The sequence below is a fragment of the Paragemmobacter straminiformis genome (assembly GCF_014243445.1).
GTDB lineage: Bacteria > Pseudomonadota > Alphaproteobacteria > Rhodobacterales > Rhodobacteraceae > Paragemmobacter > Paragemmobacter straminiformis.
This window is the reverse complement of the sequence record NZ_JACLQD010000009.1, coordinates 1-50,575: the sequence shown is the minus strand read 5'-3', so window position 1 is coordinate 50,575 and position 50,575 is coordinate 1. Positions and strand designations below refer to the sequence as shown.

The following is a 50,575-nucleotide window of genomic DNA, read 5'->3' as shown; positions in this document are numbered from 1 at the left end:
CGCCCAGCAGCGTGTCGTTCCCGACACCCCCCTTCAGCGTGTCAGCCCCGTCCCCACCGTCAACAACATCATTCCCGCTGCCCCCATCAACACTGTCAGAACCGATCCCGCCGTATAGCTGGTCGTTGTCCTCGTTGCCCGAAAGCGTGTCGTCCCCCTCGTCTCCGAAGAGGATGTCGTTTCCGATGCCGCCGCGCAGCGTGTCGTTGCCAAGCCCGCCGCCAAGGCTGTCTTCGCCCGTGCCGCCGACCAGCGTGTCAAGGCCATCGCCCCCCGAAAGCGTGTCGTCCTCGCTGCCGCCATCAAGGCTGTCGTTGCCCGCGCCGCCATCCAGCAGGTCGTTGTTTTCATTTCCGGAAAGCGTGTCGCTGCCGTCGCCGCCCAGCGCCGTGTCATTGCCAAGCCCGCCCTGCAACCGGTCATCGCCGACATCGCCCGTCAGGCTGTCGTTTCCGGTGCCGCCGACCAGCGTGTCGCTTCCGGCCCCGCCGTCGAGCGTATCGTCCTCGCTCCCCCCGTCGAGACTGTCATTGCCGGTGCCGCCGCTCAGACTGTCGTTGTTCTCGTTGCCTGCCAGCGTGTCATTGCCATCGCCGCCGAGGACCGAGTCGTTTCCGGTTCCGGACGAGACGATATCGTCGCCACTGCCGCCGTCGATGCTGTCATTGCCGGTGCTGGCGATCAGGCTGTCATTGCCTGCCCCCGCGATCAGCGTGTCGTTGCCCGCTCCGGCGTCGATGGTGTCGTCGCCCTCGCCCGCATCTACCGTGTCGTCGCCGGTGCCCGAAGCGATGCTGTCGTTCCCCGTGCCGGCAGCCAGGGTGTCATTGCCCGAACCGCCGAACAGCGTGTCATTGCCCGCGCCGCTGTCGACCCAGATCGCCCCCGTGGCGGAAGCACCGTTGATGCTGTCGCTGCCCGTGCCGGTCAGCAGACGCTCGATCTCGGCAAAGGTGATGTCCACGCCCGCATCGGCATCAAGCCCGTTGACCGTGCCGCCTTTGGGGTTGGTTCCATAGATGACGGTCTGCGCCGCCGAACCCGCAGATAGGTCAAGCACATCGCCCGCATTGCCGTTCGACGTATCGTCACCGGCCCCCTGCGTGCCATCGGTGCCGCCGTCGATGCTGGCCGCGATATCGGCCGCCGTATCGGTCGCATCCAGCGTAAAGACATCGTCGCCCGTGCCGCCGCTTGCCGAATCTGCCCCGCCAAGGGCGATGTCGTCGTCGCCCGCGCCACCGTTGACCGTGTCGTTGCCGGCCCCGCCCAGCAGCGTATCGGCCCCGTCCCCGCCCGAGGCGGAATCGTTGCCGCCACCGCCTGCCAGACTGTCGTTGCCTGCCCCGCCATCGAGCGTGTCGTTGCCCGCATCGCCGGAAAGACTGTCGTCGCCCTCCTCTCCGGCAAGGCTGTCATTGCCCGCCCCTCCGGACAGTGTGTCGTTCCCCGCATTGCCCGCAAGCGTGTCGTTGCCGTCGCCGCCGCTCAGGCTGTCGGCACCCGCGACCCCCGCCGTGGTTCCGGCAGGCGTGAAGGTGGTGAATTTTGCGGTCATCACCGCGACGCCGTCGTCATCATCGGTGCCCGAGACGAGAACCCCGTCCACATAGGCAAGGTCTTCCGAGTCGAAGATTTCGGCACCCGGTTCGGGGGCGTCATCGACGATATGCGTCAGCGGATCGACCAGCGTGACGACACCTGTCGTCGGGTCGACCGTGACAGCCGCATAGCGCAATTCGCTGGTCTCGCCCCCCACCACAAGCGTGCCGCCCGTGCCCGAGGGGATGAAGACCATCGTACTGATATCGACCACATAGTCGTCGATCTGGCCGACCAGCGTCAGATCGAAGGTGCCGTCGCCCTTTGCATCGGGATCGACGCGGAAGATCGTCACATCATCGTCATTGCCGCCGACAAAGACATAGGTCTTGCCGCCGATTTCGGCCCAGGTGGCGGCCGCGCTGTCGTCCAGACCGGTCTGCGACCCTGCCGGTGTATAGATATCGCGCCCGAGGCTGTTGCCCTGCGGATCGGTCTCGGACGCGCCGTTCTGGTCATCGCCGCGCGCGTTCTGGAACGTCAGCTGCCCCGTCGCGTCAAGCGTATAAAGCGAGATCCCGTTCTGGGCTCCGTCATTGCCGGCCGCCAGAACAAAGGTCTGCCCCGCGCTGTTGGTGAACCCCTCGACGAAGCTCGGGCTTTCACCGGTGCCGCCGCCAAGGAAGTTTTCACCAGTGCCGCTTCCATCCGTCTCGCGGTCGAGCAGCGTAAGCGCGCCGGTTGCCGGATTGACGGCAAAGGACATCAGGCTGTCAGAGGTGCCGCCCGCATAGGCAAGCAGGACAGGAGTGCCGCCCACCGTGACAAAGGACAGGCTTTGCACCGCGTCGAGGTTCGGCGCCGTCAGCGACGGGCCTGCCGTCAGGCTGCCATCGGCACCGATCCTCGCGATGCCGATGGTCGACCGCGCCACATCGGCGGTAAAGACGAAGCTGTTGCCATTGGCCAGCGTCGCCGCTTCCATGCTCTGGATATTGTCGAAGCCCGCGCCGGACACCCCTTCGGACAGCGAAGAGATCTTTGCCGAAAGGTCACCTGTGCCGCCGCTGGTCGGCGTGGTGCCCATAATCTGGCCGAAGGTCGGGGAATTCGGGTCGCTGTCGATCCGGTACGAGGCGATGCCATCGGTCGACCCGCCATTCTCCGACGTGATCATGATCAGCTTGCCATCGGCCAGCCGCACCAGTTCCACCGCGCGGATGCCGTTCGCCTCGACCGCCGTCGAATCCTGCAGGTTGTCACTGTTGGCAAATGTGACAAGCGCGTTCTGCACGGGCGGAAGCGGCGTCTCGCCATCGCCCGAGATGCTGTCGTCGCCCGCCCCGCCCAGCACCGTATCGTTGCCGCCGCCTGCGACGATGGTGTCGTTCAGCCCGTCGGTCCCGTCGATCTGGTCGCCCTGCGGGTCGGTGTAGGGGGCCGCCATCGAGTCGTCGCCCGCCGTGCCCTCGACCTTGCCATTGGGGGTCACGAAGATGGTGCAGGTGTTGAAATTCGGCGCGGCCGTCGTATCGACCGCCTTGTCGAACCACAAAAACTGGTAGTTCGAATTGTTGAAGGTGAAGTTCTGGTTCGCGGCGGTCGGGCTCCACGACCCGTCGCTGTTCTGCCGCCAGCCGGCTGCCGTGGCTGCGGTGGAAAAGGCCGCTTCCTGACCGACCGGCGCTTCGATGCTGGCCCCGTTGCCACCGGCCCCGTCGGCCGAGATGACCTGGCTCGTCTCGTTCGCGGCAGGAGCGCCGAGGACGAGGTTGTCGTTGCCGCCCGCCATGTTGATCTGGCCGACGACATACCAGCCGTCGCCGATCTGGATGTATTCCTGCACCCCGGTGCCGGGGTTGTTGCTGCCGGTGATGCTGCCGCCGACCGACAGGTTGGTGCCGATCTCGACCCCGTTCGACGAATTCGTGCCGCCAAAGACAAGGCTGTTGCTGACCGTCAGATTGTCGCCGATGCGCACAAGCTGCTGCGTCAGGTTGCTGCCAAGGTCGATGTTACCCTTGACGGTCACGAAACTGCCGATCGCAAGGCAGTTTTCGGCATTGTTCGAATTCATCGAAATCGAACCGACGCCGCTGCTGCCGACAATCGAATTGTTACCGATCTTCAGATCGTTGTCGCTGTAGTTCGACGTCAGGATGATCGAGGACCCGACCGTCGCGCCGCTGCCCAGAACGACCGTATTGTCGCTGTAGTTCGAATGCAGGTCGATCGTGCTGCCGATGGTGGCGTTGGTGCCGACGCGGAATTCGTTGACCGCGTAGTTCGACGCCTGTGCCACGTTTCCGGTAACCGTCAGGCTGTTGCCCGCCACGAAAGCCGTCGTGTTCATGTCGAACGAGGTGCCGTCGCCGCTGAGGTTGACCGACCCGTTGATCCGCGCGCTCTCACCCAGCGTCACGGTCTTGTCCATGTTGTTGCCCGACATGGTGATCGAGCAGTTGAACGTGGCGCGGTCGCCCGCGGTCAGGTTCATCGCCGTGTCCGAAGCGTTCAGCGTGACCTGCGTATTGAACGTGACGTCATTGCCCACGGTCACGTTGGCGGTGGTGCTGTCGCCCATGACCAGACCGTTCAGGGTCACGCCGTTGCCCGCCGTCACCGTATCGACCCCGGCCGAGCCGGTGATCTGGCCGACCGTGGCATTCGCAGCGGCATTGACCGTCAGCCCCTGCGCCGACGAGGCGACGATCTGCACAGGATCGGCATCGACCCCTGCGGCGATGTTCACCGTGGCGTTGACGCCCGGATAGAAGCTGATCGACCCCTGATTGGTCGCCGTCAGGCCGGTGATCGACTGGTTGAACTGGACCTCGACCGTGCCGGTCTGGCCATTCGCGAACTGGATCACCGTATTGGCGTTGAAGCCGTTGTCGACCACATAGACATCGCCGGGTTGGGCTGTGATCGTGCCGGCGTTGACCTGCGGATAGCCGTTGACGTTGCCGGGGTCGACCGTTCCGACCGGGGCACCTGCAGCGATGATGTAATAAGTGGCCATACTCTTGAACTCGAAACTGGTTATGCGGACGACGCGACCGACAGGATCGGCGCTTCAGGTTGAGACCCGCTTAACGCGTCAAGGAAATGCGACGCGGGCGGCAAAAGCCCCCTTCGGCGCGCGGGGAACGGGATCGGACCAGACAGGCCAGCCCTGCCCCGCGCCGGGAAAAACCCTTGGGCGCAAAGGGGTTGGAGACGGGGCATTGGCTTGGCATGGCAAGGCACTCTGCAAAGGACGACGCTTGTATAACGACACGGTGGCACGACCATTTTATAGGCCCGCCCCGACTTTCGGCTGAAACCGCGCAAGCCCGGATCGGCAAAGGTGCGGCGGTTTCACGGTCGGGAAGGACTGGACGCAGCAATCATTAACGCCCGCCCTGCGCAGCGGTCAGGCGAATGTCGTCAAATTCGTCCAGCTTCATCAAATCGAGCGCAAGACAGGGAAAATCACGCCCACGGCCCCCGAAAACGCGATTTTACGCGACGCAACGGCAGCACGAATCCAACGCCAAAAGCGCGCGACGGCCCGTTACGCGACCCGTCCTGTCGTGAACTTCTTTTCACGACAAAGGAACGCGCGGGCATAAGGCCCAATTCCCACTTTGGTTGACGAAACTTGGACGAAATCGCATTTTCCACCGCAATCCAGAATTGAATCCGACTTCGCGACAAGGGCCAAAGGGTGAACTTGCCACCATCGCGCTGACCGGACGGCTGGTTTGGCAGCCCTCGCACCCCGTGCCCGCACGTCGTGGCAAGCATCCCGATGGCGAATCTGCGCCTTACGCCGCCGCTTTGGCGCGCGGTTCCGCGGGGGTAGGCTTGCAATGGCAGGGCGCAGCGGCTTGGCGGGCGGCACGGGTTGCCCGAACACCCCGTCGCTAAAGGCGCGGATGGCGCAGCACGATACGGGTTCCGCTCGACACGTCCCGAACCGTCAGCTCGGCCTGAAGCCGCGTTGCCAGCGCCTGCATGATACTGCTGCCCAGTCCGGCGGCGGGTCTGACGGCGCGGCCGATCCCGTCATCGCACACACTCAGCCTCCATCCCTGTGGCGTCGTCTGGAATGCGATTGAAATTCTTCCCCCCCTGTCGTCGGGAAAGGCATGCTTCACCGCGTTGATCAGCAATTCCGTCAGGACAAGGCCAAGATCGGTCGCCGTTGCCGCGTCGAGCATCACCGGCGCGCAGCGGATCCCGACCGAAATCCTGCGCGTCTCGGGAAGGAAGGCTTCGACGAACCGCCGCAAAAGTCCGTTCAGGTGATCGGCGATACCGACCTGACCTTTAGGGTCGAACAAGGCGCGCTCAAGCGCAGCCACCGCCATGATGCGCAGATAGGCCCCGTTGATTTCGCGGCGCGCCTCGTCCGAGCTGCTTTCGCGCAGACTGTATCTGAGCAGGCTCGCGATGATCTGCACGCTGTTGGACATGCGGTGCAGCGGTTCGCAGGACAACGCATCCTGCATCGGCACGGGCATCGGCGGCACCGCATATAGCAGCGCCCCCGGGTCAGACAGCACCTCGCCGGCAAAAACACCGGCGATCTGCGCGGGGGCCAGTCGCGCCGCGCTGGCGTGCAAAGCGCCAAGGATCGGCAGGGCAAGGCCCGGCCCCGCAACCGGCCCGATCCGGCCCCGGCCTGCGATAATGTCGAGGTGCGGCAGGATATGCGGCATGGCGCTTCGTTCCTTTGCAGTCAAAGCCCCCGCGCCGAACCCGCGGCTTGGGGGCATGAACCGACAGCGAAGCAATTTTTACGACAATTCCGCCCGCGTTTTGCTGCCCTGGATCAGCCAGACAGCACAAAAACGCGCGCCTCGCCCCCAAAGGCTTGCGGTCAGGCAAGCAACGGTCCGTCATGGTCCAGATAGGCGCGGTCGAACATGGCGAGCGTCACGAGATCATCATAATTGTCAAAGGTCACGCGCCCCTTCTGAAAGGTCACCAACCCCTCTTCGCGCAGTTCCCGCAACACCCGATTGACGTGAACGGCACTCAGCCCAAGCGCATCGGCCAGCAGATATTGCGACAGCGGGCAAAGGAAACCGGACTTGTCTGCCATGCCCACCAGCCGCAGGCGGGCGTTCAGCTCAAGCAGGAAATGCGCCATACGTTCGATGGCTGTCCGCCGGCCCAGATTGACCAGATGTTCCACCACCATCGCCTCGTCCCTCGAGGCCGCCCAAAGCACCGCCGCCGCCAGCCGTGGTGTGCGCGAAAAGGCGTCGAGCAGCTCTCCTTGCGTGACCTCCGAGGCGCGAACCGGCGTGACCGGCTCGACATTGTGGTCCGAGGTGCGGAACAGCACCGACCGCAAACCAAGGAAATCCCCCGGAATCTGGAAATCGACGATCTGCCGGCCGCCGCTGCGCAGGATCTTGTAGGAACAGGCCCAGCCCGAGGCGAGGACATAGGCGCTCTGGTCGGTTTGCCCCTGATGGATGATGTCGATGCCGACGGCAAACTTGCGCCGCCGCCGATATAGATCGGACATCACGGACAGGTCATTCTGTGACAGCGTGACGAAAGCGGTCAACTTGCGCGCGAAGGGGCTGTCCTGAGGCGAGGCTGGGATCGGCTGGGTCATCGGCTCCTCGGACGGGGGCGGGGCGCTCGCCATACACTTGGCCAATTCACCGGGCGCGATACTGATCGAAATCAGCTTGGTGCCAAAAATCTCTGCGATGATGCGGGCGGGACCTGGCCCCCTGACCGAGCCTGACAGAACTTTCAAAGAAAGTCGAAGCATCCATGAACGGTTCAAACGAGGTCGCCGGTCTGGCAGCTCTTGCGATATGCGAGTCGCTGCTTCTGGCGCTGAACGATGCCAATATCCTGCCGGAAAAGGAAATCGTCGGCGTTCTGCAAGATGCCGCAGCCGCGCACGAGAACGCTCTGGCCGGAGAAGGCTCGGCCGAAGTCCATGCGGCAGTGGCGCGGCTGATCAACAAGATCATCGACGGAGGCAACTCGGTCCGCCGGACCTGAGGGGCCGCCAACGGCGGATTCCGGCCGACCACGGCCCGGGGCGGCCACAAGACTTCGGCAGGCACACACAGATCAGCTTGGCCCTGTCGAAAACGGTGCAGGTTCATGTCTTGGCCCGCATCTTCCGCGCGGCCAAGCTGCCCGACGATCGGGCAGACAACCGAAAGTAGACACATGTCGATGAACCTCCACACCTCGACCCAGGACAAGATGAAACTGGTCAAGACCGCTTGGGACAAGGCTCCGGCCGGACCGAAGAAGGACGCCGCCCTGACCCATTACCAGGCCGCCGAAACCGCGATGACGGCCAAGAACGACCCGGATTGCCTCAAGTCGCTTGATGCAGCGACCAAGGCTCTGGCCTAAGCCGATTGCCCCGTCGGCCTTGCGCCGGCGGGGACCACACGGGTTCATCCAAGGAAACAGCCATGTCGCGTCACGTCTCCCGTCGGCAAAGCCGGTCTTGCAGGGGCAAGGTCTGATGGAAGGCACAGTTCCTTTCGCCGGTGACTGGCAATCGGTCGACAGCCCCGCCCCGCCGCAGACTGGCTGGTACGCCGTCCTTCGGGTGCCGCAAGCAGCACTTGGAAACACCCTTCGCACGGGTGCGGCCTATTTCGGCGACGATGGCTGGGGCAGCAAACATGACATCTTTGCCAGATCGATCTCCAGCTTCGACGACCACGACGTCGCCGCGATCTTTGCACGGACCAACCACCCCTTCTGACAAAGCAAGGCGCAGCCAGGCAGCACTTCCGCGTCCCGATCACCCGAAAACAAACCGCCCGAAACGTCGCTGCGGCCGGACCGGCGCCTGATTTACCGCATTCGCACCCCAAGCATCCCCCCAAGGGCCAGCCAATCCGCTGGCAAGCGGGTCACAGATACCCGGCCCGCTCCGGTCGCAGACCGGCCTTGCCAAGGCGCAAGTCATTCTCGGCCGCCAAGGACAGCAGCGTCTCCTCGTCCATCGCATTGGCCACCACCTGCAACCCGACGGGCAAGCCCGCAGCCGTCAGACCGATGGGCATCGAGACGGCAGGTTGGCCCGTCAGGTTGAACGGATAGGTAAAGCTGGCCCATGACACGATGGTCCGCTCGGCCTGCGATGGCGGAACATCGACACCGACATCTATCGCCGCCACAGGCAGGGTCGGCGTTACAAGCACGTCATAGGGTTCCATCAGCGCGCGGACCGTTTCGCGGAAAGCATAGCGGCGAAAGACCGTTTCGTAATAGCTCCGCATGTCGAGGGCCACCGCCGCCCGCAAAACACCAAGAACCGCCGGATCCAGCAAATCGGGCGTCTTTTCCAAAGCCGGACGCAGGCGAACCGCCACTCCGGCATAGAACTCGGCAGTCCACAGCTCGGCCGGGTCATCAAAGAATGGGTCGATCCGGTCGACATGGTGCCCGGCCCCGGCGAAACCGCGCAGCGCACGGGCGGTGATGTCGGCCACTTCGGCATCCACCCGCGCATAGCCCAGCGTCGGGCAAAAGGCGATGCGCAAGGGCCTGCGCCGCACCAGCGCACCCGCGAAATCCGGGGCGGGTCCGGCAAGCGAAAACGGGTCGCGCCCGTCATAGCCCGCAATGACCGACATGACAGCCGCAACATCATCCGCCCTGCGGGCCAGCGGGCCGACATGGGCCAGCGTCGGCGTGGCCGAGGTCGGAAACACCGGAACGCGGCCGAACTGCGCCTTGAACCCGTATAGTCCTGTCAACGCCGCAGGGATACGCAACGATCCCCCGCCATCCGTCCCCAAGGCATAGGGAACAAGCCCGCAAGCCACCATCGCAGCGGCTCCGGCACTCGACCCGCCGGGGGTCTTGTCCGGATCCCACGGATTGCGGGTAATGCCGGTCAGGGGGCTGTCACCCACAGCCTTGCAGCCGAATTCGCTGGTGGTGGATTTCCCCAGAAAGACGGCCCCCCCCGCGCGCAATCGGCTGACCGAGGGGGCATCCTGCGCGGCGGGCTCGGCCCCTGTCGTTCTCGAACCGAAGCGTTGCGGCATTCCGGCCACCGCGATCAGGTCCTTGACCGACGTTGGCACGCCATCCAGCGGGCCCAGACGCGCGCCCTGCATCATGCGTGTCTCGGCCGCCCTTGCCTGCGCCTGCGCCCCCTCAAGATCGAGGTGCGCGAACATGTTCAGCCGCGGCTCGATCACCTGAAGCCTGCGGATCACATCGGCCAGCACCTCGACCGGCGAGAACGCCCGCGCCTCGAACCCCGCGTGCAACTCGGCAATCGTGGCAAAGGCAAAGCCGGTCATCGCGGCGGCCTATTCGTCGATCACCGCCACCGCCCGCACCGGAGAGCCCGACCCGCCCTTGAACTTGATCGGCAGGCCGATGAATTCGAACTCGCCCAGCCCGATCAGGCTTTCCAGATTGACCAGCCATTCAAAATGGGAAATCCCCAGATCGCGGCACAGGCGATGCTGGGCGAAAAGGTTGTCGCTGGGCTTGTCGGTCGACGGCCCCTCGACCCCGTGCATCCGCGACCCGCGTTCGTGCAGCCAATGCGTCGCCCCGACCGTCAGACCGGGGTTGCCCCAGACGATCTGCTTGCGGTCGCCCCAGTTGCGGGCGTGAAAGCCCGTGCAAAGCAGAACGATATGTCCGTCAACCTTGACCCCGGCGGCGGCTTCGGCGGCCGACATGTGGTCGGCAGTGATGTCCTCGAGATCCCCGATGTGCCGCAGGTCAAGGCAGACAGCCTTGCCCATGAACAGATCAAGCGGCATCTGGTCGACCGACAACCCCTTCGGATTGACATGCAGGAACGCGTCCACATGGGTGCCGACATGGTCGAGCATGCCGATGTAATTCGTCTGGAACGTCATCGCGTCACCGGGCACGCCAAGCCCGAAGGAAACGGTGAATTCATGCGACAGCGCCTTAAGGTAGACGGGGCTCTGAAACATCTTGTGGGCGGGCATGTTGTCTTCGACGGTCAGGCTAAGGTCGATGATGCGGCGGGCCATGGGACTACCTCTTGTGATCCTGCGCAAGGAACGGGCAGGCGGTTTCCGGGGTTGATCGGCCCCATGCTGCGCGTGGCAGGACCGGTTGACAATCCGGTAAGACTGTAACGAAGCTATAGATAGAATTGATGGCGCAGCAGCCATCACACCCCGATATAGCAGGACCGCGCTCGAAAAAATGGAACTTCGCGATCTCTTTGCCCTGATTGCCATAGCCGAAACGGGTAGCCTCTCGGCCGCGTCGCGCAGGCTTGGGCTGACACAACCGGCCATAACGACCTCGTTGCAGCGGCTTGAACGGGCGGCGGGCGCGCGTCTGGTGTCGCGCCATTCGCGCGGCGCGAACATTACCGAGGAGGGGCTTTACGTCCTGCAAAAGGCGCGGGACATCGCGCATGAGATGGGCCAGATCGCCCTCGTCAACGACAAGCTCGCGCAGGCCCCCGCGGGTGAGGTTCATCTCGGGCTGCCCACCACAGTCGCGGGCGGGCTGATCCCCGAACTCATTCCCATGCTGCACAGACGATACCCCCGCATCCGCCTGCACGTGATCGAGGCCATGAGCGGCGTCCTGAAAGAGCAGCTCCAACTCGGGCGCATAGACCTTGCCGTCCTGTTCGACAGCGCCCCGCTGGCCGGATTGCGCTGCACCCCCTTGCTGACGGAAGCGATCTTCCTGCTGCTGCCCGCAGACCACCCCTGCGCCGCACGCGCGGGCATCGACCTGTCGCAACTGGCAAGCCTCGCGCTCGTGCTGCCAAGCCGGGCAAACTCGATACGGCTGCATCTTGAACAGGCCTGCACGTCACAAGGGTTGTCGCTGTCGGTGCTGGCCGATGTCGACAGCTTGCCCGGCCTGCTCGGGCTTGTGCGAAAGGGCTATTGCACGGTCCTGCCAAAGTATCTGGCCAAGCGCGAGATCGACGCAGGCCATCTTGCAGCCGTGCCGATTGCCAATCCCGCGCTGGACTGGACGCTGCACCTTGCAACGCGGCGGGACGCGACGCGCCCAAGGGCGAACATGGCGGTCGCGGAATGCCTCTACGAAGCCTGCGACGCCCTTGTCAAAAGCGGGGATTGGGAAGCCCAGATCAGCCGTCAGACCTGATACCGCATCGCCGAACGCGGGGCCGGTGCAAACCACGGGCGGCCCTGCCCTCCTCTATGCCAAAAGACGCCGGACCTCTCGATCCGGCGCCTTCCGCTGTCTCGAACCGAAGCAGGCTCAGCTGCCCAGATCGGTCTCGACCTTCTTCTGTGTCTTGGCCAGTTCCGGATCGGGCACCAGACCATAGGCCTCGAGCGGTCCACCCGCCGCCGCCATGTCATCGGACACGAAGAACGAGGTGAACTCCTTCAGCCCCGGAATGACGCCCAGATGCTGGCTCTTGACGTAAAGGAACAGCGGCCGCGAGATCTTGTAAGCCCCCGAGGCCACAGTCTCGCGCGACGGGGTCACGCCTTTGAAATCGGCAACACGCAAACGGTCGGTGTTGTTTTCATAAAAGGCCAGACCAAAGACGCCGATCCCCTGCTTGGTGGTCTGCAACCGCGCCAGCGTCTCGGTATAGTCGCCGTCGATCTCGACCACGCGGCCATCGGTGCGCAGCGCGATGCAGGCGGCCTTGGTCTTGTCCTTGTCCCCGCCTGCGCGGCGGGCCAGAACCTTGTCGGCCTTGAAGGTCTTGCAGCCGGTTTCGATCACGTTCAGATCGAACACCTCGCGCGTGCCGTGCTTCGAGCCGGGCACATAGGCAAGAATTTCCTGATCCGGCAGCGACGGATCGACATCGGACCACTTGGTAAAGGGGTTCGGCACGATCTTGCCGTTGATCACCACTTCGGCGGCAATCGCGTTGTACCACTGTGACGGGGTGAACTTGAACGCCGGTCCATTGATATCCGAGGCAAAGACGATCCCGTCATAGCCGATGCGGACCTCTTCGACATCGGTCACGCCGTTCGACTTGCAGCGCGCCAGTTCCGACTGCTTGATCTTGCGCGAGGCGGTGGCGATATCGGGCGTGTTCTCGCCCACGCCATCACAGAACTTCTTGATCCCGGCCGAGGTGCCGCCACCTTCGACGACGGGTGTGGGGAAGTCGAAATTCTCGCCGAAGGATTCAGCGACGATGGTGGCATAGGGCAGAACGGTCGACGAGCCGGTCACCTGAACCTGATCACGCGCTTCGGCAGCGAAAGCCAGCGTCGACAGGGCGGTGACCGAAAGCGCGGTCATGCAGAAAAACGACATATGGGGTCTCCAGAGGTTTGAATCTGTGCGATGACCGGCCCGCGACCCGCAGACCGGTCGTAAGAACGTCTGTCGGTTCAGAACGCCATCGTCAGGCCAAGGCTGGCATTGGCCTTCTTGCCTTCGGCCTTGGCATAGCCCGCCGACAGGGCAAGGCCCGATCCGAAGTCATGCGTGATGCCGATGCCGCGCGTCTTGGTTGCCTTGAACTCGTCGTCGCGGAAGAACGCGGTCAGCGTGGTCGTGCCGATGATATAGGTGCCATAGATCACGTATTGCGACTTGTCGTCGTCGCGCAGACCATAGGCGCCCTTCACTTCGAACTGGCCGTTGCCATAGCTGCCGCTCACCACGGTCTGGCTGTTCAGGCCGTTGTCCTCGTAACCGGCGGCAAGTTTCCAGAACTCGGTGGTATAGGAAACGCCAAAGCCCATGTCGTCGCCATTGGCGCCCGCGCCCGCCCCTTCGCTGCCACCCGGATTGCCGAGCGACAGGTTCACGGCCAAGGCACCGTTGGCATAGGTGTAAAGAACGTCTTTCGACGTTCCGGTATCGCCCCCCGTCAGGAAGGTGAATTCCTGCAATTTCTTGGTATCGTCAAAGCCGATCGGGGCGAATTGGGTCACCGACGCCTGAACGGCGCCTTCGGCATCGCCCATCGTCAGCTTGCCGTATTCCGGATATTCAAGGAACACGGTGCCTTTCACCTTGGTTTCGGTGTCGAGCGTCGCGCCCTCGGCCTCGTTCGCGCGGAACTGCGCGCCGAATTTCAGTCCGGCATCGGTCTCGCCCGACAGGGTAAAGCGCACACGCGCGCGGCTCGAGAAGTTGAAGTCCCCGCCTTCGACAGAGGCGATCCCCATGCGCGCGTCGCCCGACAGCGTCACATCGGCAAAGGCCGCTCCGGCAGAGGCGGCCAGCATGGTGGTGATGAGCAGAGTTGTTTTCATGTTTTCAGCTTTCGCGCGTTTGGAAACCGGACTCCCTCAGTCCAGTTGAGCACGCCTATTTCAGCCGCCTGTGACACTGGCGTAACGAAGCGGGCAATTGCGGGCAGCCCCAATCGGCGCGGCAGAAAAACCACAGTTTATGACAATGAAATCAAAGGCATGTATCGGTTTCATGACACAAGCCCGCAAGCATCTGCGCCGGCCTCGCGTCAGGGTTGACGCGCCCCGCAAAGCCCGCCCCGCAGGCTGTGCAAGGCCCTCGCCGAACGCTGCGCGCAAGCGTCACGGCCCTGCAATCCGGTGCGGGCGGGCGGGCTGATTCCCTTGGCGGTGCTTTCGCGCCCTGCGGTCACGGCCTTGCCTGCCCATCCCCAAAGCCGCCCGGTCCTTGGCCCGCCTATCTTGCCGCAAAGGCGCGGTAGCCGATGCCGGGTTCGGTCAGGATCAGTTCGGGAGAGCCGGGATTGAATTCGATCTTCTGGCGCAGCTGGCCGACGAAAACCCGCAGGTAAGGCACGTCATCCGCATGGGCTGGCCCCCAGATGCGGGTCAGAAGCTGGCGATGTGTCAGCACCCTGCCCGGCGTTTCGGCAAGGGCAAGCAGCAGTTCGAATTCTTTCGGGGTCAGGTGGACAGGCTCCCGGTCCCGCAAGACACGGTGTTCGGCGGCATCGATCTCAAGCGGGCCAAGCCTGAACCGCGTCGATGGCTCGCCCTCGCGTCGCGGACGAAGGCAGACGCGGATGCGGGCCAGCAATTCCCCGATGGCAAAGGGTTTGCCCACGAAATCATCGGCGCCAAGGTCAAGAGACATGATCTTCTCCATCTCTTGGTCGCGCGCCGACAGAACGATGATCGGCACGTCAGACCACGCGCGGATCGCTTCGATGACCGTCTTGCCATCGGCATCGGGCAAGCCAAGGTCCAGAATGACAAGATCGGGCCGCCGCGTTGCCACCTGCGTCTCGGCCTGCGCGGCTGTCGCGGCGGTCAGCGTATCATGCCCCGAGGCCGACAGCGCATGCACAAGAAAGCGCAGGATCTGCGGCTCGTCATCGACGATCAGGACAAGCGGGCGCGCGGCGGTCATGGGTCGGCCTGCATCGGAAGGAACACGCGAAAGGCCCCGTCAGACCATTGCAAGCGGCCCCCGTGGACCTGTGCGATGCATTTGGCGACCGCAAGGCCAAGGCCACGTTGCTCGGCCATCGGCCACATCTGCCCGCCCTCGAGCCAGTCGCGCAGCCCCTTGGCCGGACCTGATCCCGCATCCGCGACGGCCAGGGTCAGCCCGCCCTCGACCCGGCCCGTGCGCAACGTGACCGGAGCCGTTCCATGCTTCCGCGCATTGTCGAGCAGGTTGAACAGCATCTGCTCCAGCAGCCCGCCCTCGGCGCGGATCATGGGCAGTTCGGCCAGATCGCACTGGCACGCGGCGTGCGGAAAGGCACGTTGCCACCGCGCAACGGCAGACTGCGCGATGTCATTCACGTCCACCCATTCCAGACGCGGCAGGATGCTGCGGGACAGGCGTGTCATCTGCAAAAGGTTGGTGACATGCAGGTTCAACCGCCCCGCCTCTTGGCTGATGGCGGCCAAAAGATCGGCCCGCGCCGCAGGCGAAAGGCCATCGTGCAACTCGGTCAGGGTGCTCGCCGCGCCAAGGATCGTCGCCAAGGGTGTGCGAAGATCATGGCTGAGCGAGGCAAGCAGCGCCGAACGTGTCGCCTCGGCCTCTGCATCCTGTCGCGCGGCGGCCGCCGAGAGGCTGGCGTCAAGCCTGCGCAGCGCAAGGGCAAGCTGTTCCACCAGCGCCGATATCGCGACACTGCGCTGCGCCGTATCCGCCCCAGACAGGCGGCAATGCCCAAGCGCCAGCAGGCCGGTGCCGTCGGGCACGGGCAGAAAGGTCAGCGCCGCCCCCTGCCAGCCCTCGGCCGAAGCATGCTCGACACGCCCCGACCGCAGACAGCGTTCCGCCGCCTGCGCATCGGGCACCGCAAGCTCTGCCAGCGCCGGCATGGCGGCGACAGGCTTGGGCAGGTCAGACAACACCACCGCCACCGCATCTCCGCCCGCAAGGGCCGAAAGATGCGCAACCGCCTGCGCCAGCGCCGCATCCCGCGTATCCACTTCGGCCAGACGCGCCGAAAACGCCGAAAGGATCGCCAATGTCCCGGCCCGCGTGCGCGCGGCTTCGGCCCGGTCGCGCAGACTTCCGGCAAGCGATCCGACAAGCCCCGCCGCACAAAGAAACACCCCCAGCGTCACGATGTCCTGCGGGCGCGACACCTGCAGCGTGAAGAAAGGCTCGGTGAACAGAAAGTTCATGACGAAAAAGGCAGCCGCCGCCGTCGCAACGCCCACCCAGAACCCCGACAGCACCGCCGAGACAAGCACCGCCATCAGAAAGATCAGCGGCACCGTGGTTGCTGGCAATTTCTCCTGCCACGCCAGAACGATCCCCGCCGCAAGCGCCACGGACACCGCCGCCAGCACCGCGCCGGAAACCGTTGGCCCGCGCAGGCGAAAGGGCGGCTCGGGCATCTGTCTTTGCAGCTCATCCCTCCGCTCTGACCCGGTTCTTGCCATAGCCACCGCTGCCACCCGCCCTTCTGACCGCAGCCCCATTCCTGCGGCGACGGATCGGGCCTGTCCACCGTCTTTATGGTTTCCTTATGCGCGGCACGGCATTCCCTGTCGCTTCCTTATCCGCGATGCGGGCATCACTCGCAGGCCATCGCAACAGATGGTTCTGCCAACGGACACATCATGCCAGACGCGCCCACCGACCCCGCCGCCACCACCGACAACGCCCATGCCAAGGGCTTGCTGCCTTTGTCTCTCGCTGCGATCGGGGTGGTTTACGGCGATATCGGCACCTCGCCCCTCTATGCCTTTCGCGAGGCGATGCACGCCGCAGGCGCAAGCCATGGCGGGGTGCAACGGGCCGATGTTCTGGGGGTCTTGTCGCTGATCACATGGTCGCTGATGTTGATCGTGACGGTGAAATATGTGCTGATCCTAACGCGGGCCGACAATCAGGGCGAAGGCGGGACACTCTCGCTTCTGGCGCTGGCGGAACGCAGTCTGGGGCGGCGGCGGCGCGTGGTGCTGGCCATGGGGTTGATCGGCGCGGCGCTGTTCTTTGGCGATGCGGCGATCACGCCCGCAATTTCGGTGCTCTCTGCGGTCGAAGGCCTCAGCCTCGTGACCACGGCCTTCGATCCCTTCATCCTGCCGATCTCGGTCGGCATCATCACGGCGCTCTTTCTTGTGCAGTTCCGCGGCACCGCCGCAATGGCGCGGTTCTTCGGGCCGGTCACGCTCGTCTGGTTTCTGGTGATGGCGGCAGGCGGCGTGGCCCATATACTCGACGCCCCCGGCATTCTAGAGGCGGTCAACCCCGCACATGCCGCAGCTTTCGTCACGGGCAACGGGAAACTTGGCCTGATCGTGCTGGGGGCGGTCTTTCTTGCCGTGACCGGGGCCGAGGCGCTTTACGCCGACATGGGCCATTTCGGGCGGCGTCCGATCCAGCTCGCATGGATCGTCGTGGCCTTTCCGGCCTTGCTGCTGAACTACTTCGGTCAGGGAGCGCTTGTGATCAAGGATCCCGCCGCGCTCGGGAACCCGTTCTTCCGGCTCTATTCCGACGCGATCCTGCTGCCGGTCGTGATCCTTGCCACGGCGGCGACGATCATCGCCAGTCAGGCGGTGATCTCGGGGGCCTATTCGCTGACGCGGCAGGCCATCCAGTTGCGCCTCTTGCCGCGCATGCGCATCCGCCACACCTCGGACGAACAGGAAGGGCAAATCTACATGCCGGCGGTGAACACCTGCCTTCTGGTGGCGGTGCTCGCCCTTGTCGTGACCTTCGGCACCTCGTCGTCGCTGGCTGCGGCCTATGGCATCGCGGTGACAGGGACGATGGTGGTGACAGCGACGCTCGCGATGATCGTCGCGCACAAGACATGGGGCTTGCCCGCCCCCGTGGCGGTGGCGCTGATGCTGCCGTTCCTGCTGCTCGACCTGACCTTCTTCGGCGCCAACCTGTTGAAACTGGCCGAGGGCGGATGGCTGCCCATCGCCATCGCGGGAGGGGTGATCCTGCTGATGGCAAGCTGGATCATGGGCAGCAATCTGGTCCGCAGCAAAGAGGCGCAGGGCGAAGTCCGTCTCGACAGCCTGATCCCGAAACTGGGATCGAAATCGCTGTCCTCGGTCACCGGAACGGCGATCTATCTGGCGTCCGACCCTGAATACGCGCCGTCGGCCCTGCTGCACAGCTTGAAGCATTTCAAGGTGTTGCACGACCAGAACGTGATCCTGACCATCCGGACCGCCGATGTGCCAAGGGTCGCACCCAAAGATCGCGTGCAGATGGCCGACCTCTCGCCCGGCTTCCGTCAGGTCATCCTGACATGGGGCTACGCCGAAGAGCCCGACGTTCCCGATGCGCTGGCCCTGTGTCGCAAGCTGGGGTGGAAGTTCGACATCATGGCCACCTCGTTCATCCTGTCGCGCCGGTCCCTGCGGCTTTCATCACGGCGCGAGATGCCCGCCTTCATGGCGCGCATCTTCATGGTCATGGCCCGCAACTCCGCACCCGCCTCCGACTATTTCCGCATTCCGGCTGGGCGCGTCGTGGAATTGGGAACACAGGTCAACGTCTGAAACCGCCCCGCGCGAGACGGCCGGCGCCCCCACGGCGCCGCGCCGTCCGCAGCATCAACCACACCACACGGAACCCGCACCAGCCCGCCCAACCCGATCTCCCGGCGTGAAGCCAGCGTTCCCGTCTCACAGCGGAACCGCAATCTGCCAATAATCGGCAGGCGCCTTAGGATCGAGCTGGAAGGCAAGATTGTCGAGCTTTTGCAGGCGGGTAGCCGGAACGCAAAAGGCCCCGCTGTTGGCGGGGCGTATGGGTCTGCGAAGTGTTCGCTTGAGTTGGTTGCGGGGGCAGGATCAACTGAAGTGCCTACCATTTCAATGGCAGCTTAGGGCTGTCCGAGCTGGCAGATGATTCCATGCCACGTCGAAAGAAAAGAAATCAAAAAGAGCGGAGGCCGACGTCGCAAAGGGCGGAAAGCGGTCTTTCGCCTTCGGGCAATCATATACCGGCATACCAGGCATAGCGCCCGGCATCTTCCCAATAGCCACCGCGACCGCCGCCGATCTGTTCCAGCGCCGCGACCGCCTCGATCCTCATCACGAACTTGGCCTGTTTGTAGCCCAATTGCCGCTCGACCCGCAGGCGGATCGGCGCGCCGTGTTTTTCCGGCAGGTCGCCGCCGTTCATGCCATAGGCAAGGATGGTCTGCGGATGCATCGCGTCCACCATGTCAATGCTCTCGTAATAGGACGTGCCGCGGAAATCATCGGCGCAGTAAAAAACGATGTAACGCGCCTCGGGTGCGATACCCGCCTCGTTCAGGATTGACCACAAAGGAACGCCCGTCCATTTGCCGATCGCGGTCCAGCCCTCGACACAACTGTGTTCCGTGATCTGCGTCTTCGCCTCGCGCGTTTTCAGCTCTGCCAGCGAAAGGCGCATGGGCTTGGCCACCATCCCGCCGACTTCAAGCCGCCAGTTGGCAAAACCCTCGGCCAGATGCCTGCGATAGACCTGATCGCCCGCCATCGTGTTGCCATTCGTGCGGAACACCGGCGACATCTCGGCCTCGGAAAACTCGGGCGCAAGACTGTCTGCGAACAGCAAGCGGTGCGCGCGATAGTTCAGCCATTCCCCCCAGCTCAGGAACGATTGCCGAAAACCGGACGAAGCCCCCAGCCTGTCGCAACCCGCCAAAACAGCAGGGGCCGAAACCGAAAGACCGGCAAGAAATCCGCGACGCGTCAGCAGGTTTCCCATGGCTTAAGCTCCCTTCCCGACGCGACCGCCGGTGATCATGCTGCGGATGCCGTGGATCGGGCCGGACAGCACGACCATGGCAAGGTGGACAAGGACGAAACCGACGATTAGCGCGGCGCTTATAAAATGCACCGAACGCGCCGAGGCATGGCCCTGAAAAAGCACCAGCAGCCAAGGCCACCCCGCCAGAACCGCCGGAGACATGGCGAGACCCGACAGCACCATTCCGGGCAACAAACCAACCAGAACCGATAGATAGGCCAGCTTTTGCAGGACGTTGTAACGCGAAGCGGCCTCTCCCTTGGGAAAGCGAAGCCGAAGATGGTCAAGGATGTCCCGCCCAAGATGCGCCGGCGAAGCCTCGGCCAGCGACGGCAGCAGGTCTCGGCGCAGATGCCCGTTCCACAGGCTGCGTCCCAGATAAGCCACCAGCCCCGACATGAACAGCCACGCAAAGGTCAGGTGCCAATCGCGCGCCAGCGCAAGATTGTAGCCCGAGGGCAGCGTCACCCACTCCGGAAAGGCCCGACTGCGCACCACGCCCGTATGATCGGTCCAGCGCCCCAAAAAGCCCGTCGTATCGATCGACAGGCCCGCCACATGCACCTCGCCCCGCGCCTGTAGCGACACGATCTCGAACCAGGGCATGTCAGGCTGCGCGCCATGCCCACCCCAGTAAAGATGTGGATGGGCGTTGAAGATCATCAACCCGCTCATCAGCATCACCGCAAGGGACAGCACGTTCATCCAGTGCCAGACCCGCGTCGAAATCCTGTGCCGGACCGTCCGGCTCGTTTCGCCATCCATCGCGCTTCTCCTGATAAAGGGTGCGCGCTCCGGGAAGAGGGGCTTCCCGAAGCGCGCGGGTGACCGGCTTACATCGCAAGCGCGTCGGTCACTTTCGCATCGGGATGGGCCTTGCACGCCTCGGTGATCTGCGCGGTCATGTCCCCCGCCATCGCATCGCCAGCCATCGCGTCACCAGCCATCGCATCGCCTGCCATGGCATCGTCCGTCATCGCGTCACCAGCCATCGCGTCACCAGCCATCGCATCCGAGGCCATGCTGACGGCATCGCTCGCCGCCATCATCCCGGTCGAATCCATGGCAAGGAAATCGGCACAGCTCAGCGTCGCCGGATCGACGGCCATCTCGGCCATCGCGCCGGTCGCAAGGGTCATGGACGTCAGGGCAGCGCCCAGAAGAAGGGTAAGCGATTTCATGGTCAGTCCTCCGTTCCGCCCGGCGGAATGCCGTGGCGCGATAGAGGAAATCTAGCAAGCGGATGAAAGTAAGTATCTGTATTTCATACATAAAAACGGACACGTGAGAATTGCCACTTTCTGCGCGAGTCCATTGAAACATCTGTAACGGCACGCACGAAACCACGTATTGCTATGCCTCGGACCCGTCACCGGTCCTCATCCGAAGAAGGCGGCAAGAAATATTCGCCGACCCGCCGCATTCCGCTGTAACGTCTGCCCGGCGCACCCGTATTGCATGAAGTGATGTCACCTGCCGACGACGAATGGTCCGTGCTGATGCGCGCTGCCCTTGGCGGCGACGCTCGGGCCTATGCCCGTTTCCTTGCCGATGTGACTCCCGTCCTTCGCGCCGTGGTCCGTGCGCGCAGTCGCGATCTGGCCTGGGACCAACAGGAAGACATCGTGCAAGAAGTGTTGCTTGCCCTGCACCGCAAACGCCACACCTGGCAGCCGGACCTGCCCATCAGGCCGTGGCTCTATGCCGTGGCCCGCCACAAGACGGTCGATGCGTTTCGTGCCCGCGGCAGTGCCGTCCATCTTCAGATCGACGATTTCGAGAATGTCCTTGCCGCCGATGAGCCGGCCGACGGTCTCGCCGCGCGCGATGTTGCGTTCCTGATCGGTCGGCTTGACCGGCGTTCCGCCGAAATCGTCCGCTCGGTTGGCATCGACGAGGAACCGGCCCTCGCAGTCGGTGAACGACTCGGGCTGACCGAGGGGGCCGTTCGCGTGGTCCTCCACCGGGCCATCAAGCGGATGGCCGCCATCGCAAAGGGTCCGCGCGCATGAAAACCCAAGACCTGATCCGGCGTTTGGCCCAAGACACCCCGCCTCCCCCTTTCAGCGAACGCGGCGTAACTCTGGCGACAGTTCTTGCAGTCGTGGCCTGCACCACCGCATTTCTTTCCCTTGCCGGCACACGCTCCGATCTCTTTGCCGCAATGCTGTCGCCTCTGGTTGCCACCAAGACGCTGCTTCCGGCCAGCCTCTTCATCCTCTCGCTGAAAGCGGCGCTGCGGATGGCAAGGCCGGACCGCGCTCCGTCCCACGCATTGCGCCCCCTTCTTCTGCTGGCGCTTGTCGCTGCCTTAATGTGGCTCAGGGCTTTCGCGAACCTGTCGCCAGATCAGCGTTTTGCCGAGGTCGGGGCATTCTCGCTATCCGAATGCGTCGGGTTCATCACCCTGCTCTCTGTCGTTCCGGCCGCCGTCCTGATCGCACGCCTGCAACATGGGGCAAGCATGTCCCCGATCCGGTCCGGTGCCCTTGCAGGCTTGGCCGCAGGATCGGGGGCCGCGACCGGCTATTCGCTCTTTTGCGTGCAAGACAATCCGCTGTTCTTTGTGACTTGGTATGGCTTCGCAATCCTCCTCGTCTCGGTATTGACCGCTCTTGCAGGCAGCAGGTTCCTCCGCTGGTAGGAACCAAGACCCTCGACCACCCCTTCCCCAGTCACGCATCGCCGACGCCTTGGACCGATGCAACACATCGTTCACATCCTTGTCTCACGCAGAACGTCAATCCGTAGACGCATCAGTCGTATTCGAATGATGCCGACCGTCCGCTGTGGGCCGTGATCGACCTCAACGCCGAAACGGGCGGATAGCAGTCAGTCGATGTTACTTCGTTCTTACCGGATGCCAGGCCGTCACATCCCGGCAAATGGCTTGCCGTGCGGACTTGCGGCATCGAACATTTGGGCGGACAGCGCCAATTCCGGTGCGATCCTCCGCAAGCCATCCACCAGCATCCGGCCAGCATCCAGCAAAGCCTCCACTGGCATCGGGTCGAGCCGTTCCAGAACGAACCACATGTCCTGGCTCGCTTCGGTGATCTGCGTGCGTGGACCCTGTCGCCAGTTCCAGCGTCGGCAGGTGACGCCGTCGTCGTCACGCCAGATGACCTCGCCCACCTCAGGTGCTTCGATCACGGGCTGACCTTCGGCCATCGTATGGAAGGGCTCGTCACCGGTGGCGAGGCATAGGCGCGGTTGGCCGGCGTAGGTAGTGGCATCCTCTCCGCCAACGGGAATAGCGAAGCGTAGGCTGACGGAGTTGTAGAGGTCGACGACAGCGTTGAGCGGGCGCATCGCGCCATCCTTCACGGCGCGCTTGCGAAGGGCCTCGGCCGAGCACGGCGTTTTCTTCGGTTTCGCCCCAAAGGCGCGGTAGGCATCGCGCCAGGCGTCCAGATGAGCCTCGGCCCACGGAAAGGCGTCGAGGGACTGCACCGCCTCTTCCAGCAGGGCCTCGCTGAAGGCGTCGCTCGGGCCGTTGCGTCCTCCGCTCACATGGATGCTGAGAGCCATGAAGTCCGGACGCAGGGCGAAGATCTCGGCGTCGATTATGGGGTAGAGTGTCATGGGGTCCTCGGTCCGTTGGGCGGGAAACTTCGTCGCATGCGACGCGCTACGTGTCAATAAAGTGAACCGATATGGTCATTGACCGTGAACTTCAAAGGGAAGTATCACATCATAATGACCGATGCCGAACACACACCCAGCCTCACCCGCGCAGACGAACAGGAAGCGGCCCTCGCCGCCACGGTCGCTGCGCGTATCTTCGAGCTTCGCAAAGCGAAAAGCCTGTCCTTCGACGCCCTCTCCCAGAAGGCGGGCGTCGCCAAAGGCACGCTGGTCCAGATCGAACAGCAGCGCGGCAATCCGAGCATCTCGACGCTGTGCCGCCTTGCCGCGGCGCTTGATATTTCGGTGGCAGACCTCGTCGCACCGACCGAGGCAACCACCCAGGCCGTGACACTCCTCGGCCGTGACGATGCCCGGCAACTCTGGACGGGCTCATCCGGCGGCACCGCAACGCTGCTTGCGGGGACGCAAGGTCCCGACATGCTCGAGATCTGGGACTGGGTCTTGATGCCCGGCGAGAGCTTCGAGGCGGCGGTGCATGGGGCCGGAACGCGGGAGCTGATCCATGTGACCGACGGCACGCTGGCACTTACCGTGGATGGGGCGACCCATCTGGTCTCGGCGGGAGGATCGGCCATCGCGCTGACCGACAGGCCACACGCCTACGCCAACCCAGGCAAGGAGCCGTTGCGCTTCAAAATGACCGTCCACGAACCCGCTGCGGAGTAGCCCTCGATGTATCAACCCGAACAGCACCGCGAGGACCGTCTCGACGTCCAGCACGACCTGATCGAAACACACCCCTTCGGCCTGTTGGTCTCGCATGACAGCGAAGGCCTTCAGGCGAACGGCTTGCCGTTCCTGCTGCAACGCGCCACCGGACCGTTTGGCCGTTTGCAAGCCCATATTGCCCGCGCCAATCCGCAGTGGCGCGAGTTGGATGGGGCGGATGTGCTGGTCGTCTTTCAGGGCCCGCTGAATTACGTGACGCCCGCCTTCTACGAAACGAAGCGCGAAACGGGGAAGGTCGTGCCGACCTGGAACTATGCCATGGTTCAGGCGCGCGGCACGGCGCGGGTGCGGGCGGATAGCGCGTGGCTTGATAGCCAAATCGCCGCGCTGACCGACAGGCACGAGGCGGACAGGCCCAAACCGTGGCAGGTTTCCGACGCGCCGCGCCCCTATATCGAGGCGCAGTTGCGCGGGATCGTGGGGATCGAGATCGACATCAGGTGCCTCGAAGGCAAGTGGAAGGTCAGCCAGAACCGGCCCGAGGGAGACCGCAAGGGCGTGGCCGCAGGACTGGCCGAGGCACATCCGGAAATGGCGGCGCTCGTCCGGCGCTACGGCAAGATCGGAGACGGGGCATGAAGATCGAAACTATGGCCGTCCATGCCGGAGAGGCTGTGGACCCAACCACCCGCGCCTCGTCCCCGAACCTTGTCATGTCCGCGACCTTCCTGCCTCGCGAACTGACCGGCTTCTCGGCCTGGGACGAGGACGAGAGCGCCGGATACATCTACGCCCGTTCAGGCAATCCGACGGTGCGTCAGCTCGAAGAGAAACTCGCCGCGCTGGAAGGGGCCGAGGATGCGCGCTGCTTCGCTTCGGGCATCGCCGCGACCCATGCGGTCATCATGGGCCGTTTGAGCGCTGGCGATCACGCCATCTTTCCGGAAAACGCCTATTCCGGCACGGCAGAATTCATCCGCAACAGCCTGCCGCGCTTCGGCATCAAGACGAGCTTCGTAGACACGACCGATGCCGAAGCGGTCGCAGCCGCGATCACGCCCGCCACCCGCATGCTCTGGCTCGAGACGCCCTGCAACCCGACGCTCCAACTCGCAGACATCGCGCTTTTTGCCGATCTTGCCCATGCACGAGGTGTGCCCGATGTGGTGGTCGATGGCACCTTCACCTCGCCCATCGGCACGCGGCCCCTGTCGCTTGGCGCGGATTTCGTGGTGCATTCGCTGACCAAATATATCTCGGGCCATGGCGATGCGATGGGCGGCGCGGTGCTGGGCCGCAAGGCCGATCTCGATGCGCTGAACCTCGAAGCCGCGGTGCATTTCGGCGGGGTTCTCTCGCCCTTCAACGCATGGCTCATCATGCGCGGTGCCGAGACATTGCCGATCCGGATGCGCGCCCATCAGGACAATGCGATGGCGGTCGCCGAGTGGCTTGAAGCGCACCCCGCCGTGTCCCGCGTGTTCTACCCCGGCCTGCCCTCGCACCCCCAGCACGACCTTGCCCGCAGGCAGATGGCGAACTTTTCCGGCATGATTGCTTTCCAGACGCATCAAGACGGGGCCGAGATTGCCCGCAAGATGGTGAGCGACCTACAACACGTGCATTTCGCCGTCTCGCTCGGCCATCTCCGCAGCCTGATCTACTGGATCGGCACAGACGACATCCTGCAATCGACCTATCAGCACCCTCCCGAGGCCGAGGCGCGGTTCCGTGCGCTTACGGGGCGGGGCATCTTCCGCCTGTCGGTCGGGCTGGAACACCCCGACGACATCTGCGCCGATCTGGCCCGCTGCCTGTGACCGGAGCGCCGAAGATGACCGAAACTCTCCCCCCGGCCGACCGCAGCCGCCTGCGCCGTATGCATGACCTCGGCAGGTTCGACGTCGCCAACCATCCACGCCATCCTCGATGCCCAACCGCTCTGCACCGTGGCCTACGTCCGCGACGGCAAGCCCTACCTCACCCCGACGCTGCAATGGCGCGAGGGGGATCGGGTCTACTGGCACGGCTCCTCCGCCAGCCACGCCCTGCGCGCAGGGAAGGGGCAGGAGGTCTGCATGAACGTGACGCTCCTCGACGGCTTCGTCCTCGCCCGTTCCGGCTTCAATCATTCGGTCAACACACGATCCGTCACGCTCTTTGGTATCGCCGAGGTCGTGCCTGAGGACGAAAAAGCCGCTCACCTCACCGCTATGATCGAAGGCCTCTGGCCGGGCCGCAGCGCGCTCTTGCGTCCGATGTTGCCGCAGGAGGTGAAGGCGACAACGATCCTCTCGGTGCCCATCACCGAAGGCAGCGCCAAGATCCGATCTGGCCCGCCCGCGGACGAACCCGACGACTACGATCTGCCGATCTGGGCCGGTGTCTTGCCCGCATCTGTCTCGCTGGGCGCTCCCATCCCTGACCCAAGGATCAAGGATGGTGTCGATGCGCCGGACCACGTGAAGGGCGTTGCTCGCCTGGCCGGCCAAGCCTGATCCCGACAAGGCGGGTGACTTACCTGACCGTCCGCTTTGGGCCGAGAGCGACGAGACAGTTATAGAGGTTGGAAAGCGGACGGTCGGCGGGACGAAGGGCCAACAGGCCTTTCTAATACGGGACGCACACCACCAGATCGCCATGATTCCAACCGCAGCATGTGATCTCGCTGGCTAGACCCTCAGCGTGCTCCGTGGGCAGCGGCCGTGTGCCCAAACAAACGATGTCAGAGCCAGAAACCACTGAGCCCGCATTATGATCATGGCCAGACTACAGGGGCTCGACGCCAATGCACTGACGTTGCACCTCTATCCCTACAGACCGCCCAGCCACCCGATCAGGTTGCGGATCGCCTCTGATCGCGCAGCCTCGGCGCGAGCGACGGCGTAGAAACCGTATCCGGGCAAGCCTATCTCCGAAACGACAACCAGGCGATCGTCCGCCAAGGCATCGCGGGCAAGGACATCGCTGCAAATCGCAATCCCCTGTCCAGCAATTGCGGCCTCGATCGCATGGTCCTCCTCGCGGAACCGCCAGCGGATCGCGGACGTCAGGTCGGGCACTGCCAGCCCCTTCTGACGCGCCACGCGGCTCCAGTAGCGCCACATCGGCGGATCGATGGCCCAATCCGGCCACTCTGCTTCGATCAGCGGAAAGGTTGCGATCTGCTCGGGCGACAGGTCTCGCTGCTCTCCCACCAGTTTCGGGCTTGCCACGACGAGCAACCTATCGCGGCAGATCTCGCAAATCGCATCGGGCGGGGCCGTGCGCGCATAACGCAGCGCAAGATCAGCTTCCCCCTTAGCTAGATCGAGAACGGCATCGGTCCCGATTATGCTAAGCGGGATCGATGGGAAATCTCTATGCCAGCGGTCCAGCCGCGGCAGCAGACAAAGCGCAGCAAAAGCGTTCGTCGTCGTCACCCGCAGGACGCGGTTCTGCGGGCGCGAGACCAGTTGGACCGCTTCCCCGATCCGGTCAAACCCCTCGCGCAATCCGGGAAAAAGATCGGCCCCGGCTTCGGTCAAAGCCAAGGGACGGGGCAATCTGCGGAACAGGGGAGTCCCGACGTAATCCTCAAGGATCCGAATCTGATGGCTGATGGCCGTCGGCGTCAGGCCCAGTTCTTCTGCGGCGCGCTTGAAGCTCATATTGCGCGCCGCCGCATCAAAGGCGCGCAAGGCGGTCAGCGGAGGCAGATGTCGCATCGCCATCTCCGGTGAGGGTGAATCTTCTTCATCCTAACGTGAAGAATAGGATTTTGCACGCTTGGGCTGCATTCGACACGATGCGCCATGCCCAAGAGGGAGGCTGAAATGGATGCAATACCGCTGCAGACTGCAACAACCGCCAAGGCGTGTATTGAAGCGCTGGGTTCAGAAGTCATCCGCTTGCGCCCCCGCTTCGAGCGCGAGCGCCGGTTGCCTGACGAACTGTTCGCCGCAATGGTCCGCGCGGACCTGTTCCGCCTCTCCATCCCTCGCACCGTCGGCGGCGCGCAACTCGGTCTGCGCGACTGGTTCGGGGTGATGGAGGCAGCATCATCCCTTGACGCTTCGGTTGGTTGGGTCCTAGCGAACGTCACTATCGCGGGGCGCATGTCGGGTTTTCTTCCTCCTGAAACCGTGTCCGAATGGTTCTCGTCTCCCGACTGCGCCATTGCCGGATCGACTGCAGCCTTGGGCAAGGCCGTTCCCACGACAGGAGGCTATCTGGTCTCTGGCAAGTGGCCCTTCGCCAGCGGCATCCACGCCGCCCGCCGCGTAATGGGATTGTGCGAAATCCCGGCTATCGACGATCCTTATGCGCGGGTGGTCTGCGCTTTCATGCCGATTGAAGCCGTCCAACTCAACGACGACTGGCACACTTTGGGTCTTCGCGGCAGCGGCAGCGTCACCTTCGAGGCAGACGGCGTCTTCGTCCCAGAGTCGCATGTTGCGCCCTTCCTGCTGCACCGTCCTGTTATTGACGCCGACCCCTACCACCTGCCACATCTGTCGATATTCCCGCTCAGCGTGACCCTCGTGGCGCTCGGGATTACTCAGGCAGCCATCGCCGATTTCGCAGCCATGGCAGATCGGACGCGGGGCGGCACGGCAGCCAAACTGGCGGAACGCGAACTGGTGCAAACCGAATACGGGCGCTGCATCACGCTTCACAGATCAGCACGTTCCCTCGTCCTTGATGCGCTTGATGGCCTTGAAAGCGCCTTCGCCACGCCCGGCGAAAGGGCAATTCCGCGGGCCACATTTCGCGCAAGCCTCGCGCAGGCGGGCGAACTCTGCGAAACTGTCATGACGACATTGTGCAGACTTCTCGGCACAGCGTCCATCTCCGAGACCTCGTCCTTCGAACGCCGCGCTCGTGACCTGACCACCGCCACCCGGCACGTCGCCATGGGAACCCACAATCTCACCGTCCTCGGTCGATTGGCTCTCGGCCAGGATGCGGAGACGATCCGCTTCTGAAATCGGTGGAGGAGCAGGTCGGAAGTCTCAGGACCGGATCATCCAAAACGGATCCGTACACCACGACTACAAAGCGATCCTCAGGATTTCAGGCCGATTTCAGCCGGGTTTCATGACAGGAGGGGGCGACCTGCCCGAAAAGGGATGGGTCGCAATTGCCGGACATGAGCCCGCTAAGACCTACCCTTCACGTGCCGCCGCCGCACCTAGAATGTCCCAGGGATCCCTTTTTCACGGCACCCCCGCCGCAGACGACCTTGGCACCATAGGTGACCGTCACCAGCGTCTTTGGGAGGCGGCCAGTGAGGGGGGCTGCGCCGAAGGCTACCTTCTTACGCTGATGCCTTCAGTCGAACGTTCGGAACTGCCAGGGATCGACGCGCGCGGCTGGATCAGTAGGGTGCTCGGGTTCTGATATATTGATAGCCGCCCACAATCCGCTGTCTCTGGGCCATCTAGCGCCCCAGCCAGCTACTTACTTTGTTCGTGGCGTCAAACCTTCCAACAACTTAGCCGATGACGTAGACTTGGGTTTGCCCCAGGCGATGCCCCACAGCCATCACTCAAAGTGGTTCAATACGAAGCCGTCCTCTCCTCCGCTCTCTGTTTTGAGAGTATAAACCTCGCCGCAAACTCTCACTCAAGAATGTCCGGATCGTCGCCGTAGTTGAACGCGGTGCTGGAACGTCTTAACCTTTGTGTCGCAGGGTAAAGACGGCTGGAGTGCATGGAAAGCGGCGAGCAAAGCGAAGTCGAGGCCATACTTCAAAAGGTAGAACGAGAGCCATGGCGCGTTCAGGACAGCCGCGAAAAGCTAAACCGGGCACTGGGCCGAGCCAATCAAGCGCGACTGGGAGATGTCTTCTTCGATCATTACCGTCGCTCCAACAGCGGCGGCAAACGTTTGGAGGAAACGGACGCGTTGGACTGGACAAGGGCTGCCCACGTCATTTGTCCTGAGGTGATGCAGGCCAGACCGCCACCGGTGTGCCTCACGGATGACAGCCCCACCGCACTTGCCAGACCCGAATACCTAAGTTCGAAAAGCAAAGACTTCGTGGTCTGGGAGGGAACAGCAGGTCGCTACACGTTTCATTATGCTTACAATACACCATGGGTGATGCTTGAATCGGCCGCAGCACGGCCTGCCTTGCGGCGTATATCGGCACGCGGCGTCGACGCGATTAATCTGAAGGGCGGCTCGGAAATCTGCAAGAGAAAGCCGCCCCTTGTTCCCAGACTCGTCGTTGCGATCGACGAGTTCGCGGGAAACAACTACTGCCACTGGATCATGGACACCATTCCGCGCCTTGCCTCGATGCGGCAGGCGGGACTCGATACGGCTGAGTACAACTATGTGTTCAGCCGTAGGCTAGCCCCGTTCCAACTCAGAACCCTGGTCCTCCTCGGCATCAAGCCGCATCAATGCATCCAGATGGATGTGAACATGCAAGACGAGGTGGTTTCGATCGAGACCGATACGGTCGTATCCTTCTCGACAGTAGGAATGGACTTCAATCACGCCTTGAACAAAGGTCAGCCCGGCCTCTTGGAGATCGTAAAAGACGCGCTGAGCATTCCCGAGGTGAACCGCGACACGCCGAAAATGATTTTCGTCAACCGACGGGGCTCACGTCGCCTCGTGCCCGACGAAGCGGCCTCAAAGCTACTCGAACGGTATCAGTTCGCGGAATGTTTTCTCGAAGATTTCAGTTTTGACGAGCAGGTCCAAATGTTCCGAGGCGCCGACGCAGTGGTTGCGTCACACGGGGCTGGCCTTACAAACATCCTCTTCTGCCGCCCCGGAACAAAGGTGCTCGAGATCTTCCCGCAGCAATACTCCACCGGCGCTTTCGCGATCGCAGCGCATTCAAACAACCTGAGATACACCTGCGCTGTCGCTGAGCGATACGGCACCCACAAGGGTGGTCACATCCGCGACAATGACCATGTGCTCGACGGTCGCGTGCTGGACGAATGGCTCTCGCTCTAGGCCCTAAATTCGGTCGAACAGGTTGAGGCGATCAAGGTGAAGCCTCCCGCAGCCATCGTCTACTGGGCCATCCCTAGTTCCTCCGATAAAGCCAAGTCTGCTGCTTGAGATAGGCATACTGGATACGTACTGACATGCATCCTCCTTCTGGGGATTTCGCCCCAGTTCTGGTTGTTCTTCAGATTTTCTGATTGCCTGCTCAGGCTTGCTGGGAATGGTGAGATCCCAGACGCCCCACGACCCTGACTATCATCCCGATCTCAGGCGCATCGTACTCACCTGCTAGCGGCCCTGTCAGCGCCACTCTGGACTTGCCTGGAAAAAGTGGAGAGCACCAACTGAGGAACCAGGAGGTGTTCTATAGGAAATGGGAACAGGCCTACGCCGGAATTTCGGCGTGAAGCTGTGCGGCTGGCACTGACTAGTGGCCGGACGCGACGGGAGATCGCGGAGGATCTGGGCATTGGACTGTCGACACTGACGCGGTAGCTGAGAGATGAGCCTGATGCCAGCGAGCCGAGTGAGGCACCTGCTGATATCCATGCCGAGTTGAAGCGGTTGCGGCGGGAGAATGCGGTCCTAAAACAGGAGCGCGACATCTCAAAAAAGCCGCGGCCCTATTCGCGAAAGAGGGATTTGGCGGCTGAAGGCCACTGGTTCGAGAAAAGCCGCCATGGATAACCTTCGGCTTCATCGAAGCGGAGAAGGCCAGCTTCCCGATCAGCCGGATGTGCCACGTCCTCGGGGCCAGCCAGAGCGGCTTCTTCGCGTGGCAGGAACGACCTGCCTGTCGCCAGCAGCAGGACATGGTCTATCTGGCGCATATCCGGACGGCCTTCGCGCTATCGAACGGTACCCATAGCAGCCCGCGCATGCACCGCGACCTTGTCGACGATGGCCATGAGATCGGGCGGCATCGCACGGCACGCCTGATGCGCGAGAACCAGTTGATCGCGCGGCAGAAGCGGCGCTTCAAACGGACGACGGACAGTGAACATGCTTGGCCCATCGCCCCCAATCTGGTGGCGCAGGACTTTACGGCGGACGGCCCGGACCGGAAGTGGGGGGCGGACATCTCCTACATCTGGACGACAGAGGGCTGGCTTTACCTCGCCATCGTGCTGGACCTATTCTCGCGGTGCGTCGTCGGCTGCGCCACGAGTGACCGCCTGAAGCGCGATTTCGCGCTCGAAGCCCTGCGCCGTGCTCTGGTGGCTCGCAACCCTGCGCCGGGGCTGGTCCACCATTCCGACCGTGGATCGCAATACTGCTCTGTCGACTATCAGGCGCTGCTCCGCAGACATGGCATCCTGATCGCTATGAGCGGGCGCGGAAACTGCTACGACAACTCGATGGTGGAAGCGTTCTTCAAGACCATCAAGTCGGAGCTGATCTGGCCGGTCGCATGGCAATCCCGCCAGCAAGCCGAAAACGCCGTCGCCAGATACATTAACGGGCTCTATAACCCAGTCAGGCAGCATTCATCGCTCGGCTTCCAAAGCCCCATCGCCTTCGAGCGAATGGCCCGGGAAGTGAGCTAAACGCTCTTCACAAAAACCGGGCAAGTCCACTCCCAGTCAGGAAAGCTTAGCGGAAAACTCCAACCCCAAACGGTCTAGTTTGCGGGAATCAGATCAAACCTCGCTTTATGCTCTTATATTAGAAACCTCTGCGGCGGGGACATTGCGGTATCGGCGACTGCCTGCGCATCGAGGCAGAGTTCCCTGGCTTTCCGGGCGAGCATGAGGAGTGAATTGCGCTCTTCCTCCCAGAATTGTGGCATGCCGTCGCGGTAGGCCACGGCCAGCATTCCGAAACAGTGGCCCCGGTGACGCAATGGAGCCCAGACGATTGTATCGAAGCGGTCTTCGGATCCATTGCAGATCGATACGTCCCGATAGCTGGGATGTCCGTGCACCTCGAGCGCAAACCCGATCAGGGGTCGGGAAAAGTCGATCGGGTTTAGAACACGAGGTAACATCGGTTCGTTCATGCCGTCATTGGCGATGACTTGATGATGGTCAGTGTGTGACAAGCTGAGCCACGTGGCATCTGCACGGACAAGTTTCGTGGCTGCGGCGCAAACGCAGCTAAGGGCAAGCTGTGAGCCGGTAGACGGTCCGAGATTGAAATTCGTAATCATAATGCCTCCTGAAATTCTCCACTTTTATAACTTTGACGGACCCTTGGCATCGAACCTTTAGAATGCAATCCAATCGAAAGTTCGGCTGGTCAAAGTTTTTTCGCCGTCCAAATGCAGGTGCCTTTTCACGTCTTGCCACAGTCCTACGACTCCGCCTGCCCTCAGTTTATAGCGAGCACAACGAAAATGGTCTCAACGCCGGCCCAGTGGATCTTCGCCAGATAGTGAGGCGCGCAGTGGCGGCCCGATCCTTTGACCTGCCGAGCTTTGGGGCGATATCTGTAGCAGAATGAAGTATGGCCGGATCGAACCTCCCGGCGCTCTTCTCTCAGTTGTCCGGGTGGCGGCGGCACAACCCGAGGGATATGGCCTCGCCAATTGGATGCACGTGTGCAGTCTTGAAATGGGGCGATGCGCGACGCAGGATCTTCGCGCGAGGTGTCCGAAATGCAAAACTTCCCGCTGGATCTGCTGAGCTCTGTCATCGCTGTCTTTGCGGCCTTGCTTCTTTTGACGGCGGTAATGGTCAACTCAGCCTTTTGAGTCGTGCGATCGAAGTCTCGTACAAGTTGCGGGGCTATCAGCCATAACCTTCAACGTTTGTGCCGCCTGTTCAGTGCGGACCGTGCCTGGGCGCCAACTCGGCAGCGTAAAGGGAGTATTTGGCCGAGTTGCTGGATGAAGCACGAAGCGGCACAGCTATCGTGAGCGCTTCAGGAATGGTGGCTATCTATCTGACCGTTTAGGGCGCATGATGGGGGACGAAGCGATAGGGTGGGCTCAGTGGACAAACCTAAGGACCGCCCGCTGGAATGGGTCAATTCGCCGGCAGCGCTCAGCCTGAAGAATGACCTCTTGGCGGAATGGGGCCTTCCTCAGATCGCAGGAAGCCTCGCGTCACCGCCAATGCAACCCGGTGCACCAGAGCCCGATGGCAGTATCGAACCCGAAACGTGAGCGTCGGCTCACCTTGCCGAAATCGATGGCCGTCCATTCGAATTTTTCGCGGCTTTAGGCCGGTGACCTGCTAGTTCACGCCGTCGATGAACTCGAACTGTTAAAACCTTAATCAGTGGTCTGGTCGCGTGGAGTACTTTCTGGGGCCATGTGTGGCTGAGCGTCATGGCTTCTCGATGTGCAGCTCGTTGCGATCAAAGAACCGCAGTAGGCCTGGGGCAAACAGAACGGCAGATGCTTTGCCGCTTCTTCCGCTTCGGACGAGCAGTCGAAGCGCGCGCGAGACCGAACAACAATGAGGTCATTTCTGCCCCACCCATCGTCGCCGTAGAATGCTGCGCGCGGAACAAGTCCTGTGCCAGATCGCGCCCATTGCAATACTGCATACCAGCCACACTCGGCGATCGGGCTTTCATAAATCCAAACCCAGCTGAACACATTCTCCAGCATCGTATCACCTCCGGTTCAGACTTTTTGGAACCTAAGATCGGAACTTGTAGCGTCAGTAAAAGAAGTACCATTTCCCAGACGGTTACGTGTCGTAGCGGAGAGTTCGGCGTCATCCTCTTGTTGAAGGATTGACCTCAGGTTGCCATTCTGACGCCGGACCGTAACATGGCAATCCCGATTGAAAACCACGCCTTATGTATACATAATGACATACCTAAGTTTAGGATATCGATTTACCAAAGGCGGCAATGAGACTGCCTTCTGACGAATCTGCAGTTGGTGTTTGTGTATGACTCGGGCCGATCAAGCATGTGCCATGCTCGGCGATCGGAAACCGGTGCAGGCTTGCCCGTCAGTTGTCTTTGCGAGCAGGATCGACCGAGACCTTCCCTGTGTGCGGGTCAATCTTGACGCCGAGCCGCTCGAGTTCCTCGGACATCGCAAGTTGCGCTGCCCGCATTTGCAAACGAAGCATCTCTCGATCTTCGGTCACCTGATCAAAGTAATGCCCGACGTCGTTGGCGGCGCGCGTAAATGTTGGAGTTTTGCCGTCTTTTTCTTTGCTGGCCACGGACTCGACCGGTCTCTTTCCTGAATCGACATTCGTCGCCGCTCTTCGCCGCGGCACGAATTCTGAACAGACTACAAGCTTTTCCCCACCTTTAGTAAAGGGCATAGGTGGTCTACATACTAAAGATACATTTCAGAGGTGTTTTTCAGGTGTTTTTGATACCGCAAAGGTTGTAATCGCGGTGTACTGGCTGCCGGGACCGATGCATGACTGAAGAATCTGATGATGATGAGCTAGACAGCCGTGCGGCGATGCTTGCCAGCTTGAAGGATGACATTCGGGCTTTGATTGATCTGGCCGAAAACTCTCGTTCTGATATCCGAGATCACACCGGAGCCTCATTCTTGATCGCGCCGGATGTCGTCCCCGATGTTGTGCGATGTAGAATTTCGACTTATGTCGCGGCGGTGGCAGGCTTCTTTGGCTACAATGGGCGAAGAACGCGATAGGCAGACGGTCGCAATCGAGATCGCTCTGGTGACCGGAAGCTGATGGTTCGCGGCCATGTCGCCGCACTTCGTCCGCCTGGCATTCTGATTGTCAAAATGAGCATCATTGCCGTGCCGGGCTGTAGGGCGTATGTAGGGAAAGTTCGTACGAGTGAGAACGAGTTTTTACTGAGTTTGGGGGCAGATGTGCAAAGGCTCCGTTCTGCCCCGGTTTTGAAATCGGTGATCCATCCGAATGGTGACCTTTCTTTTTCCGTTTGCACAGATTACTCGCGGTCCCAATCGCGGCTTATTCGAAGCGCTTTGAGCTCAATGGTGCTCGCGCAGTTTGGGTCTGCGAGTTTCGGCAGCGGTGTGATGTGTTTCTGGGGAGCTGTCATATCGCTGCCGGAAGCATAACCTGACCTTCCCACTCGCTTCGCTCGCGCAACGGCGACAAACAGGTGCTTCCCAGTTCAACACTTGGGCGAGATCGGCGGTGGCTGGCGGGTCACGGGGGCGAGCTGTAGGACGACTTGCGCAAGGCCCTTTCCGAATTTGGGGTGAGCCTGTGGCATCTACCTTGGAATTCGGGTTGTTGAAAGCTCAAAGCAGCTCGAGGCACTTTGATCGGATGGGAACTGCCAATCCGACGATGCCCTGCTAGCGTTCGTATGCCATAAGCACGAGCGACACGATGCTCAAAAGAGCGATGCTGACGTGCATGGCGTGGATGGACCAGATGACGTTCATTTCAGGTTCTTCTCGGCATACTGATGCAAGATCGTGACGTTTCCGTTAGCCTGATCAATCGTCACGCCAAGTGCTTCCAGTTCGGCGGCGAAGACCTTCTGCTTCATGCGGCGATCACGGTCGACCATGTTCTGTTCGAACGCCGCCTGGTCGAAATAGTGCCCAATGTCGTCTCTCATGTGCGTGTCCGACTTCAGTTGGCTGGCTTGCTTCATTTCCGTTCCAGTGCAATCCGATGGCGTACATATACATCAGTTCGGGCCGAGTTGTATCGATGGATCTATCCGTTTTAGGCCAACCATCCTTACGCGGATGACTTTATACGAAAGTATGGGGCCACGGCCGGACCATGAATGGAGGCCACAAATTCGCTCCGGAACGGGCGCAACTGCGGCTGCGCTCCTTGCCCGGCACGCTGATTGAATAGCCCCGAGTTTCTTAGACACCTTCGTGTCTCATCTTCTGCCGCCGTTCGAACTCGACGGGCGACAACATCCCGTTCCTCGCATGCTTATGCTTCGGATTATAGAACATCTCGATGTAATCGAACACGTCCTGCCTCGCTTCCTCGCGGGTTCGATAGGTTCTCCGTCTGATCCTCTCGCGCTTGAGCAGGTTGAAGAAGCTCTCGGCGACGGCATTGTCATGGCAGTTCTCTCGGCGGCTCATGGAGTGCTCAAGATTGTGGGCCCGCAGGAAGGCTGCCCAGTCGATGCGGGTGAACTGGCTGCCTTGATCGGAATGGATCAGCACCTTTGCCATCGGCTTACGCCGCCAGACAGCCATGAGCAGAGCCTGCAAGACGATGTCGGTGGTTTGGCGGCTTTGCGTGGACCAACCGATCACGCGCCGTGAATAGAGGTCGTTGACCACCGCGAGATAGGCAAAGCCCTCCTGCGTCCGGATGTAGGTGATGTCCGTCACCCAGACCCGGTCCGGTGCTTCGACGTCAAACTGCCTGTCGAGGGTGTTGTCTACCACCACCGAAGGCTTGCCGCCGTAGCTGCCAGGACGGCGTTTATAGCAGATCTGCGCCTTGATGCCGGCAAGCTGCGCCAGCCTGGCAACCCGGTTCGGACAGATGCTCTCGCCCAGCTCCAGAAGATCGTCGTGCAGTTTGCGATAGCCGTAGACCTTGCCGCTGTCGGTCCAGGCATTGAGCAGCATCTTCGTCCGGCGCTTGTCTTCCATCGCCCGATTGCTCAGCGGCACCTGAAGCCACGCATAGAACTCGCTCAGTTGGATGCGCAGGCACCGGCACATGGCCCTGACAGAAAACTGCCCCCGATGCTCGGCCACGAACGCCGTCGCCATTGGGCTCGAACCAATGGCGCACCAATGGCTCCACTCACCTTGCATCCCTGGCGAAGTACGCGCTCGCCATTGTCCTCGGACCAATGGCAGACAATGGCTCGCCCTTTTTTAGAATGTCCCGCTCCTCCGACACGCGCGCCAGCTCGCGCTTCAAACGACGGATCTCGACATCCTTCTCGGTCTCGCCAGTGGCCGCCTTCGCGAACTTGCGCTTCCACGCATAGAGCGAATGCATGTATCGACCCAGTGAAAATCTGCTCATGCTACAAAGGAGACGGTAGCGATGAGTGTGACGATGGACGACAGCATCAAACGGTGGACGGCGAAGCGTAAGACGGCGCTGGTGGTCGAAATCATTCAGGGCAAGACGACTGTGGCAGAGGCCAGTCGGGCCTATGACCTTTCGCCGTCCGAGATCGAGGGCTGGGTCGACGACGCCAAGCGGGGCATGGAGAATGCCTTGCGGGCGAACCCGCTGGAGATCCGCGAGCAATATGAGAAGCAGCTGAAGGACCTGCAGGAGGCCTACGGCGAGGCCATGTTGGAGCTGCGCGCCAGAAAAAAGCTGGCGGCCCTCATGGAGCGGGAGGACGGCAATTGATCCGGACGCTCCATGAGGGCCTTCTGGCCGATGGGATCGCGGTGCCGCTGACCAAGCTTTGCGCCTGGTTCGGCGTGCCGCGGCGGACTGTCTATTACAAGCCGACCAAGGCAGCGCCAAAGGTCGATCCCCGCTTTGCCGATCCGATCAAGGTCATGATCGAAAAGGAGCCGTCGTTTGGCTACCGAACGGTGGCCTGGCTCTTGGGCTTCAACAAGAACACGGTGCAGCGCATCTTCCAGATCAAGGGCTGGCAGGTGCGAAAGCGCCCGATCGGCATGCGGCCCCGCATTGAGGCCGTTCCCTCTGTCGCAACGGCTCCTAACGAACGCTGGTCCACCGACCTTTGCCGTGTCTGGGCGGGGCGCGACGGCTGGACAACTTTGGCCCTCGTCATCGACTGTCACACCCGTGAGCTTCTGGGCTGGCATCTGTCGCGATCCGGCAAGGCAACGACCGCTGCCAGTGCCCTCGAGCATGCCCTCATCAGCCGGTTCGGCACCTTGGGCAAGGTCACGCGTGAGTTCCTTCTGAGGTCCGACAACGGCCTGGTCTTCACCAGCCGCCGTTACACCGCCCTCGTCAGGAGCTACGGCCTGAAGCAGGAGTTCATCACGCCACACTGCCCGCAGCAGAACGGCATGGTCGAGCGTGTCATCCGAACGCTGAAAGAGCAGTGCATCCATCGCCAGCGCTTCGACAGCATCCAACATGCAACCCGCGCCATCGGTGACTGGATCAGCTTCTACAACCATCGCCGCCCACATCAGGCGCTGGACATGAAAACCCCCGCTGAGGCATTCGCATTAGCGGCTTAACCTGTGCAGATTCCGCTGGGTCGATACACATCACTAGCAAGCCAGAATGGTATACCAGCCCATCTTCGCCTGGCACGCAACGCCCAAAGCATGAGGGAACCAACCCGCCCTTACCGCCCCGCCTGTCAAACAGCCTGCACCGATTAAGTCCGCCTTTGCACTTCAAAAACCTCAAGGACGCTAGCTGGTGTTCTGATGTTTGATCGCACCCGCCGCTCGCCGCTTACTTCATGTTGTGCATACGACCTCCAATCGTGCGCTTTCACTCTGTGCCACAGCTCATCCAGTTCTCCTGCACGACCCTTTGCATTCTTTAATTCTTCGTCGTCTAGTGGCGAAAAACGGGTCCTGATCTGCTCTTCCCTGAACTGCTCAGCGATATGCCCGTAGGTCTGGCTAACCGTTCTGATATCAGCATGGCCCAACTGGCGAGCAACGACTTCCAGTGGAACGCCCTGACGGATGAGGTCGCTTGCATAGGTGTGCCTCAAGCCGTGGAAAACGAACTCATCTGGGAGACCTGCCCGACTGACTGCACGACGAAACAGGCTAGCGTGCTGCTTCTTGATCGCTTTCCCCATCTCCGACCGGAAAACCAAGTCCTTCGGCTCTTTCCCTTCGATCTTCCTTAGAAAGAACGCCATGCCTTCATCGGGGAGGAAAACGTAGCGGCTAGGACTGCGTTTGAAGGCTGCGATCCTAAGCCCGAATATCTGGTAGCCCACATCCTCGACCCGAAGACTAGCTAGTTCTCCCACTCGACAGCCGGTGTAGAGAGCAGCAAGGGTGAGATCGCGCAAAGCAGGAGTGCAGTGGTCCAGCAATCGTCGGCACTCGTCTCGGTTAAGGAATAGCAGCCTAGGCGTATGGACCACTGAGATGCGCTTCAAACACCGTAGGGGACGATCAGAGCCGATCTTTCCGTTCTCCCACGCATACTGGAAGGCCATCCTGAGGATACCAACCACAGAGTTATAGGTCCTCTTCCTTCTCCTGAGTTCGTCGGGCGTTAGATCGTCGCGTTCAACAAGCGTAGCGTGGCGTTGCTGAAAGCCGAAGCGAGGAGGTGTTCGGATGATCTTCAGCGCGATTTCCTGCAGGTCAGCCGCAGTAAACTCCGCCAAGACTCGATGCGTTACCCCACCGCTTAGATGATGGTTCAGTAGCACGACGGTGTTGTAATGACCCCCTGCCGACCGAGCGATCTTTGACCACTGCAGGTAATCAGTCAGAGCATGACCCACACTGTATTCAGCACCAATCGGGCAGAAGTTAAGGCCATCTGTACGTCCGCGAGGTGCTCGCTCTGCTGACTCACCACGCCCGTCACACTCAGAGAACCAGCTGAATGCTGCCTCGATCGCTTCAGCATAGGAGACGGCAGATGCTCCGTTGCTTAGCGCCGAGCCAAGACAGCGTTGGACGTAACGGCGGTCCTTGGTCAGCAACCTGGCAATCCAGTTGCAGTGCCGACCGTCGGGGCGATGGATGCCGATGTGACGACCGACCAATAGGTGATGCCAATAAGGAGTTTCCCGATACGCGAGTTGCTCTACTTCGCGCTCCGTCTTGAATGGGCAAGCATCTACTCGGTCCACGGGACCACCGAAGCGTGCCAACTGCTTATCGTCCACTCTTTGCACTCCCCTATGAGGCTCACCGCAAAGACCGATCTTCCCGACCAGTGACGTTCCTAGACCTTACCCACCGGGACACACGTTCTCACAGGGTACACCATCGTGGTCCCCGTCAAGCTTCCCGCCCCACGAGCAGTTTTCCATCAGCCAATAGGCTTCCTCGCAGCTCTCGACGGTCTTGGAGCAAGTCTTTCTAGGACTGCAGGAGAGCCCTATGAGTGTTGGGACTGGCTCCACATGATGATCACCCGAAGGTGTGACGGTCGCAGGGGCATTGCTGACCGCCAGTAGCGTGGCCATCGCCAGTGTCTTCATGCTTCTTCTCGTCTAGACCGACCGCTCGTAACGTAGGTTCTTGCAATCTAACTGTCTACATCGCTCCCAAGTACTGTTAGGCAGGGGCGTCAAGATAGAAGTTTGCGAGTGCGGCTTCCTCTTTGACAAACATTCCGAGGCGAGATGCGGTTAGTGTTCCAAGGCCGTATCTCTCATTTTCTTGGATGACGATTTCATAAAGGCGCTCGAAACTGCCGTAAATCGAGGGGTCACTGGCTCGATCTCGACATCGTTGAATTTGCTCCGACATCAGGAGCCAGTACCCTTCGACGAAGAAGCCGAAAAATCGAACTACATGTACCTTGTCGACTTGGCCAGTGCGGATGGCGATACCGATGTCATTAAAGAACAGACACATAACATCCTCGTGGGCTCTGATCTCCCCGTCCGCAACAACAGGCGCGGCATTGAAGGATCGGCGCGCACGAAGGATGGCAGGAGATATCCAAATCTCCCTAAAGAAGTTTAGATGGGATATTGAGTTCTGCACCTGAGCAAGCCGGATTTGCCTGATGACGAAGTAGAACCCGCCGATCAACGTGAAAGTCTGAAGCGCGGCCCAGATCCACTGCCATTCAGGGGAACCAAGCCGAGAGAACAGATCGGACATTGCGCCTCCTTATCAGGTCGTTCTCAGCCGTCATTAGCGAAAGCGTGCGCATCCGAGCACAGCATGCGTCGGCTAACTGTTCGTGCAGCCTAATAAGAGAAGAATGCTTTCCCGGTAGGTTAGTGGTCAAGGATTGCTTGACGTCTCTGCATTAAGCTATCGCCCTCACCGCCCCACCTGTTGCCACACCTGCCAACAGCCCCGCAGCATTCCGGCACCACTCTAACATAGATTCCAATTCGTCTTCTCTACTACTTGAAGTTCTCTTTCCCATTAGAACCGAGATAAACCATGAAGCGCGTTAGCGGATTTATCCTGATGGATTCTTTTTGCGTATCACTCAGCACGTTACTGTAAATGTGAAAAGCCAAAATTGGAAAGATCAACCCGAACAGACCAACTAAAAGTCCAGCGAAAAGTAGAACAGACGCAACATATCCTAGAGCTAGGCTATCTAACGCAATTGCGATAAAAAAAACGATTCCGAACAAAATAAGTGAAGCCACGCTAGCGTAGGCCAATTTTCTTTGCATCAACGCATCCTTTATACTTAATTTCCGGCCCAGGTATCATCCGGTCCATTGGGCCGCAAATGTTAACAGTACCTAGCAAATAAAATCCCTAATGGCTATCGAACTTAACGAGAACACAATTCAAGCCCAGTGACTGTAACTGCAGTCTCTGCACGTCACTTAACCCTAGACCGCTTCAGTGGACCAAAGCAACTTCCTCCGTCCGGTTCGCCACCGCCCCACCCGTTGCCCCACCTGCCAACAACCCAGCAGCATATCGGTACCAGCCCAACCTCAGGCTTCGAATCCTAGCGCCCCAGCCAGCCACTCACTCTGTTCTTGGCGTTGACAAATCCAATGACATAGCCGATGTAGTTAACTTTGGTTTGCCCCAAGGGATGCCCCAGTCGGGTGGGAACTGCCTGAACCCTCACGTATGCGCTCGACCTGTTGATACGGCCACATCAAGCTTCAGCCGCAGCGCGACATCTGGTCGGGCCTTGGACTGCCGTAAATCAAGACGGCTACGCAACCACAACTAAGCCAGAAGAGTGCGATAAAGGGAATTAGCAGTCCAGGTGGCAATCCTGCCATCTCTGATTTCACTAGTAGCACGCTCCAGGGAACGCCAATAATCAGAACGGCTAACGCTGCCCAGGGCCGCCACCACACTTGTAGAGGTGGCCACATTTTCAGCGGGGGATCTTCGTCGAACTCAGCTTTCCAGATTTCCCGCCCTCGGTTCCAGCCTGCCTTCCGTTCCTCTTTATTTAATTGCTGCTGGTGGACAATCTTGCGCCCTATGCCGGCCTCAAGGGCAGAGTAGTCGATTGGGAATGCCAAATGCTGGTGCCAGGCCGCGTCGATCCACTTTGGCGGGGTCAAAGTCTCACCGGTCAGTGCCTTGAGGTAAAAGAACTGACGATAGGCGATTGTTATCTCTTCGGCAGCATCTTCGGTCCAGTCGCCGGCCCTACGGAGGTTGTCTTCAAAGCGGCGACAGCGGCGTGCCGGAGTGACGCCATCATCCATTTCGTCCGAGTATGGGAGCGGCCAGGTTCTGATCAGGTTCCAGAGGTCCGGGTCGGTCAGGGGCATGTCGCAGAAGCACCTTTGGTGACGCTCAGTCGTTAGTTTAATACTTCCGAAAAAGCACTGGACGAGCAGTTGCCCGAGGGACGCTTTGATGCGCTGTTCCTCGATCCATGGGCAGATCTCCCGGTGATCTATGCTATTGTCTGCACCGGCTGATCAGTATCAATGGCGTCTCATTATACCACGGCCAATAGCTGTCCGCTACGGTCAGTGCTTAGGCTCCAGACTCATTGATCGTCAAAGCCAGAACATGACGGTTGCTGCGAGGGCGACGGCGGATAGGAAGGTCTTGGCGCATCTGTCATAGCGTGTTGCGACCCTTCGCCAGTCTTTCAGCCGACCGAACATGATCTCGATGCGGTTGCGGCGGCGATAGCGCCGCTTGTCGTATCGAACCGCCCTGCCGCGTGACTTCCGGCCGGGGATACAGGGCCGTATCCCCTTGTCTTTCAATGCATCTCGGAACCAGTCGGCGTCATAGCCCCGGTCCGCGATCATCCACTCGGCTGCGGGCAGACTGCCCAGCAGGGCGGCGGCTCCGGTGTAGTCACTGACCTGGCCTGCGGTCATGAAGAACTTCAGGGGCCGCCCTTTGTCGTCGGTGACGGCATGCAGCTTGGTGTTCAGTCCGCCCTTCGTGCGCCCGATCAGACGCCCACGCTGGTCGTCAGGCCCCCCTTTTTCGCCCGCAGGCTGGAAGCCGTGCGGTGCGCCTTGAGATATGTCGCGTCGATCATGATCGTCTTCTGCTCGCCACCCCCGGAGGCCAGTCCCTCCATCATCCGGGCAAAGACGCCCATGTCGCCCCACCGCTTCCAGCGATTGTAGAGAGTCTTCGGCGGGCCATATTCCCGAGGCGCATCGCACCATCTCAACCCATTGCGATTGATGAATATTATGCCGCTCAACACGCGCCTATCATCGACACGCGGCTTGCCATGGCTCTTCGGAAAGAACGGTTTCAGCGGCTCCATTTGCTCTTCAGTCAGCCAGAAAAGGTTGCTCATCATCACCCCCGTCAGTCCGGGAGCTTGAATCACGCAGGCAGACCGGCCTCAAGCCGATTAATGGGTCCTGACCCTAGTTCATAGTAGAAGTGCCCGCCGCACCGCTTCCGGCTCTCGCTGAATCAACCGCAACAAGCTTGCTGCCGGTCCGCTGATCCGGCGCTGCCCCTGTTCCCATTTCCGGTAGCGAGACAGGCTCATTCCCATCAGCGGGGCCATCTGTGCTTGCGTCAGATGGGCCTGTTCTCGCACTTCCCTCGGAACAACGGGGGCGTGGGCAATGGCGGGGCCGTCGCCCTTCGCGTGGGCAAGAGCCTCGGTCATCGCTTGGATCAGATCATCGCCGAGGGTGCTTGGACTGTAGGGCTGTTGGCAAGCGGGGCAAGGTAGGTCGGTGGTTGATGGCTAGTGCGCACCGAGCAGAACGTGAGCGCCTGCTGTGACGCGCACCCGAACTTTATTTTTGCAAAACGATCGCTTTTGCTTGCCCGACTCGCGACCAGCCTGAACTGAATGCCGGACCCAGGTTTCAGTTAACGCCGGGTTTGCAACGCTCTGCCCTGACTTGAAGGCATCGAATCCTAGGAGACGCAGCTATGAGCGACGATCAATTTGAGCATGACAGAGCTCTTCGCATCGAAGAGGACGCGAAGCGAGTGCAGGTGGTTGGAAGCTCGGACTACTGGACCTTGGCGCAGGCAGCGGCGTGGGTAGTTTTCCGGGAAGTTGCGGTCGTTGAGCGCTTCGCTCCGCCCAACGCCGATCATTGGGGCGCTTTCTTGGGCTATGCCACCGGGTGGGGCTGGTCAAAGCGGGTTGGCCGGTTTGAAGAGCTAGTGATTAAACTGTGTGACGGTCGCCTGACGGCATTTGGACAGCGGACAGCGGACGGCGCTAGAGAGGCGATCCCGGCGTCGACATGGATCGACCTAGTTCCGGACGTCGATGCCGGTCCTTATATTTGCCTGCCTAGCGGTGCCGAGGTCAGGCCGTGGTTCGGTATCCTCATCCGCAGTGCTGACGTAGAGCGTCTTTGGCGTCGGACCAGCGAGGTCGAGGGGAGATCCAAGTTTTCCAAGGAATGGTTTCGAGAACGTTTCCGGCAACTCAGGGCAGCAAACCCTGACCGTTCGAAGAACGAGTTGATGGAAGATTTGAATGGTCAGTTTCAAGACGAGACGAAGCGTAAGCCCCCGGCTCGGTCAACGCTTCAAGGAATACTGGACGGCCTAAAGTAACCGGCCAGTCCGGCAGCCGTTTCGACCGGCCGATGTTCGGCTAACTGGCCACCCATCGGTCAGGCATGTCCTTTGCGTGTCAGCAGAGGACGTGACAGGTGCGCCGGGCAGCCGAAGAGCATAAGATCGAGACGAGCGTAGCGCAGGGTGACCTGCGCGCGCTGGTCCGGCTGCTTGCGGTACATGCTGCCCGTGAGTTTGTCGCCTCTGGCCTGACGGAACAGCCGGGAGAGGCCTATGCCCAGACAAGCAGAACGACCCCAGACAAGCCCTGAGCGGCTCATGACAATCCCCGACGCGGCGGAGCATGTCCGCGTTTCCACGAAGACGATCCGGCGGTGGATTTCGGGGGGAGAGTTGCCCGCCGCGAAGCTCGGATTGCAGTGGCGGATCCGCCCGCAGGACCTGACGCGCTTCGTGCGTGACCGGCTGGAAGGATGACCAACAGATGGCAATTTTGTCCAATAATGGCAATGACTTGACGACGTGTCGGGACAACGGTGCGCTGCAATCCGAGCCGGATTGTTGTGCTACTGTGTCCCGAATCAGTGACCCTGACCAGCCCTGTCCACCCGATGCAAATGATGTCCAAGAAGGACCCCGCCCGATGAGCCTGAAGCCCGAAGATAGTCGATCGCCGAGCCCGTTCGTCCGCGCCGATGCCATGATGATGGACGCCGTCTTGAGCCACCTCGAGAGCATGGAAGACCTTACGGCTACGCAGCGCCGTGACATGAAGTCCGCGGTTCACACGTTGTGCCGCCTGATCGGTCAAGCCCCGAGCTCGGTTCCGGCCAATGTGGCCTGGATACAAGTCCGGCTACGGCGGATCCACCCGGCTCAGGTCGGTCTCTCGGCGAAGCGTCTTAAGAACATCCGTGCGGATGTGTTGAAGGCACTGGAGCTTTGCGGGGCGTCCCGTTCCCGGTCGGATTGGCTGAGCCCGGTGTCAGAGAACTGGGCCGACCTACTCGCTCATGTGCCAGACCAGCGCGACGGGTGGAAGCTCACCCAGTTCGCGCAGTATTGTAGTGCCCTCGGCGTGGCCCCTGACGCCGTGGAGAACAGCCATGTCAAAGGGCTTCTCGCCGCGCTTTCAGAAGAGACGTTCCTCGACAACCCAAAGGTGAAGGTAGGGGCAATGGTGTCGGCCTGGAACCGCCTGCGTCAAACGCAACCGGGCTGGCCGCAGATCACGCTGACCTATCCGAGGAAACGGGAGCCGTGGACGTTTCCAATTGAAGCATTTCCGGAGAGCTTCCAAGCAGACGTCGCGCGCTGGATGGACCGCCTTACGAACCCTGACATTTTTTCTGGGGAGGGGCCGAGCAAACCCCTGCGGCCAGCCTCGCTGAAGTACCAGAGGTTCAATATCCAACAGATGGCGTCGGCCATTGTGCGGAGCGGCAAACCGATCACCGATATTGTAGATCTAGGCTGTCTGGCGCATCTCGAGAAGCTAACGGCCGGCCTGCGTTGGTACATGAGCCGGTTTAACGGCAAGCCAACCGGATCGCTGCACAAGCTGGTCACTTGCGTGAAGTCGATCGCTCGCCACCACCTGAAGCTCGGCGATGCAAAGATGCGCGAACTCTCCGGCATTTCTTCCCGGATTGCCGCGTGCATCGATGGCACCCGGACCAAGAACCAGGAACGCCTCGAGCAACTCGACGACGAAGCCAACCTCGGCCATCTTCTTCACCTGCCGGAGCGCCTCGTGGCCTTAGCAAGCCGCAGCGATCAGCGCCTGCGCCGGCGCGCCCTCCTCGTGCAAGCAGCGCTCGCCATCGAGATCCTGCTTCACGCCCCGATGCGTGTCGGCAACCTGACGCGCCTCAATCTCACGCAGCACATTCGGCGCGCCGAGGTGAAGGGCGCTCCCTGCATCATCCTGTCGATCCCTGGCGAAGAGGTGAAGAACGGACGGCCTCTATCCTTCGAGCTGAGCGGCGAGACTCTTGTGCTGTTCGATTTGTACCTGAAGGACTACCGCCCTACCCTGTTGACCCAACCGTCGGATCTTCTCTTCCCGGCGCGGGACGGCGGGGCGAAGTGGACGACTTCGGTATCGAAGCTGATCAAAGACACGATCTTCGAGCACACCGGGCTCATCATCCACACCCATCTCTTCCGGAGCATTGCCGGCAAGATCCATTGTCTGATCCAGCCCGGGGATTTCGCGACGCTGAGCCATACAATTGGGGACACGCTGCAAACTACGATGAAGGCTTACGCTCAGTTCGAACAGAAGAACGCTGTGCGCCATTACCAAGCCTCGGTGACAGCAGCGCGGAACCAGCTCTCAGTGCAGCGGAGGCCTCATGCCTAGGACCGCGGAAAGCTATCTGGGCGACCCCGCCCGCCAATGTCTGCCTCTGAACCTCTGGCCAGCAGCAGATCGATCGGCCTGGGAGAGCCTTTTCGTCAGAGGGGACGTACTGGACGGCACAGATGGACGTGGTGTCCTGTGGTCGCCGGTGACCCGAACCAACTACCGGCAGAGCTATGGACGCTGGCTCACGTTTCTAATCGGTCAGGGCTTGATGGCAGGGACCGAGGAAGCCCCTTGGGAGCGCGTCACACTGGACCACGTGAAGGCCTACCTCGTTGAACTCTCTGATCAAGACATGGCAAGCTGGACAATCTGGGGACGGCTGGCGGGCCTACTCTGCACGATCGAAGCGATGATGCCGCTGCAGGACTTCAGATGGCTGCGGCGGATTGTGCGGTATCTCGAGCGACAGATTGTGAACCGACGCCGCAAACTTCAACGGCTGCAGCCAACGCACATCATTTTTGACTGGTCCTTGAAGCACATGGACGACGCACGCCGCAATCCTCTTCATAGGGTCGCGGATCGCAACTATCGTGATGCATTAATCATTGGCCTTCTGTCCTGTTGCCCTATTCGCTTGGCCAACCTGACAGCCATGGAGATCGACCGCCATCTGGTGCGTATGACAAACAGCTTCATGCTGCGCTTGGCACCGGCCGAGACCAAAACGGGCCATCCCTACGCGGCACCTCTCCCCGAAGAACTTACTCAGCCATTCGATCACTACCTCGCCAGCGTCAGGCCGCGCTTGCTCAAGGGACTGAGCCATGATCGGTTGTGGGTGTCGGAACGAGGAACACCGATGGCAGCGCGCACCATCCACGACGCCGTAACGTCATCGACAGAAGCAGCGTTCGGTCAACCAATCAACGCGCATCTGTTTCGTGACTGCGCGGCGACCTTTGTCGCGCTGGAAGATCCCGAACACATCGGTGTGGTTTCGCCACTTTTGGGCCACATCGACCCACGCGCGGCCGAACAGCACTACATCCAAGCCAATCAGATCGTTGCTGGTCGCCGGCTTCGGTCGTCGGTCGCAGAATTGCGCAGATCGCTGCGCCCGAAGACAGACAGGAGACCGGCATGAGCCGCGCAGTCGTTTACGCCCGCTACTCGTCGGACCTGCAATCCGCTGCGTCGATAGATGACCAGGTCCGGATTTGCCGTGAGAGGGCCGCTGCTCTGGGCCACGAGGTTGTCGAGGTGTTCAGCGACTATGCGATCAGCGCGAGCAACCTTCGCACGCGACCGGGGATGTTGGGCCTCATGCAAGCGGCCCGCGCCGGCGGCTTCGATGTGGTGATTGCCGAAGCCCTTGACCGGATCAGCCGCGATCAGGAAGACGTGGCTGCGATTTTCAAGAGATTGAGCCATGCCGACGTCAAACTGGTTACCCTAGCCGAGGGCGAGATCAACGAGCTGCATGTTGGCCTCAAGGGCACGATGAACGCGCTTTTCCTGAAGGATTTGGCGGAGAAGACCCGGCGTGGGCAGCGCGGGCGGGTGGAGGCTGGGCGCATCCCAGGCGGGAACAGCTATGGCTACCGCATGATCCGGCGCATTGCCGAAGACGGCAACCTGATCCGGGGCGAGAGAGAGATCCATCCCCACGAGGCGGCAGTGGTGCGCCAGATTTTCGCTGACTATGCATCCGGTCAACCACCCCGAGCGATTGCGGCCAGTCTCAACCGGCAAGGCATTCCCAGCCCCCGCGGTGGCCTCTGGAACGCCTCCACCATCAACGGAAGCCGGCGACGCAAGAACGGTATCCTCAACAACGAACTCTACCTCGGGCGCATCACCTACAACCGGCAGCGCTTCGTGAAGGATCCCGACAGCGGCAAGCGGCAATCGCGGGTGAACCCTGAACACCTCTGGGTGACTAAGGAAGTCCCTGACTTGCAGATCATTGACGATGCCACTTGGCAAACCACCCAAACCCTGCGTGGCCGCTACAGTTCGCAAGCCGGCAATAAGCGCCAAACCAAGAAGCGTCTCCTTTCCGGTCTTGTCCGCTGCGCGGCATGTGGCGGTGCTATGACCATCATCAACCGCGAACGCTACTCCTGCTCTGCCCGCCGGGAACGGGGAACCTGCAGTTGTCCGGTGAGTATCAGTGTTACAGAACTCGAGGACCGCATCCTCGCGTCTTTGACGGATATCCTGTTCGGACGCGAGGACCTGATCGAAGAGTTCGCTGCAAGCTTCCGGGCGGAGGTAGAGCGCTTGCGCCGCAGCCGGACAGACAACCGCCCCGCTTTGCAAAAGGAACTCGACAAAGTCGCGCGTAGCATCGATCGCGCGCTGTCCTTCATCCTCGAGGGCGACGGTGATCCGGGCAGCATCCGCAGCAAGCTCGCTGAGCTCGAAGCCAAAAAGCGGGACCTCGAACGGCAGATCCGTCAATCAGTTCCAACCCCCACGATCGATATCCATCCCAACCTTGGCGAACTCTACCGCCGCAAGGTACAAGAGATGAACCGCCTCCTATTGGATGAAGCAACCCGCCCACAGGCGATGGAGATCATCCGCAGCCTCGTCGAGCGGATCGAGGTCACGCCAGGAGCTACGCGTGGCAAAGCCACTGTCACGCTCTATGGCGCGCTGGCATCGATTTTGGATTTCGCGCTGGGGGCTACACATGCAAAAGCTACCGCGGATGGTGGCTTGTGTAGGTCTTTGATGGTTGCGGGGGCAGGATTTGAACCTGCGGCCTTCAGGTTATGAGCCTGACGAGCTACCGGGCTGCTCCACCCCGCGTCCGTTGTGTTTCCCGAGGGCTTATTGTTTTTGCGATCGGGGTATATTGC

Annotated in this window: 44 protein-coding genes, 1 tRNA gene and 2 pseudogenes; 22 read left to right on the top strand and 25 right to left on the bottom strand. The window is 61.3% G+C overall.

Going from position 1 to position 50,575, the window contains the following annotated elements; translation table 11 throughout:
* From H7F16_RS19255 to H7F16_RS19245, 3 genes are all read right to left on the bottom strand, one after another.
* A partial coding sequence (locus tag H7F16_RS19255; protein ID WP_206682624.1) for a beta strand repeat-containing protein occupies positions 1 to 4,564 on the bottom strand: 4,564 nt, incomplete at its 3' end.
* Positions 4,565 to 5,450: 886 nt separating this feature from the next.
* Positions 5,451 to 6,248, bottom strand: a complete 798-nt coding sequence (locus H7F16_RS19765) for a sensor histidine kinase (protein ID WP_185799269.1) — start codon at positions 6,246 to 6,248, stop codon at positions 5,451 to 5,453.
* 161 nt (positions 6,249 to 6,409) lie between these two features.
* Positions 6,410 to 7,159, bottom strand: coding sequence for a Crp/Fnr family transcriptional regulator (locus H7F16_RS19245; RefSeq protein ID WP_185799268.1), 750 nt, complete (start codon positions 7,157 to 7,159; stop codon positions 6,410 to 6,412).
* Between the two features lie 164 nt (positions 7,160 to 7,323).
* On the opposite strand from H7F16_RS19245, the gene H7F16_RS19240 reads away from it, so the two are divergent.
* From H7F16_RS19240 to H7F16_RS19230, 3 genes are all read left to right on the top strand, one after another.
* A complete protein-coding gene (locus H7F16_RS19240) occupies positions 7,324 to 7,560 on the top strand; it encodes a hypothetical protein (RefSeq protein ID WP_185799267.1) in 237 nt (78 codons plus the stop codon).
* Between the two features lie 174 nt (positions 7,561 to 7,734).
* Entirely contained in the window at positions 7,735 to 7,926 is a 192-nt protein-coding gene (locus tag H7F16_RS19235; protein ID WP_241741538.1) for a hypothetical protein, read from the top strand.
* A 115-nt stretch (positions 7,927 to 8,041) separates the two neighbouring features.
* The gene (locus H7F16_RS19230) at positions 8,042 to 8,287 is read left to right on the top strand and encodes a hypothetical protein (protein WP_185799266.1); all 246 of its coding nucleotides are present in this window, start codon (positions 8,042 to 8,044) and stop codon (positions 8,285 to 8,287) included.
* Positions 8,288 to 8,438: 151 nt separating this feature from the next.
* Here H7F16_RS19230 and H7F16_RS19225 read toward each other — a convergent pair whose 3' ends face one another.
* Both H7F16_RS19225 and H7F16_RS19220 read right to left on the bottom strand, forming a co-directional pair.
* Entirely contained in the window at positions 8,439 to 9,842 is a 1,404-nt protein-coding gene (locus tag H7F16_RS19225) for an amidase family protein (RefSeq protein WP_185799265.1), read from the bottom strand.
* A 9-nt stretch (positions 9,843 to 9,851) separates the two neighbouring features.
* Complete coding sequence (locus tag H7F16_RS19220; RefSeq protein ID WP_185799264.1) at positions 9,852 to 10,556, bottom strand: cyclase family protein; 705 nt, start codon at positions 10,554 to 10,556, stop codon at positions 9,852 to 9,854.
* A gap of 178 nt (positions 10,557 to 10,734) precedes the next feature.
* Between H7F16_RS19220 and H7F16_RS19215 the strand changes: the two genes are divergently transcribed.
* Positions 10,735 to 11,664 (top strand): LysR family transcriptional regulator, encoded by a 930-nt coding sequence (locus tag H7F16_RS19215; protein WP_185799263.1) that lies wholly within the window; start codon positions 10,735 to 10,737, stop codon positions 11,662 to 11,664.
* 117 nt (positions 11,665 to 11,781) lie between these two features.
* Here the strand turns inward: H7F16_RS19215 and H7F16_RS19210 are convergent, their stop codons facing one another.
* The 4 genes from H7F16_RS19210 to H7F16_RS19195 form a co-directional block, all read right to left on the bottom strand.
* Positions 11,782 to 12,810, bottom strand: coding sequence for a substrate-binding domain-containing protein (locus H7F16_RS19210; RefSeq protein WP_185799262.1), 1,029 nt, complete (start codon positions 12,808 to 12,810; stop codon positions 11,782 to 11,784).
* Positions 12,811 to 12,887: 77 nt separating this feature from the next.
* Positions 12,888 to 13,760 carry a porin gene (locus H7F16_RS19205; RefSeq protein WP_185799261.1) on the bottom strand — a complete coding sequence of 291 codons (873 nt, stop codon included), beginning with the start codon at positions 13,758 to 13,760 and terminating at the stop codon, positions 12,888 to 12,890.
* Between the two features lie 397 nt (positions 13,761 to 14,157).
* Positions 14,158 to 14,850 carry a response regulator gene (locus tag H7F16_RS19200; protein WP_185799260.1) on the bottom strand — a complete coding sequence of 231 codons (693 nt, stop codon included), beginning with the start codon at positions 14,848 to 14,850 and terminating at the stop codon, positions 14,158 to 14,160.
* The gene (locus tag H7F16_RS19195) at positions 14,847 to 16,307 is read right to left on the bottom strand and encodes a DUF4118 domain-containing protein (protein WP_185799259.1); all 1,461 of its coding nucleotides are present in this window, start codon (positions 16,305 to 16,307) and stop codon (positions 14,847 to 14,849) included. The genes H7F16_RS19200 and H7F16_RS19195 overlap by 4 nt, the downstream gene beginning before the upstream one ends.
* 225 nt (positions 16,308 to 16,532) lie before the next feature.
* Between H7F16_RS19195 and H7F16_RS19190 the strand changes: the two genes are divergently transcribed.
* A complete protein-coding gene (locus tag H7F16_RS19190) occupies positions 16,533 to 18,437 on the top strand; it encodes a potassium transporter Kup (RefSeq protein ID WP_185799258.1) in 1,905 nt (634 codons plus the stop codon).
* A gap of 439 nt (positions 18,438 to 18,876) precedes the next feature.
* On the opposite strand, the gene H7F16_RS19185 is transcribed toward H7F16_RS19190, so the two are convergent.
* From H7F16_RS19185 to H7F16_RS19175, 3 genes are all read right to left on the bottom strand, one after another.
* Entirely contained in the window at positions 18,877 to 19,638 is a 762-nt protein-coding gene (locus H7F16_RS19185; RefSeq protein WP_185799257.1) for a molybdopterin-dependent oxidoreductase, read from the bottom strand.
* A 3-nt stretch (positions 19,639 to 19,641) separates the two neighbouring features.
* On the bottom strand, positions 19,642 to 20,445 hold the full coding sequence (locus tag H7F16_RS19180) for a cytochrome b/b6 domain-containing protein (RefSeq protein WP_185799256.1): 804 nt from the start codon (positions 20,443 to 20,445) through the stop codon (positions 19,642 to 19,644).
* Between the two features lie 68 nt (positions 20,446 to 20,513).
* Positions 20,514 to 20,861, bottom strand: a complete 348-nt coding sequence (locus tag H7F16_RS19175) for a hypothetical protein (RefSeq protein ID WP_185799255.1) — start codon at positions 20,859 to 20,861, stop codon at positions 20,514 to 20,516.
* A 285-nt stretch (positions 20,862 to 21,146) separates the two neighbouring features.
* On the opposite strand from H7F16_RS19175, the gene H7F16_RS19170 reads away from it, so the two are divergent.
* Complete coding sequence (locus H7F16_RS19170) at positions 21,147 to 21,692, top strand: sigma-70 family RNA polymerase sigma factor (protein WP_185799254.1); 546 nt, start codon at positions 21,147 to 21,149, stop codon at positions 21,690 to 21,692.
* Complete coding sequence (locus tag H7F16_RS19165; protein WP_185799253.1) at positions 21,689 to 22,324, top strand: NrsF family protein; 636 nt, start codon at positions 21,689 to 21,691, stop codon at positions 22,322 to 22,324. The genes H7F16_RS19170 and H7F16_RS19165 overlap by 4 nt, the downstream gene beginning before the upstream one ends.
* A gap of 227 nt (positions 22,325 to 22,551) precedes the next feature.
* Here H7F16_RS19165 and H7F16_RS19160 read toward each other — a convergent pair whose 3' ends face one another.
* Positions 22,552 to 23,265 (bottom strand): B3/B4 domain-containing protein, encoded by a 714-nt coding sequence (locus tag H7F16_RS19160; protein WP_185799252.1) that lies wholly within the window; start codon positions 23,263 to 23,265, stop codon positions 22,552 to 22,554.
* A gap of 114 nt (positions 23,266 to 23,379) precedes the next feature.
* Here H7F16_RS19160 and H7F16_RS19155 point away from each other — a divergent pair, with 114 nt between their 5' ends.
* The 4 genes from H7F16_RS19155 to H7F16_RS19140 all read left to right on the top strand — a co-directional run bounded on the left by H7F16_RS19155 (position 23,380) and on the right by H7F16_RS19140 (position 26,498).
* A complete protein-coding gene (locus H7F16_RS19155; RefSeq protein WP_185799251.1) occupies positions 23,380 to 23,997 on the top strand; it encodes an XRE family transcriptional regulator in 618 nt (205 codons plus the stop codon).
* 6 nt (positions 23,998 to 24,003) lie between these two features.
* Complete coding sequence (locus H7F16_RS19150; protein ID WP_185799250.1) at positions 24,004 to 24,639, top strand: FMN-binding negative transcriptional regulator; 636 nt, start codon at positions 24,004 to 24,006, stop codon at positions 24,637 to 24,639.
* Positions 24,636 to 25,820: a trans-sulfuration enzyme family protein gene (locus H7F16_RS19145; RefSeq protein WP_185799249.1), complete on the top strand. Its 1,185-nt coding sequence runs from the start codon at positions 24,636 to 24,638 to the stop codon at positions 25,818 to 25,820. The genes H7F16_RS19150 and H7F16_RS19145 overlap by 4 nt, the downstream gene beginning before the upstream one ends.
* A 63-nt stretch (positions 25,821 to 25,883) precedes the next feature.
* Positions 25,884 to 26,498: a pyridoxamine 5'-phosphate oxidase family protein gene (locus H7F16_RS19140; protein WP_241741537.1), complete on the top strand. Its 615-nt coding sequence runs from the start codon at positions 25,884 to 25,886 to the stop codon at positions 26,496 to 26,498.
* Between the two features lie 315 nt (positions 26,499 to 26,813).
* On the opposite strand, the gene H7F16_RS19135 is transcribed toward H7F16_RS19140, so the two are convergent.
* Positions 26,814 to 27,707, bottom strand: a complete 894-nt coding sequence (locus H7F16_RS19135) for a LysR substrate-binding domain-containing protein (protein WP_185799248.1) — start codon at positions 27,705 to 27,707, stop codon at positions 26,814 to 26,816.
* Positions 27,708 to 27,815: 108 nt separating this feature from the next.
* On the opposite strand from H7F16_RS19135, the gene H7F16_RS19130 reads away from it, so the two are divergent.
* The 3 genes and pseudogenes from H7F16_RS19130 to H7F16_RS19120 all read left to right on the top strand — a co-directional run bounded on the left by H7F16_RS19130 (position 27,816) and on the right by H7F16_RS19120 (position 32,551).
* Positions 27,816 to 28,967 carry an acyl-CoA dehydrogenase family protein gene (locus H7F16_RS19130; protein ID WP_185799247.1) on the top strand — a complete coding sequence of 384 codons (1,152 nt, stop codon included), beginning with the start codon at positions 27,816 to 27,818 and terminating at the stop codon, positions 28,965 to 28,967.
* Positions 28,968 to 29,694: 727 nt separating this feature from the next.
* Positions 29,695 to 30,960, top strand: a complete 1,266-nt coding sequence (locus tag H7F16_RS19125) for a glycosyltransferase family 61 protein (RefSeq protein WP_185799246.1) — start codon at positions 29,695 to 29,697, stop codon at positions 30,958 to 30,960.
* Positions 30,961 to 31,320: 360 nt separating this feature from the next.
* Positions 31,321 to 32,551 (top strand): annotated as a pseudogene (locus H7F16_RS19120) (IS3 family transposase).
* A gap of 63 nt (positions 32,552 to 32,614) precedes the next feature.
* Here the strand turns inward: H7F16_RS19120 and H7F16_RS19115 are convergent.
* Both H7F16_RS19115 and H7F16_RS19110 read right to left on the bottom strand, forming a co-directional pair.
* Complete coding sequence (locus H7F16_RS19115; RefSeq protein WP_185799245.1) at positions 32,615 to 33,103, bottom strand: GAF domain-containing protein; 489 nt, start codon at positions 33,101 to 33,103, stop codon at positions 32,615 to 32,617.
* 1,759 nt (positions 33,104 to 34,862) lie between these two features.
* The gene (locus H7F16_RS19110; protein ID WP_185799244.1) at positions 34,863 to 35,081 is read right to left on the bottom strand and encodes a hypothetical protein; all 219 of its coding nucleotides are present in this window, start codon (positions 35,079 to 35,081) and stop codon (positions 34,863 to 34,865) included.
* A gap of 206 nt (positions 35,082 to 35,287) precedes the next feature.
* Between H7F16_RS19110 and H7F16_RS19105 the strand changes: the two genes are divergently transcribed.
* On the top strand, positions 35,288 to 35,530 hold the full coding sequence (locus H7F16_RS19105) for a hypothetical protein (protein WP_185799243.1): 243 nt from the start codon (positions 35,288 to 35,290) through the stop codon (positions 35,528 to 35,530).
* A 728-nt stretch (positions 35,531 to 36,258) separates the two neighbouring features.
* Here the strand turns inward: H7F16_RS19105 and H7F16_RS19100 are convergent.
* Together H7F16_RS19100 and H7F16_RS19095 are read right to left on the bottom strand one after the other, a co-directional pair.
* Entirely contained in the window at positions 36,259 to 36,477 is a 219-nt protein-coding gene (locus H7F16_RS19100; protein ID WP_185799242.1) for a hypothetical protein, read from the bottom strand.
* 223 nt (positions 36,478 to 36,700) lie between these two features.
* A pseudogene (locus tag H7F16_RS19095) lies at positions 36,701 to 37,937 on the bottom strand (IS3 family transposase).
* Here H7F16_RS19095 and H7F16_RS19085 point away from each other — a divergent pair.
* Together H7F16_RS19085 and H7F16_RS19080 are read left to right on the top strand one after the other, a co-directional pair.
* The gene (locus tag H7F16_RS19085; protein WP_045982276.1) at positions 37,860 to 38,177 is read left to right on the top strand and encodes a DUF1153 domain-containing protein; all 318 of its coding nucleotides are present in this window, start codon (positions 37,860 to 37,862) and stop codon (positions 38,175 to 38,177) included. The pseudogene H7F16_RS19095 and the gene H7F16_RS19085 sit on opposite strands and share 78 nt — an antisense overlap.
* Positions 38,174 to 38,995 (top strand): IS3 family transposase, encoded by an 822-nt coding sequence (locus H7F16_RS19080; RefSeq protein ID WP_185799240.1) that lies wholly within the window; start codon positions 38,174 to 38,176, stop codon positions 38,993 to 38,995. The genes H7F16_RS19085 and H7F16_RS19080 overlap by 4 nt, the downstream gene beginning before the upstream one ends.
* Before the next feature lie 143 nt (positions 38,996 to 39,138).
* Here the strand turns inward: H7F16_RS19080 and H7F16_RS20015 are convergent, their stop codons facing one another.
* The 6 genes from H7F16_RS20015 to H7F16_RS19930 form a co-directional block, all read right to left on the bottom strand.
* Positions 39,139 to 40,593, bottom strand: coding sequence for a tyrosine-type recombinase/integrase (locus H7F16_RS20015; RefSeq protein WP_185799239.1), 1,455 nt, complete (start codon positions 40,591 to 40,593; stop codon positions 39,139 to 39,141).
* Between the two features lie 102 nt (positions 40,594 to 40,695).
* Positions 40,696 to 40,932 (bottom strand): excalibur calcium-binding domain-containing protein, encoded by a 237-nt coding sequence (locus H7F16_RS20065; protein WP_422121135.1) that lies wholly within the window; start codon positions 40,930 to 40,932, stop codon positions 40,696 to 40,698.
* A gap of 91 nt (positions 40,933 to 41,023) precedes the next feature.
* Positions 41,024 to 41,578, bottom strand: coding sequence for a hypothetical protein (locus H7F16_RS19070; protein WP_185799238.1), 555 nt, complete (start codon positions 41,576 to 41,578; stop codon positions 41,024 to 41,026).
* Positions 41,579 to 42,561: 983 nt separating this feature from the next.
* Positions 42,562 to 43,188 (bottom strand): glycine-rich domain-containing protein, encoded by a 627-nt coding sequence (locus H7F16_RS19065; RefSeq protein ID WP_185799237.1) that lies wholly within the window; start codon positions 43,186 to 43,188, stop codon positions 42,562 to 42,564.
* A 234-nt stretch (positions 43,189 to 43,422) separates the two neighbouring features.
* A protein-coding gene (locus tag H7F16_RS19060) for an IS5 family transposase (RefSeq protein ID WP_241741536.1) occupies positions 43,423 to 44,192 on the bottom strand; the annotation gives its coding sequence in 2 pieces (ribosomal slippage) (positions 43,423 to 43,856 and positions 43,856 to 44,192; 771 coding nt in all).
* Positions 44,193 to 44,270: 78 nt separating this feature from the next.
* Complete coding sequence (locus tag H7F16_RS19930) at positions 44,271 to 44,516, bottom strand: helix-turn-helix domain-containing protein (RefSeq protein ID WP_185799236.1); 246 nt, start codon at positions 44,514 to 44,516, stop codon at positions 44,271 to 44,273.
* 272 nt (positions 44,517 to 44,788) lie between these two features.
* Between H7F16_RS19930 and H7F16_RS19050 the strand changes: the two genes are divergently transcribed.
* From H7F16_RS19050 to H7F16_RS20060, 5 genes are all read left to right on the top strand, one after another.
* Positions 44,789 to 45,430, top strand: a complete 642-nt coding sequence (locus tag H7F16_RS19050; protein WP_185799235.1) for a hypothetical protein — start codon at positions 44,789 to 44,791, stop codon at positions 45,428 to 45,430.
* 282 nt (positions 45,431 to 45,712) lie between these two features.
* Entirely contained in the window at positions 45,713 to 45,871 is a 159-nt protein-coding gene (locus H7F16_RS19045; protein WP_185799234.1) for a helix-turn-helix domain-containing protein, read from the top strand.
* Positions 45,872 to 46,037: 166 nt separating this feature from the next.
* Positions 46,038 to 47,759 carry a site-specific integrase gene (locus H7F16_RS19040; RefSeq protein ID WP_185799233.1) on the top strand — a complete coding sequence of 574 codons (1,722 nt, stop codon included), beginning with the start codon at positions 46,038 to 46,040 and terminating at the stop codon, positions 47,757 to 47,759.
* Positions 47,760 to 48,021: 262 nt separating this feature from the next.
* A complete protein-coding gene (locus H7F16_RS19035; protein ID WP_185799232.1) occupies positions 48,022 to 48,852 on the top strand; it encodes a tyrosine-type recombinase/integrase in 831 nt (276 codons plus the stop codon).
* Complete coding sequence (locus tag H7F16_RS20060) at positions 48,849 to 50,492, top strand: recombinase family protein (RefSeq protein ID WP_422121134.1); 1,644 nt, start codon at positions 48,849 to 48,851, stop codon at positions 50,490 to 50,492. Before H7F16_RS19035 ends, H7F16_RS20060 begins: the two co-directional genes overlap by 4 nt.
* Here H7F16_RS20060 and H7F16_RS19020 read toward each other — a convergent pair.
* A tRNA-Met gene (locus H7F16_RS19020) sits at positions 50,449 to 50,525 on the bottom strand. The two genes, H7F16_RS20060 and H7F16_RS19020, sit on opposite strands and share 44 nt — an antisense overlap.
* Positions 50,526 to 50,575: the final 50 nt, after the last annotated feature.

What these genes read in the sequence shown, in the direction of transcription:
- H7F16_RS19235 (WP_241741538.1), top strand. Translation starts at nt 7,735, where the DNA reads ATGTCGATGAACCTCCACACCTCGACCCAGGACAAGATGAAACTGGTC.
- H7F16_RS20065 (WP_422121135.1), bottom strand. Translation starts at nt 40,932, where the DNA reads ATGGCCACGCTACTGGCGGTCAGCAATGCCCCTGCGACCGTCACACCT.
- H7F16_RS19185 (WP_185799257.1), bottom strand. Translation starts at nt 19,638, where the DNA reads ATGGGAAACCTGCTGACGCGTCGCGGATTTCTTGCCGGTCTTTCGGTT.
- H7F16_RS19065 (WP_185799237.1), bottom strand. Translation starts at nt 43,188, where the DNA reads ATGCCCCTGACCGACCCGGACCTCTGGAACCTGATCAGAACCTGGCCG.
- H7F16_RS19200 (WP_185799260.1), bottom strand. Translation starts at nt 14,850, where the DNA reads ATGACCGCCGCGCGCCCGCTTGTCCTGATCGTCGATGACGAGCCGCAG.
- H7F16_RS19195 (WP_185799259.1), bottom strand. Translation starts at nt 16,307, where the DNA reads ATGCCCGAGCCGCCCTTTCGCCTGCGCGGGCCAACGGTTTCCGGCGCG.
- H7F16_RS19175 (WP_185799255.1), bottom strand. Translation starts at nt 20,861, where the DNA reads ATGAAATCGCTTACCCTTCTTCTGGGCGCTGCCCTGACGTCCATGACC.
- H7F16_RS19145 (WP_185799249.1), top strand. Translation starts at nt 24,636, where the DNA reads ATGAAGATCGAAACTATGGCCGTCCATGCCGGAGAGGCTGTGGACCCA.
- H7F16_RS19115 (WP_185799245.1), bottom strand. Translation starts at nt 33,103, where the DNA reads ATGATTACGAATTTCAATCTCGGACCGTCTACCGGCTCACAGCTTGCC.
- H7F16_RS19230 (WP_185799266.1), top strand. Translation starts at nt 8,042, where the DNA reads ATGGAAGGCACAGTTCCTTTCGCCGGTGACTGGCAATCGGTCGACAGC.
- H7F16_RS19070 (WP_185799238.1), bottom strand. Translation starts at nt 41,578, where the DNA reads ATGTCCGATCTGTTCTCTCGGCTTGGTTCCCCTGAATGGCAGTGGATC.
- H7F16_RS19210 (WP_185799262.1), bottom strand. Translation starts at nt 12,810, where the DNA reads ATGTCGTTTTTCTGCATGACCGCGCTTTCGGTCACCGCCCTGTCGACG.
- H7F16_RS19190 (WP_185799258.1), top strand. Translation starts at nt 16,533, where the DNA reads ATGCCAGACGCGCCCACCGACCCCGCCGCCACCACCGACAACGCCCAT.
- H7F16_RS19105 (WP_185799243.1), top strand. Translation starts at nt 35,288, where the DNA reads ATGACTGAAGAATCTGATGATGATGAGCTAGACAGCCGTGCGGCGATG.
- H7F16_RS19240 (WP_185799267.1), top strand. Translation starts at nt 7,324, where the DNA reads ATGAACGGTTCAAACGAGGTCGCCGGTCTGGCAGCTCTTGCGATATGC.
- H7F16_RS19220 (WP_185799264.1), bottom strand. Translation starts at nt 10,556, where the DNA reads ATGGCCCGCCGCATCATCGACCTTAGCCTGACCGTCGAAGACAACATG.
- H7F16_RS19050 (WP_185799235.1), top strand. Translation starts at nt 44,789, where the DNA reads ATGAGCGACGATCAATTTGAGCATGACAGAGCTCTTCGCATCGAAGAG.
- H7F16_RS19245 (WP_185799268.1), bottom strand. Translation starts at nt 7,159, where the DNA reads ATGACCCAGCCGATCCCAGCCTCGCCTCAGGACAGCCCCTTCGCGCGC.
- H7F16_RS20060 (WP_422121134.1), top strand. Translation starts at nt 48,849, where the DNA reads ATGAGCCGCGCAGTCGTTTACGCCCGCTACTCGTCGGACCTGCAATCC.
- H7F16_RS19165 (WP_185799253.1), top strand. Translation starts at nt 21,689, where the DNA reads ATGAAAACCCAAGACCTGATCCGGCGTTTGGCCCAAGACACCCCGCCT.
- H7F16_RS19765 (WP_185799269.1), bottom strand. Translation starts at nt 6,248, where the DNA reads ATGCCGCATATCCTGCCGCACCTCGACATTATCGCAGGCCGGGGCCGG.
- H7F16_RS19150 (WP_185799250.1), top strand. Translation starts at nt 24,004, where the DNA reads ATGTATCAACCCGAACAGCACCGCGAGGACCGTCTCGACGTCCAGCAC.
- H7F16_RS19205 (WP_185799261.1), bottom strand. Translation starts at nt 13,760, where the DNA reads ATGAAAACAACTCTGCTCATCACCACCATGCTGGCCGCCTCTGCCGGA.
- H7F16_RS19130 (WP_185799247.1), top strand. Translation starts at nt 27,816, where the DNA reads ATGGATGCAATACCGCTGCAGACTGCAACAACCGCCAAGGCGTGTATT.
- H7F16_RS19085 (WP_045982276.1), top strand. Translation starts at nt 37,860, where the DNA reads ATGAGTGTGACGATGGACGACAGCATCAAACGGTGGACGGCGAAGCGT.
- H7F16_RS19155 (WP_185799251.1), top strand. Translation starts at nt 23,380, where the DNA reads ATGACCGATGCCGAACACACACCCAGCCTCACCCGCGCAGACGAACAG.
- H7F16_RS19180 (WP_185799256.1), bottom strand. Translation starts at nt 20,445, where the DNA reads ATGGATGGCGAAACGAGCCGGACGGTCCGGCACAGGATTTCGACGCGG.
- H7F16_RS19125 (WP_185799246.1), top strand. Translation starts at nt 29,695, where the DNA reads ATGGAAAGCGGCGAGCAAAGCGAAGTCGAGGCCATACTTCAAAAGGTA.
- H7F16_RS19100 (WP_185799242.1), bottom strand. Translation starts at nt 36,477, where the DNA reads ATGAAGCAAGCCAGCCAACTGAAGTCGGACACGCACATGAGAGACGAC.
- H7F16_RS19045 (WP_185799234.1), top strand. Translation starts at nt 45,713, where the DNA reads ATGACAATCCCCGACGCGGCGGAGCATGTCCGCGTTTCCACGAAGACG.
- H7F16_RS19040 (WP_185799233.1), top strand. Translation starts at nt 46,038, where the DNA reads ATGAGCCTGAAGCCCGAAGATAGTCGATCGCCGAGCCCGTTCGTCCGC.
- H7F16_RS19135 (WP_185799248.1), bottom strand. Translation starts at nt 27,707, where the DNA reads ATGCGACATCTGCCTCCGCTGACCGCCTTGCGCGCCTTTGATGCGGCG.
- H7F16_RS19225 (WP_185799265.1), bottom strand. Translation starts at nt 9,842, where the DNA reads ATGACCGGCTTTGCCTTTGCCACGATTGCCGAGTTGCACGCGGGGTTC.
- H7F16_RS19170 (WP_185799254.1), top strand. Translation starts at nt 21,147, where the DNA reads ATGTCACCTGCCGACGACGAATGGTCCGTGCTGATGCGCGCTGCCCTT.
- H7F16_RS19215 (WP_185799263.1), top strand. Translation starts at nt 10,735, where the DNA reads ATGGAACTTCGCGATCTCTTTGCCCTGATTGCCATAGCCGAAACGGGT.
- H7F16_RS19160 (WP_185799252.1), bottom strand. Translation starts at nt 23,265, where the DNA reads ATGACACTCTACCCCATAATCGACGCCGAGATCTTCGCCCTGCGTCCG.
- H7F16_RS19930 (WP_185799236.1), bottom strand. Translation starts at nt 44,516, where the DNA reads ATGACCGAGGCTCTTGCCCACGCGAAGGGCGACGGCCCCGCCATTGCC.
- H7F16_RS19140 (WP_241741537.1), top strand. Translation starts at nt 25,884, where the DNA reads ATGACCTCGGCAGGTTCGACGTCGCCAACCATCCACGCCATCCTCGAT.